General features: G+C 66.2%; 45 protein-coding genes (2 of these 45 only partly in view). 29 read left to right on the forward strand and 16 right to left on the reverse strand.

Going from position 1 to position 57,671, the window contains the following annotated elements; genetic code table 11:
• From HGB41_RS07940 to HGB41_RS07950, 3 genes are all read right to left on the reverse strand, one after another.
• Positions 1–634: the 5' end (the start) of a type I secretion system permease/ATPase gene (locus HGB41_RS07940; protein ID WP_171082914.1), read on the reverse strand. 1,169 nt of this gene lie to the left of the window's left edge; the window shows 634 of its 1,803 coding nt (coding positions 1–634); its start codon is at positions 632–634; its stop codon lies beyond the left edge, outside the window.
• 236 nt (positions 635–870) lie between these two features.
• A complete protein-coding gene (locus HGB41_RS07945) occupies positions 871–2,868 on the reverse strand; it encodes a DUF4214 domain-containing protein (protein ID WP_171082916.1) in 1,998 nt (665 codons plus the stop codon).
• A 377-nt stretch (positions 2,869–3,245) separates the two neighbouring features.
• Positions 3,246–4,598, reverse strand: coding sequence for a FecR family protein (locus HGB41_RS07950; protein ID WP_171082918.1), 1,353 nt, complete (start codon positions 4,596–4,598; stop codon positions 3,246–3,248).
• 201 nt (positions 4,599–4,799) lie between these two features.
• Here HGB41_RS07950 and HGB41_RS07955 point away from each other — a divergent pair, with 201 nt between their 5' ends.
• The 19 genes from HGB41_RS07955 (at position 4,800) to HGB41_RS23425 (ending at position 26,610) form a co-directional block, all read left to right on the forward strand.
• On the forward strand, positions 4,800–6,746 hold the full coding sequence (locus HGB41_RS07955; protein ID WP_371868481.1) for a CHASE2 domain-containing protein: 1,947 nt from the start codon (positions 4,800–4,802) through the stop codon (positions 6,744–6,746).
• Positions 6,743–8,005, forward strand: coding sequence for a tetratricopeptide repeat protein (locus HGB41_RS07960; RefSeq protein ID WP_171082919.1), 1,263 nt, complete (start codon positions 6,743–6,745; stop codon positions 8,003–8,005). Before HGB41_RS07955 ends, HGB41_RS07960 begins: the two co-directional genes overlap by 4 nt.
• Positions 8,006–8,051: 46 nt before the next feature.
• A complete protein-coding gene (locus HGB41_RS07965) occupies positions 8,052–8,378 on the forward strand; it encodes a VanZ family protein (protein WP_171082921.1) in 327 nt (108 codons plus the stop codon).
• A gap of 17 nt (positions 8,379–8,395) precedes the next feature.
• Positions 8,396–9,148: a Crp/Fnr family transcriptional regulator gene (locus tag HGB41_RS07970; RefSeq protein WP_171082923.1), complete on the forward strand. Its 753-nt coding sequence runs from the start codon at positions 8,396–8,398 to the stop codon at positions 9,146–9,148.
• Between the two features lie 27 nt (positions 9,149–9,175).
• A complete protein-coding gene (locus tag HGB41_RS07975; RefSeq protein ID WP_267874176.1) occupies positions 9,176–9,490 on the forward strand; it encodes a colicin immunity domain-containing protein in 315 nt (104 codons plus the stop codon).
• A 164-nt stretch (positions 9,491–9,654) separates the two neighbouring features.
• A complete protein-coding gene (locus tag HGB41_RS07980; RefSeq protein ID WP_212760868.1) occupies positions 9,655–9,972 on the forward strand; it encodes a hypothetical protein in 318 nt (105 codons plus the stop codon).
• Between the two features lie 276 nt (positions 9,973–10,248).
• Positions 10,249–11,049 carry an ABC transporter permease gene (locus HGB41_RS07985; RefSeq protein ID WP_308788924.1) on the forward strand — a complete coding sequence of 267 codons (801 nt, stop codon included), beginning with the start codon at positions 10,249–10,251 and terminating at the stop codon, positions 11,047–11,049.
• Positions 11,049–12,272, forward strand: a complete 1,224-nt coding sequence (locus tag HGB41_RS07990; protein WP_171082926.1) for an ABC transporter ATP-binding protein — start codon at positions 11,049–11,051, stop codon at positions 12,270–12,272. Before HGB41_RS07985 ends, HGB41_RS07990 begins: the two co-directional genes overlap by 1 nt.
• Positions 12,269–13,567, forward strand: coding sequence for an FkbM family methyltransferase (locus HGB41_RS07995; protein ID WP_171082928.1), 1,299 nt, complete (start codon positions 12,269–12,271; stop codon positions 13,565–13,567). The genes HGB41_RS07990 and HGB41_RS07995 overlap by 4 nt, the downstream gene beginning before the upstream one ends.
• Positions 13,568–13,602: 35 nt before the next feature.
• Positions 13,603–16,524, forward strand: a complete 2,922-nt coding sequence (locus tag HGB41_RS08000; protein ID WP_171082931.1) for a glycosyltransferase — start codon at positions 13,603–13,605, stop codon at positions 16,522–16,524.
• On the forward strand, positions 16,517–17,968 hold the full coding sequence (locus tag HGB41_RS08005) for a UbiA family prenyltransferase (protein ID WP_171082934.1): 1,452 nt from the start codon (positions 16,517–16,519) through the stop codon (positions 17,966–17,968). The genes HGB41_RS08000 and HGB41_RS08005 overlap by 8 nt, the downstream gene beginning before the upstream one ends.
• 2 nt (positions 17,969–17,970) lie before the next feature.
• Positions 17,971–19,560 (forward strand): hypothetical protein, encoded by a 1,590-nt coding sequence (locus HGB41_RS08010; protein ID WP_171082935.1) that lies wholly within the window; start codon positions 17,971–17,973, stop codon positions 19,558–19,560.
• On the forward strand, positions 19,557–20,594 hold the full coding sequence (locus HGB41_RS08015) for a glycosyltransferase family 2 protein (RefSeq protein ID WP_212760869.1): 1,038 nt from the start codon (positions 19,557–19,559) through the stop codon (positions 20,592–20,594). Before HGB41_RS08010 ends, HGB41_RS08015 begins: the two co-directional genes overlap by 4 nt.
• Positions 20,591–20,980, forward strand: coding sequence for a GtrA family protein (locus tag HGB41_RS08020; protein ID WP_171082937.1), 390 nt, complete (start codon positions 20,591–20,593; stop codon positions 20,978–20,980). The genes HGB41_RS08015 and HGB41_RS08020 overlap by 4 nt, the downstream gene beginning before the upstream one ends.
• 8 nt (positions 20,981–20,988) lie before the next feature.
• Entirely contained in the window at positions 20,989–21,843 is an 855-nt protein-coding gene (locus HGB41_RS08025; protein ID WP_171083505.1) for a GNAT family N-acetyltransferase, read from the forward strand.
• Entirely contained in the window at positions 21,833–22,645 is an 813-nt protein-coding gene (locus tag HGB41_RS08030) for a PIG-L deacetylase family protein (RefSeq protein ID WP_171082940.1), read from the forward strand. Before HGB41_RS08025 ends, HGB41_RS08030 begins: the two co-directional genes overlap by 11 nt.
• Complete coding sequence (locus HGB41_RS08035) at positions 22,642–24,789, forward strand: DUF7024 domain-containing protein (RefSeq protein ID WP_229422902.1); 2,148 nt, start codon at positions 22,642–22,644, stop codon at positions 24,787–24,789. Before HGB41_RS08030 ends, HGB41_RS08035 begins: the two co-directional genes overlap by 4 nt.
• Positions 24,790–24,934: 145 nt before the next feature.
• Positions 24,935–26,008, forward strand: coding sequence for a PAS domain-containing protein (locus HGB41_RS23420; RefSeq protein WP_229422904.1), 1,074 nt, complete (start codon positions 24,935–24,937; stop codon positions 26,006–26,008).
• A complete protein-coding gene (locus HGB41_RS23425) occupies positions 25,993–26,610 on the forward strand; it encodes a response regulator (protein ID WP_371868482.1) in 618 nt (205 codons plus the stop codon). The genes HGB41_RS23420 and HGB41_RS23425 overlap by 16 nt, the downstream gene beginning before the upstream one ends.
• A gap of 455 nt (positions 26,611–27,065) precedes the next feature.
• Here the strand turns inward: HGB41_RS23425 and HGB41_RS08045 are convergent, their stop codons facing one another.
• The 4 genes from HGB41_RS08045 to HGB41_RS08060 all read right to left on the reverse strand — a co-directional run bounded on the left by HGB41_RS08045 (position 27,066) and on the right by HGB41_RS08060 (position 30,977).
• On the reverse strand, positions 27,066–28,733 hold the full coding sequence (locus HGB41_RS08045; protein ID WP_229422906.1) for a DEAD/DEAH box helicase: 1,668 nt from the start codon (positions 28,731–28,733) through the stop codon (positions 27,066–27,068).
• A 244-nt stretch (positions 28,734–28,977) separates the two neighbouring features.
• Positions 28,978–29,733: an anti-sigma factor gene (locus HGB41_RS08050; protein ID WP_171082942.1), complete on the reverse strand. Its 756-nt coding sequence runs from the start codon at positions 29,731–29,733 to the stop codon at positions 28,978–28,980.
• A gap of 32 nt (positions 29,734–29,765) precedes the next feature.
• Positions 29,766–30,386 (reverse strand): LON peptidase substrate-binding domain-containing protein, encoded by a 621-nt coding sequence (locus HGB41_RS08055; protein WP_171082944.1) that lies wholly within the window; start codon positions 30,384–30,386, stop codon positions 29,766–29,768.
• A gap of 159 nt (positions 30,387–30,545) precedes the next feature.
• Positions 30,546–30,977: a hypothetical protein gene (locus HGB41_RS08060; protein ID WP_171082946.1), complete on the reverse strand. Its 432-nt coding sequence runs from the start codon at positions 30,975–30,977 to the stop codon at positions 30,546–30,548.
• A gap of 198 nt (positions 30,978–31,175) precedes the next feature.
• On the opposite strand from HGB41_RS08060, the gene HGB41_RS08065 reads away from it, so the two are divergent.
• The gene (locus tag HGB41_RS08065; protein WP_171082948.1) at positions 31,176–33,458 is read left to right on the forward strand and encodes a CHASE domain-containing protein; all 2,283 of its coding nucleotides are present in this window, start codon (positions 31,176–31,178) and stop codon (positions 33,456–33,458) included.
• A 167-nt stretch (positions 33,459–33,625) separates the two neighbouring features.
• Here HGB41_RS08065 and HGB41_RS08070 read toward each other — a convergent pair whose 3' ends face one another.
• Complete coding sequence (locus HGB41_RS08070; RefSeq protein WP_371868483.1) at positions 33,626–34,012, reverse strand: diguanylate cyclase domain-containing protein; 387 nt, start codon at positions 34,010–34,012, stop codon at positions 33,626–33,628.
• Positions 34,013–34,136: 124 nt separating this feature from the next.
• A complete protein-coding gene (locus HGB41_RS08075) occupies positions 34,137–36,056 on the reverse strand; it encodes a bifunctional diguanylate cyclase/phosphodiesterase (protein ID WP_171082952.1) in 1,920 nt (639 codons plus the stop codon).
• On the opposite strand from HGB41_RS08075, the gene HGB41_RS08080 reads away from it, so the two are divergent.
• On the forward strand, positions 35,995–36,309 hold the full coding sequence (locus tag HGB41_RS08080) for a hypothetical protein (RefSeq protein WP_171082026.1): 315 nt from the start codon (positions 35,995–35,997) through the stop codon (positions 36,307–36,309). The genes HGB41_RS08075 and HGB41_RS08080 overlap by 62 nt on opposite strands.
• Positions 36,310–36,318: 9 nt before the next feature.
• Positions 36,319–36,690, forward strand: coding sequence for a YbaN family protein (locus HGB41_RS08085; protein ID WP_171082954.1), 372 nt, complete (start codon positions 36,319–36,321; stop codon positions 36,688–36,690).
• Between the two features lie 99 nt (positions 36,691–36,789).
• Here the strand turns inward: HGB41_RS08085 and HGB41_RS08090 are convergent, their stop codons facing one another.
• Entirely contained in the window at positions 36,790–37,188 is a 399-nt protein-coding gene (locus HGB41_RS08090) for a hypothetical protein (protein ID WP_171082957.1), read from the reverse strand.
• 220 nt (positions 37,189–37,408) lie between these two features.
• Here HGB41_RS08090 and HGB41_RS08095 point away from each other — a divergent pair, with 220 nt between their 5' ends.
• Together HGB41_RS08095 and HGB41_RS08100 are read left to right on the forward strand one after the other, a co-directional pair.
• Positions 37,409–38,383: an MBL fold metallo-hydrolase gene (locus HGB41_RS08095; RefSeq protein WP_171082959.1), complete on the forward strand. Its 975-nt coding sequence runs from the start codon at positions 37,409–37,411 to the stop codon at positions 38,381–38,383.
• A gap of 21 nt (positions 38,384–38,404) precedes the next feature.
• The gene (locus tag HGB41_RS08100) at positions 38,405–38,752 is read left to right on the forward strand and encodes a hypothetical protein (RefSeq protein ID WP_171082962.1); all 348 of its coding nucleotides are present in this window, start codon (positions 38,405–38,407) and stop codon (positions 38,750–38,752) included.
• On the opposite strand, the gene HGB41_RS08105 is transcribed toward HGB41_RS08100, so the two are convergent.
• Both HGB41_RS08105 and HGB41_RS08110 read right to left on the reverse strand, forming a co-directional pair.
• Positions 38,749–39,753, reverse strand: a complete 1,005-nt coding sequence (locus tag HGB41_RS08105; protein ID WP_171082964.1) for a glycoside hydrolase family 43 protein — start codon at positions 39,751–39,753, stop codon at positions 38,749–38,751. The genes HGB41_RS08100 and HGB41_RS08105 overlap by 4 nt on opposite strands.
• Positions 39,754–42,444 carry a TonB-dependent receptor gene (locus tag HGB41_RS08110; RefSeq protein ID WP_171082966.1) on the reverse strand — a complete coding sequence of 897 codons (2,691 nt, stop codon included), beginning with the start codon at positions 42,442–42,444 and terminating at the stop codon, positions 39,754–39,756.
• A 254-nt stretch (positions 42,445–42,698) separates the two neighbouring features.
• Here HGB41_RS08110 and HGB41_RS08115 point away from each other — a divergent pair, with 254 nt between their 5' ends.
• The 3 genes from HGB41_RS08115 to HGB41_RS08125 all read left to right on the forward strand — a co-directional run bounded on the left by HGB41_RS08115 (position 42,699) and on the right by HGB41_RS08125 (position 45,313).
• The gene (locus HGB41_RS08115; RefSeq protein ID WP_171082968.1) at positions 42,699–43,757 is read left to right on the forward strand and encodes a UDP-glucose--hexose-1-phosphate uridylyltransferase; all 1,059 of its coding nucleotides are present in this window, start codon (positions 42,699–42,701) and stop codon (positions 43,755–43,757) included.
• Positions 43,758–43,924: 167 nt separating this feature from the next.
• A complete protein-coding gene (locus HGB41_RS08120) occupies positions 43,925–44,509 on the forward strand; it encodes a TetR/AcrR family transcriptional regulator (protein ID WP_171082970.1) in 585 nt (194 codons plus the stop codon).
• 99 nt (positions 44,510–44,608) lie between these two features.
• Positions 44,609–45,313, forward strand: a complete 705-nt coding sequence (locus tag HGB41_RS08125; RefSeq protein ID WP_171082972.1) for an SDR family oxidoreductase — start codon at positions 44,609–44,611, stop codon at positions 45,311–45,313.
• A gap of 30 nt (positions 45,314–45,343) precedes the next feature.
• Here the strand turns inward: HGB41_RS08125 and HGB41_RS08130 are convergent, their stop codons facing one another.
• Both HGB41_RS08130 and HGB41_RS08135 read right to left on the reverse strand, forming a co-directional pair.
• Complete coding sequence (locus tag HGB41_RS08130) at positions 45,344–46,165, reverse strand: SDR family NAD(P)-dependent oxidoreductase (RefSeq protein WP_171082975.1); 822 nt, start codon at positions 46,163–46,165, stop codon at positions 45,344–45,346.
• 40 nt (positions 46,166–46,205) lie between these two features.
• Positions 46,206–47,093, reverse strand: coding sequence for a LysR family transcriptional regulator (locus HGB41_RS08135; RefSeq protein WP_171082977.1), 888 nt, complete (start codon positions 47,091–47,093; stop codon positions 46,206–46,208).
• A gap of 98 nt (positions 47,094–47,191) precedes the next feature.
• Between HGB41_RS08135 and metE the strand changes: the two genes are divergently transcribed.
• Positions 47,192–49,483 (forward strand): 5-methyltetrahydropteroyltriglutamate--homocysteine S-methyltransferase, encoded by a 2,292-nt coding sequence (metE, locus tag HGB41_RS08140; RefSeq protein WP_171082979.1) that lies wholly within the window; start codon positions 47,192–47,194, stop codon positions 49,481–49,483.
• A 100-nt stretch (positions 49,484–49,583) separates the two neighbouring features.
• The gene (locus HGB41_RS08145; protein ID WP_171082980.1) at positions 49,584–55,451 is read left to right on the forward strand and encodes an EAL domain-containing protein; all 5,868 of its coding nucleotides are present in this window, start codon (positions 49,584–49,586) and stop codon (positions 55,449–55,451) included.
• On the opposite strand, the gene HGB41_RS08150 is transcribed toward HGB41_RS08145, so the two are convergent.
• A complete protein-coding gene (locus HGB41_RS08150) occupies positions 55,397–56,935 on the reverse strand; it encodes a patatin-like phospholipase family protein (RefSeq protein WP_371868484.1) in 1,539 nt (512 codons plus the stop codon). The two genes, HGB41_RS08145 and HGB41_RS08150, sit on opposite strands and share 55 nt — an antisense overlap.
• Positions 56,936–56,945: 10 nt before the next feature.
• A protein-coding gene (locus tag HGB41_RS08155) for a TolC family outer membrane protein (RefSeq protein WP_229422908.1) crosses the window boundary here: on the reverse strand, positions 56,946–57,671 show its 3' portion. 585 nt of this gene lie beyond the right edge of the window; only the last 726 of its 1,311 coding nucleotides appear in the window; the start codon falls outside the window, past its right edge; its stop codon occupies positions 56,946–56,948.

The following is a 57,671-nucleotide window of genomic DNA, read 5'->3' on the forward strand; positions in this document are numbered from 1 at the left end:
TGCCCATCGACTCGATCACTTCGGCGTTACGCAGGTTGTTGGTGGCCAGGGTGCTGGCCGAGATGGCCATGGTATTGGCCTCGGACAGCGGCTCCTTGGTAACGCGTTCGTTCACATAAGCCAGGATCACCAGCACGATCGTGCCGCCCAGTGCGAACAGGCCGAGCGACGGCTCGAACATGAAGATGACGAACAGGTAAATCGGGAACCACGGTGCATCGAAGAAGGCGAATAAGGCGTTCCCGGTGAGGAACTGGCGCAGGTTGGTCAGGTCGTTCAGGGTCTGGCCGGCATTGCCGCCGGCCTGCTTCAGGTTCTGCTCGAACGACGCCGTGTACACGCGCTTGTTGAGCATCATGTCGAAGCGCGCGCCGACGCGCACCAGCACGAAGGAACGGATCAGCTCCAGCCCGCCCATGAACAGGTAGGCCCCGAGCATCAGCAGGGTCAGCATCAGCAGCGTAATCTCGTTGCGGCTAGCCAGCACCCGGTCATAGACCTGGAGCATGTACAGGGACGGCACCAGCATCATCAGGTTGATGATGGCGCTGAAGACACCGATCGTCCAGAACGTGCGCTTGAACGCGAGCAGGGCACGGCCGATTTCAGTTTTTGCGTCTAAGAATTTCGTCATGTGTGGGTGCGTGGCGCTCAGGTGCGCGGTTGGTAGTTCGCTGAGTACTTCTTACGGGAAATTGTATCGTCGCATATTATGACCGAAAATTCAGGAATTTTGTGATGCACGTCACATTTAATTGTTACAGTAGCAACTGAATTGTGGCAAAGCTGCGTCGGAATGTAAAAACCCCGCCTTCTCGCGAAAGCGGGGTTTTGTTCTCGGTAATCAGCCTGGTTGCCCAGGCAGGTTACTTAGACGGTCGGAGCGACCGAGGTGATGATGCCGTTGTTCAGCTGGATGGTGGTTGCGTCGACACCGACCAGGGTGATGACCACAACTTCAGCGTCAGCAGCGCTCGAACCGAACTTCGAGGTTTCCAGCGAGATCACGGTGTTGCCGTTCAGCGAGGTCACGAAGGCTTCCAGGACTGCATCGTTACCGGTGGTCAGGGCGCCTTTGACTAGGGTGTAGTCGGAACCGATGAACAGCGAGTCAACGCCTTGCAGGTTGAACAGCTCAATGCTCGAATTGGCCTCGCCGGCGATGAAGATGTCCGACTTCGACGAACCGAACTCGGTAGCATCTACCACGTTGTTGATAGCGTAGCCGTTGTCGCCGAACACTTTGGTTGCGGCAGCAACAGTTGCGTCCAGTGCTTTGCCTTCGGCAACCAGGGCTTGAGCTTTCACCAGGGCAGCTTGTGCCTTGGTGAAGTTCTCGATGTTCTTGGCAGCAGTCGAAGCAGCTGCTTCAGCGTCAGCCAAGGCCTTGGTCAGTGGGTTTTCGATTGCAGTCTGATCGTAGAAAGCGTCAACCAGTCCTTTGAGTTCCAGATACTTAGCGTTATCCGTAGCCTTGTAGATTGCCAGTTGCTCGGCGATCTGGGCTTCAGTTGGGACGTTACCTTCAGCAACGGTAGTCATCTTGGCACGAATAGCTTCCAGGTCGATCTTTTCAGCAGCGCTGGTGTCGATGTAATCGACAGTGTTCTGCGTAGCGACCGCAGCGGCGGTTGCCTTGGTTGCGGCGACTTGCGCGGCTTCCAGAGCGGTCGACGAGGCCAGCAGCGCGGTGATGCCTGGATTGGTGGTCTCAGTGACGCCGGTTGCCAGCACCAGTGCAGTACCAGCTTCGTTCAGGGCGATCAGAGGCTTGGCTGGAACAGCAGGAACGACCGGAGGACCTGGCTGTTCTGCAACGCCTGGGATGGTTACGGTGCCATCAACAGCAACGGTCACCTGGGTGGTGTTGCTTGCATTGTAGAAGGCCAGCTTCGCAGCCAGGTCAGCAGCAGCAACGCCTTGAGCCTTGGTTGCGTTAGCGTCAGCGGTCTTGGCAGCAGCAGCGGTGCTGATGGCGCTTTGCAGGCCAGCAATTTTAGCGACGTCGGCCGCCTTGGTAGCGACAGCAGCTTGTGCGTCGGTCAGTGCCTTGGTGTTGGCAGCGATCTGGTCAGCGATCAGAGCAGCTTTGACAGCAGCCGAACCGGTGGTGTAGGTGGTTTCGACAGCGTCGCCAGCTTCGATGGTGCCCAGCAGCTTGACGACAGCGGCTTCAGTAGTGGTGACCGCGGTTGCCAGCTTGGCGTCGGTGGTGCTGGTGGTTGCCTTGCCGTCGCCGTCAGCGGTGACCAGGAAAGCAGCTTTAGCATCGGCAGCAACTTCGAGGGACTGCAGGGCGCCAACGACGGTGAATGGGGTGCCAGCGGCGACAACGTTGCCGACGGTAGTAGCCAGGGCGGCAGGAGCGACAGCAACGGTCAGCGATGCGTCGGTGGTGATGCTGGTGATGAATGCCTTAGCAGCCGTGTTCGCAGCGGCGCCGCGGTAGCCGTCTTGCTCAGCCTTGGTGTCCAGTTGTGCGGTGAACGCGGTTGCGCCCGAAACTTTGTTTTCGTACGACTCTGCATCGGTGGTCTGTGCACCTTTAGCGATTTCAGCCACGACTTTGTCGATGGTGATCTTGCCCGAGGTCAGCAGGTCAGCCCAGTAGGTCTGGCCAGCGGTTTCAGCAGCGCGGCCGAACAGGTTCAGGTACACCTGATTGACGACTTGTGCGTTGGTCATGCCAGCGTAGGCGGTCTTGTATTCTGCTTCAGCAGCAAAAGCAGCCGACACAGCGGTGGTCGAACCCTTCTGGGCTTCGACGACGTTGGTCCAGTAATCCAGGCCAGCGTGGTCAGCTGGACGGTTGAAGTAAGCGACGTACAGCTTCTGAACTGCTTCGACGTGGGTGTTGACGATTGCCATGTATAGCTCCAAAAAGAAAGATCGATCGATCAAAGTTGAATCAGTTAGTGCAAGAGTGCTGATGCACATCTGTAAGCCCAACGAGCCGCATCATGACAGATGCCTTGCCGCTCGAGATGTGATGACCATCACAAATTCCGGAAAGTTTTCTGAAAATCGACAAAATTTATACAAATACGGCGGGTATTACGCGTGATGAATAGATTCTGTTAAATTCTTGGCAAAACTTATCTAGCGAGGAATAACTTTATGCTTACATCTTGTTACAGCATATGTATTAGCGGAGTAATTGTTTTATCTGCCAGCTTATTAAAAAAATGATCATTGAATGAAAAACCCCGGCATCGCCGGGGTTTTTATCGAAGAGATCGAACTGCTCAACGCCAAGTTGCGGCGCCGTTCACCGTACGCTTGTCGTCCAGCCGTCCTTCGAAGATATAGGCTGCAGAACCGCCACGCTCGTTAGTGAGCAGGCCCTGCACATTCAGGATGCCATGACGCCCCTCGGCCGCATTGCTGAACAAACGGCCATCGTCCCTCACCGCGCCTTCGGCGCTGATGCGCACGACATCGGTCGCGGTCGTGACATCCATTCCGGTGCTGAAGCTGCGCTTGCCGAAATCAACCGTCAGGCTGCCGTTGGATAAAGTGGCAGGCGCGGCAACGGTATTTCCGAAGCCATATTCCGTTGTCACCACTGCTTCGCTGCCACGCAATGCGAAACCGACGGTCCCGTTATTCGGAGCGACATAATCTTTTCCTGGCGAGCGGAACAGTGCGAAATATCCGGACAGTGCCAATAATTCATTCTTTTTACGCTCTTCGGCCAAATCGAGATTGGCATGGCTTCCCAGCAGCGGCTGCCAGCGTCCCCAGACCGCAACCCGCTTGGGCAGGGCCGGCACCTCGACCACAGGCGGCGGCATGGTCACCACCGGCGGGGTCGGCTCCGGTACCGGCACAGGTACCGGGGCAGGCGGCACCGTTGTCACCAGCTTTTCGATGACCTGATTCAAGCCGGCATTTTTCCTGGCTTCCACGCCTGCATTGACTTGGGTCGACGCGGCCCCGCCACTCTTGGCCAGCGGCTCGTCCCCACGCGGCGGCGACACCTGGTCCGGCGACAGCGGGCTGCTCTGCAAGACCTGCGCCGCCTGACCGCGCTGGACCTGCACCAGCTGGCCGCGCTGGGCGGCACTCAGTTCACGGCTCGCGCTGCCCTCGCACGGGCCGGCGCCATCAGGACGGCAGCCAGGGGTAAAGCCACTGACCACCACGCCGCCGGAAATCACGGCCACGCGCGAGGTGTCGTCATTGGTAAAGACGGTAAAGTCGGTGCCGCGCACGCCGATCGCCGCCACCGGGGTATTGAAACGGAAGTTCTGGCGCGCCAGTTTCACCGCCTCGCCCGACTTGCTGCGCGCGACGCCGCTGAGCAGCTCGAGCTTGATGCGGGTGTTGGCCGGGTTCTTCTGGTCGATATGGTAGGTGACGATCCGCGCCCTGGTATTCGGGCGCAGGATGAACAGGCCGTTGTCGACCGTCTTCACATAGATGAAGCCGTCGGTACCGGTGCTCAGCATCTGGCCTTCGGCCACGGGCGCACCTTCGCGCGCGGAGGCCTCGCCTGCCTTGGCATTGCCGGCAACGAAGATGATCTTGCCCGCATCGGCCGCATGGGCAGCATGCGCCGCGCTCACGAGCAGCGCAGTAAGTAATAGTTTTTGCAAGATGATTCCCCTTTTCCTTCCAATGTACCGTGCCGGCAATAGACGGTTCTGTGATGTCTGTCACATTTTATCGGAAAGGATGGGTTCGCTCCCCAAGTATTACATTTCGTAATCTTCCCAGTTAACCAATGCGCGGCAGCAACTGCGCGCGTTATACTCACTTATTCGTTTAACTGAAAGTACGCCTGTACACTGCTGCGCGTGGCTGAATCCCGATCACAAGCCCGACCCCATGGACGCTGGGTCATTGCTGCGCTGGCCTTCCTGGTGACCTTGTGGTCGCAGTATGGAAACCTGGCGCAACTGTCGTTCGCCAGCAACGCGCCGGCCGGCGCCGCCGGCACGCGGGCAGACTTGTTGTTTTTGCCCAACGAGCGCTTGCGCGACGCCTTCCTCCGCATGCAGGCCAGCAGCGCGCCCGAGCCGCGCATCCTGGTGGTGGACATCGACGAAGCCTCGCTGACCGAACTTGGCCCCTGGCCCTGGCCGCGCGAGCGCCTGGCCCACCTGGTCGAGATCCTCCTGACTGAATACGGTGCGCGCGGCGTCGCCCTCGACATCGTGCTGCCCTCCGCCAGCGGCACGCCAGGGGACATGCGTCTGGCGCTGCTGGCCCGGCATGGCCCGGTGGTGCCGGCACAGGCCTTCGACTTCGATCTGGCCGGAACCCGGCCGCAGCAACTGCGCGACGGCCACCTGGGCGGCGCTACCCCTCTATATAAAGAAGGCATTCCGGCCAGCGGCTATGTCGGCAACTACCCTGCTCTGGCAGCGGCGCCGCAGATCGGCGCCATCGGCTTCATTCCCGACCCCGACGGCGCGCTGCGCAGGGTGCCGCTGCTCACCCAGTTCGAAGGCCGCCACTATCCGGCCCTGGCGCTGGCGCTGGTGAACTGCTGCGCCGGTAACGGGCCCCTGGAACTCGACAACACCGGGCTGATGCGCGTGCCCTACCGGCGCGACTGGTCGGCCTATACCGTGGTGAGCGCCGCCGACATCCTGGCCCAGCGCATCGTGCCGTCCAGCGCCGCCAGGCGCCTGGTTGTGGTCGGTTCGTCGTCGCTGGGCATGGCCGACCGGGTCGAGACCCCGCTGGCCGCCAGCCGGCCCGGCCTGGGCGTGCAGGCGACGATCCTCTCGGCCCTGCTCGACCGCCAGCAAGGCAAGACGCCCGCCCCCTGGCCCGGCCGCCTGATTGCCTGCCTGTTTGCGCTGGCCTCGGTGGTGGGCTGCATGCTGCTGTTCCCGCGCCTGTCGGCGGCCGCCAGCGTCGGGCTGCTCGCTGCCGGTTCGGCCGTGTGGCTGGGGCTCGCCTATGTGGTGAGCGCCCACGACCCTGATTTCGCGCCGGTGGGACCGCTCGCCACCAACCTGTTCCTGCTGGCGGTGGCGGTGCCCTACCAGTGGCAGGTGGCCCAGGGCCGTTCGCGCCACCTGCTGCAGACCTTGCGCCAGTACGTGGCCCCGGCCGTGGTCGAGGAACTGCTGCGCAGCGAAGAAGACGACCCGCTGTGCCCGCGCCAGCGCGACGTCACCACCCTGGTGGCCGACATGGAAGGCTATACCGGCCAGGTCGAGACCCTGCCGGTGGCCGAGGCGGCGCAACTGACGCGCGACTTCCTCGACTGCCTGACCGGGCCGGTGATCGACCACCAGGGTACGCTCGACAAATATACCGGCGACGGCATGATGGCCTTCTGGGGCGCGCCGCTGCCGCTGGAACAGCATGCCGACCTCGCGCTCGATGCCGCCCACGCCATCACGCGCCGGGTGGCGAACCTGAGCCGCCAGCGCGAACGCGCCGGTTTCAAGCCGCTGCGTGTGCGGATCGGCATCGAAAGCGGCGTCGCAATGGCCGGCGATTTTGGCACTTCGTTCCGAAGCATCTATACTGCGGTTGGCGACAGCGTCAACACCGCGGCCCGGCTCGAGCAGGTCGCCCGCGATTTCCCCCACAACGTCATCATCGGCCCCGGCGCCGTCGCACGCGCGCGCCGGCACCGTTTCGTCGCCCTGGGCGAGCGCCTGCTGCGCGGTAAAGAAAAACCAACGCCTTTGTATACTTTCGACACCAGCATGAACCATCCGGGCACGCCCCTTGCGGCCACCCAGCCGGCAGTGCCGGCCGATACGAGGCCGCACGCATGATGCGCCGGGTTTTCGTTCATCTCTTCGCCGGCCTGCTGGCCTGGCCGGCGGCGTTTGCGCAGGCCCAGGACATCGCCCCAGACACGCCGCCTGCAAGCGTCCCCGGCGCCCAGGACGCGCTGTACCAGAACGCGCTGCAGTCGCTGGCCGAAGGGCGCAAGAACGACGCCTCGGAAACCCTGGCGCGCCTGATCGAGCAGGCGCCCCAGCACGCCGGCGCCCTGATCGACCTGGCGCTGATCCAGTGCAGCCTGGGCAATGCGGACGAGGCCGAGCGCCTGTTCGCCACCATCGAGACCCGTTTTTCGCCGACCCGCGAAATCCTCGAGCTGATTGGCGAAGCGCGCGACAGCGGCTGCAAGCCGACCGCCCCGGCCAGTTCGGCCAGCGTCAACATCGGCCGCGGCGTCGATGACAACGTCAACCAGGGCGCCAGCAACTCCACCTTCATCGTCACCGGCCCGGATGGCGACATCGAACTGCCGCTGCTGGAAGACTTCCTGCCCAAGCGCGACGGCTACACGACGGTGGGCGCGGACTACGTACGCTCGCTCGGCAGCAACGGCAGCCTCGGTTTCATGCAATTCCAGCAGCGCCGCTACGACAGCATGCGCGCCTACGATACCGGCGCGCTGTATGGCGGAATCGAATCGCCATGGCGTTTCGGCGCCTGGACCCTGCGCACCACCGGTTCGCTGGGCGTGACGACCATGGGCGGCCGCGCCTACCAGAAGCAGGCCCAGGTCCAGGCCCGGGTCGCGCCGCCGCTGCCGCTGCCGGCCAATACCCAGCTCTACCTCACCGCCAGTGCGACCCACACCAAATACCTGACCCTGCGCACGTTTGACTCCGACGTGCTCGAAGCGCGCGCGCTGCTGGCCCACCAGGCCGGGACGCTGGCCGCCAGCGCCACTGCCGGCTTGTTGAGCGACCGCGCGCGCAGCGACCGCCCGGGCGGCAACCGCCATGGCAACTACCTGACGCTGTCCGTGCGCCGGCCGCTCGGCTGGGACACCAGCGGCGAGCTGGCATGGACGCGCCAGCAATGGGACAGCGCCTCGCCCTACTCGCCTGAGCTGCTGATCGACCAGGTGCGCGCCCAGCGCACCCAGGTGTTGCGCGCGACCCTGACTTACCAGGTCGCCAAGAACCAGACTGTTGCGCTGGAGGGAAGAATGGTGCGCAACCGCGAGAACATCAGCATCTTTCAGTACAATAACCGGCAGCTACAGCTGAGCTGGCAATGGCAGTACCCTTGACGCCGGCGCTACAATCGCAGGGCTCAATTAGGGGAAAGACTTGCCGATGGCGCCAGATGTGATGTTGTTTGCCTGCGCTGCAGCCGGGCTCGGGGCCGGTTGCCTGGTGCCGAACCGCTGGCTGCCGCCCCTGCCCAACGACAAGCTGCTGCATTTCGCCGGGTTCGCCCTGCTGACCGTACTGGCGCTGCGGGTCGCGCAAGGACGTCTCGAGACCGCCTGGTGGCTGGCCGGCTTGCTGCTCGGTGGCTGGCTGGTCGAATGCCTGCAGGGCCTGGTGCCCGACCGGCGCTTCTGCTGGCGCGACCTGGCCGCCAACGCGGCCGGTATCTCCTTTGTTGCCCTCCCCGCCTACGCCACCGGGCATTTTTGACGAGACCTGACCCTTCGATGAGTTCTTCCGCCAAGCTTCCCCAGCGCCGTGACCAGCCTGAACCGCCCGCACCGCAGGAGGTACAGGAACGCCAGGTCCAAATCCACCTGCGCAAGATCCCGCTGCTGTCCGAACTGACGGATGAGGAGATCCTGCAGGTCCGGGGCGAACTGCGCTTCCGCCATTACCCGAAACGTTCGGTGGTGCTGCACAAGGGCGGCAGCGGCGACGGCCTGCTGTTCCTGCTGTCGGGCCACCTGCAAGTGGTCGACGTGACCGAAGACGGCCGCTCGGTCGGCCTGCGCATGCTGTCGGCCGGCGACTTCTTCGGCGAAATCGCCCTGATCAACGATTCGACCCGCTCGGCGTCGGTGGTGGCGACCACCGAAGTGCTGGTGGCGTTTTTGCCGGCCACGGTCGCCCTGCACCTGTTCTCGCATTCGCCCTCGGTGGCGCGCAAGATGCTGGGCCACCTGGCGCAGAAGATCCAGCGCGACTCCGAATTCCGCGCCCTGCTCAGCATTAACAACACGACGCGCCGCATCTTTACCTATATCGCGCTGATGCAGCAGACCGACGGTCCCGACGGCACGCGGGTGGTCGAGAATTTGCCGACCCACCAGGACATCGCGAATATGATCAATACCAGCCGCGAGACGGTGACACGGGCGCTGCTGACCTTGGTGCAGCAGGGAGTGGTGCAGAAGGAGGCGCACCGGTTGATCATCCTGGATCCGGTGGCTTTGCAGAGGCTGGTGCAGGGGGGGTGATCGTCACTGGCTGTGATTTGAGGACACATGAGCTATCTACGGAATGAATTCGCTTATCGTGACCTTATGCAGCAGTTCATCCGCATGTCACTGGATGCGGATGAGTTCACATGTCAATTTCTGCAACAATGGCGCTCTGACCGGGACGCGCAATGGGCTGCGATCTCGCAAGGCATCAAGGTCAGCACTGAAGAGCGCGCATTTTCCGACATAGTAGACCGGGCCTTTATCGCTGTTGATTGCTATTCGCCCACTCCGTCGCACACGCTCCACCTTTCGGCAGTACGCCTTCGCGTGGAAATTTCCGAGCTGTTCAAACGACAATGGCAAACCGGCGACTAGGCTTGCGGCCACGTCCCAATTCACTTTGTCGCTGATGTGCGCCAGGTTCCGGTCGCCGGCAGAACACGCGGCCACCGGTAGCGATACCCGCAAGGCCGTGATACATTTCTGGCATGACCGGCGCCCTGCCGGCTTCATCGCATTTTCATCCCAGGAGACCCACCATGAGCACCCTGACCGGCAACAGCCTCGACTCGAAGCACAGCCTCGGCAAAAGCATCTCGTGTGTGGTGGCGGTGACTGCTGCCGTGCTGATGATTCCGCTGGTGGCGATGCAGTTCACGGGTGAAGTGGACTGGACGGGGTCGGATTTTGTCGTTGCGGGAATCCTGCTGATGGTGACCGGGCTGGGGTTCGTGTTTGCGTCGCGCAAGGTGAAGACGGCGACGCAGCGCGTGCTGGTGGGCGGGGTGATTGCGCTGGCGTTCGTGTATGTGTGGGCGGAGCTGGCAGTGGGGATTTTTACCAATTTGGGTAGTTAGGATTTTTTAGCGCGTTTCGATGACGCGACGGTGCGTTGAACGCGTGGGCGGGAGACCCGCCCACGCTACGTATAGACGAGCGCTGTGGGCGCGTATGCCTGCGATCGCCACTACACCTCCGTGACAATTTCTTATTGACTTAAGACAAGATGTTACATCTGTAACAACGGAGCGGCTGTTGGATGAAGTATAATTTCGGGCTCATCCGGCTCAGCCATTCCACATGACCAACACCCTGACGCACCCGACCGGGGCGCTGCCAGCACGGGCCGCCTCATGATCTCGCCCCTGATGCTGCGAGGCCTGTGGGCCTACCGCGGTTTCGTGCTGGGCAGCGTCAAACGCGAATTCCAGTCGAAATACGTGAACGCCATGCTCGGCGCCGTCTGGTCGGTGCTGAGCCCGCTCGCAATGATTCTCGTCTACACCGTGATCTTTTCCGAGGTCATGCGTGCCAAGCTGCCCGGCAACGATTCGGGCGCGGCCTATTCGATCTACCTGTGCGCCGGCATCCTGACCTGGGGCCTCTTCGCCGAGATCGTCGCCCGTGGCCAGAACATGTTCCTCGAGCAGGCCAACCTGATCAAGAAGATCAGCTTCCCGCGTATCTGCCTGCCGCTGATCGTCGTGTTCAATGCGCTGGTCAATTTCGGCATCATCTTCGGGCTGTTCACAGTCTTCCTGGTCGCGACCGGCAATTTCCCGGGCCTGGTGTTCTTCGCCATCGTCCCGGTGCTGCTGCTGCAGGTCCTGCTGGCCATTGGCCTCGGCATGGTCAGCGGCATCCTGAACGTGTTCTTCCGCGACGTCGGCCAGTTCGTGACCATCGCCATGCAGTTCTGGTTCTGGCTCACGCCGATCGTCTACCCGGCCAGCATCCTGCCGGAAGAAGTGCGGCCGGTGCTGGTCTATAACCCGATGGCGGCGGTGGTGCAGGCGCACCAGCAGATCCTGGTCGAAGGCCGGTTGCCCGACTGGAATTCGCTGATCCCCGCAGCGCTGATGGCGCTGCTGCTGTGCATCCTCGGCATGCGCCTGTTCCGCAAGCGCTCGGGCGAAATGGTGGACGAACTCTGATGGGCACGATCGCCGTTTCGAACCTGGGCAAGGCCTACAAGCAGTACCCGACGCGCTGGTCGCGCCTGGGCGAATGGCTGCTGCCGATGCGCGGCCCGCGCCACAAGCTCAAATGGGTGCTGACCGATATCAGCTTCCGGGTCTCGCCCGGCGAAGCCGTGGGCCTGATCGGCATCAACGGTGCAGGAAAAAGCACGCTGCTCAAACTCATCACCGGCACCACCCAGCCGACCACCGGGGCGGTCGCCATGGAGGGCCGCGTGGCGGCCCTGCTGGAGCTGGGCATGGGCTTCCATCCCGACTTCACCGGCCGCCAGAACGTCTATATGGCGGGCCAGCTGCTGGGCATGACGGTGCCCGAGATCACGGCGCTGATGCCGCAGATCGAAGACTTCGCCGGCATCGGCGAGTACATGGACCAGCCGGTGCGCGTCTACTCGAGCGGCATGCAGATGCGGGTGGCCTTCTCGGTCGCCACCGCGCGCCGCCCGGACATCCTGATCGTGGACGAAGCGCTGTCTGTGGGCGACGCCTATTTCCAGCACAAGAGTTTCGACCGCATCCGCCAGTTCCGCAAGGAGGGCACTACCCTGCTGCTGGTCTCGCACGACAAGCAGGCGATCCAGTCAGTGTGCGACCGCGCCATTTTGCTCGACGGCGGGCGCCTGGCGAAAGAAGGCAAGCCGGAAGAAATCATGGACTACTACAACGCCATGATCGCCGAGCGCGAAAACGAAACGGTGCGCCTGAACGGCACCAGCGGCGGCAAGGTGCAGACGGTTTCCGGCACCGGCGAAGCGACCGTCTCCGACATCGCCCTGATCGACGAGACGGGCGCGCGGGTCGAGGTGGTCGACGTGGGCGCGGCCGTGACCCTGGAAGTGCGGGTGCAGGCAAAGGCCGCGATCCCGCGCATGGTGCTCGGCTACATGATCAAGGACCGCCTCGGCCAGCCGATGTACGGCACCAATACCCACCTCAAGGGGCTGCCGCTGGAAGCGGTCGGCCCCGGCGAAGAAGTGGTCTACCGCTTCGCCTTCCCGATGAACCTCGGCCCCGGCACCTATTCGGTCGCGACCGCGATCGTCAGCACCGAGACCCACCTGGTGAACAACTACGAGTGGCGCGACCTGGCCCTGGTGTTCACCGTGATGAACATGCGCCGCCCGCACTTCGAGGGTTCGGCCTGGCTCGACCCGGCCATCGACATACAACGCACATGACTTTAATCTCCTACGCCCAGAACCTCGAGGACGTGCTGCTGTGGCGCGTGCTCGGGCACGTGAAAAACGGCTTCTACATCGACGTCGGCGCCAACGATCCCGAAGAGCATTCGGTGACCAAGGCCTTCTATGACGCCGGCTGGCGCGGCATCAGCATCGAGCCCCTGCCCAGCTTCCACCAGGCCTTCCTCGACCAGCGCCCGCGCGACGTCAACCTGGCGGTGGCCGCAGGCAGCTCGGACGGCGAACTGACCCTGTACGACGTGCCGGCCGTGCGCGGCTGGGCCTCGCCCGACCAAATGGTGGCCGAACTGCACCGTTCCGAAGGGCACGAAGTCGCCGAACTGACCGTCCCGGTGCGCACCCTCGCTTCGGTCTGCGAAGAACACGTGCAGGGTGAGATCCACTTCCTGAAGGTCGACGTCGAAGGCTTCGAAGGCGAAGTGCTGCGCGGGATGGACTTCGTGCGCTGGCGCCCGTGGGTGCTGGTCATCGAGGCGACCCTGCCGAACAGCCGCGCCACCAACCACGCGAGCTGGGAGCACCTGGTGACCGGGCAGCGCTACCGCTTCGCCTGGTTCGATGGCCTGAACCGCTATTACGTGGCAGAGGAACACACGGACCTGATGGCGCATTTCGGCATCCAGCCGAACGTGTTCGACGACTATATTTCGCACCACCTCGACAAGGCCTGGGCCTCGTCGAAGGCACTCACGCATTCCCTGCGCGAATCCGAGCGCCACGCCGCCGAGACCGGCCAGCGTGCGGACGCCATTGCCCGCGAAGCGGCCGAGCTGCACGACCGGCTCGATACCGCCTGGGCGCGCGCCGAGCAGCTGGCCCAGGAAAAGATGCATGCCGACGCCAGCATCGCCGCCCTCCAGCAGGCAGTGGCAGCCGAGCAGGCGAACGCCGAAAAGCTGCTGGCCTGGGCGAAAAGCCTGGAAGCGACCGTCATTGCCACCCACAACAGCACCTCGTGGAAGATCACCCGTCCGGTGCGCGCGCTCGGCAACCTGGTTCATTCGCTGCGCCGGCCGGAACTGGTGCGCCGCATCCTCACACGCCTGACCCGCAACGAAGCGCTGCGGCGCCTGCTCATCCCGGTGCTGCTGCGTTTCCCGCCGCTGGGCCGGCGCGTGCAGGCCTCGCTGGCCGCCCTCAAGCAGTTGCCGCCCGAGCCGCTGCCGGAAGGCGTCAAGCCGGTGCCGGATGCCTTGCGCGGCGTGCCGGCCTCGGTGCGCGGCGTGCTGGCCGACCTGGAACGGGCGCGCCACCACCATACCAGCCGCTGACCCATTCAAGGTTAGCGCCAAAGGCTTACTGAACTATGCGTATCGTTATCGACCTTCTTGACAACCACGGCCGCGTGGACCCCGCCGCGCTGGCGCTGACGCAGGAATTGCTGCGCCAGGCCGGTGACCGTGAGGTGCATGTCGCCGTCCCGCTGCTCGATCCGCTTACACTGGAGATCCTGCGTGCCGGCGGCCTACTGCCGCCCGACCGCGTGCGGGCCTTCGACCTGCCGGCCGGGGGCCGGGTGCGCGCCCTGGTGCGCCAGCATGCGCTGGCCAGCCTGGCCCCAGGCGTGGTGCTGGCGCCGGTGCGCGCGGCCGGCAAGCGCGCCGCCACGGCAGGGACTGCACCCTACCCGGTGCTGGAAACCGAATGCCGCGGCGTGAACGTCGCCACCCTGCTCACCGCGCTCGACGCCACCGCGGCAGAACCGCTGTCGCCGGTAACTGGCGCCCGGCCGCGCCTGGCCTACGTGTCGCCGCTGCCGCCGGAAAAATCGGGCATCGCCGACTACAGCGCCGAACTGGTGCCGGAACTGGCGCAGTACTACGACATCGAACTGGTGGTGGACCAGGACCCGGAACTGGTCCTCGATGCGCGCCTGGCCGGTCTCCCCCTGCGCAGCGCGGACTGGCTGCGCGAGCACGCGCATGATTTCGAGCGCGTGGTCTACCACTTCGGCAATTCGCACGCCCACAAGCACATGTTCGGGCTGGTGCGCGAGGTGCCCGGCATCGTCGTGCTGCACGACTTCTACCTGTCCGGCGTGCTCGACAACCTCGAGCGCGAGGAATACCTCGACAAGGGCTTCCTGCAGGCGCTGTACGAGTCGCACGGCTATACCGGCCTGCTCGGGCACCGTAGGGAAGGCCGCAACCCGTCGATCTGGAAATACCCGCTCAACAAGGGCGTGCTCGACAAGGCCAGCGGTGTCATCGTCCATTCCGACTTCTCGCGCGAACTCGCGGAGCAGTGGTACGGAAAAGGTGCCGCCGACGGCTGGCGCACCATCCCGCTGCTGCGCGGCCGCCAGGGGGGCAGCGCAACGCAGGATGCACGCAATGCAGCGCGTGCGGCCCTGGGGCTGGAGGGCGACGCTTTTGTTGTCGCCACCTTCGGCATGCTGGGCCGCACCAAGCTCAACGCCGAACTGCTGGAAGCCTACCTGGCCTCGCCGCTCGCGCTCGACCCCAACTGCCACCTGGTCTTCATCGGCGAGAACGATCCCGGTCCGTATGGCGAAGAGCTGCGCGAACAGATCCTCGCCAGCCCCGCAGCCGGCCGCATCCGCATCACCGGTTTCGTCGATGCCGCGGTCTATGCCCACTACCTGGCCGCCGCCGACGTCGCGGTGCAGCTGCGTTCGTCCACCCGCGGCGAGACCTCGGCAGCGGTGCTCGACTGCCTGCTGTACGGCCTGCCGACCATCGTCAACGCCCACGGCTCGACGGCTTCGCTGCCCGATACGCTGCTGGTGAAACTGCCCGACGAATTCACGGTGGGCCAACTGGTCGGCGCTCTGTCCAGCCTGCGCGGAGATGCCGCGCTGCGCGCCCGCTTGTCGGCGCGCGCGCTCGGGCACATGGCCGAACACCATGCGCCGGCCCACGTCGGCGCCCTGTACCGCGACGCCATCGAAGATTTTGCCCGGCACGGCGAGCATGCCGCCTACCAGCAGCTGGTACGCGCGGTGGCGCCGCTATGCCCGGCCCAGGAACTGCAGGACCTGGCGGCGGCCATCGCCTTCAACCGCGCCCCGGCCCAGCCGCGCCAATTGCTGGTGGACGTCTCGGCGGTGGTGCAGTCCGACCTCAAGACCGGCATCCAGCGCGTGGTGCGCAGCATCCTGCTGGCGATGATCGCCGACCCGCCGCCGGGCTTCCGGATCGAGCCGGTGTACTCGCATGGCGGCAACCGCAGTTACCATTATGCGCGCCGCTTCGGCCTCGGCATGGTGGGTGAAACCGAGCTGGCGCTGGAAGACGCGCCGGTCGACCTGCGCCCCGGCGACATCTTCTTCGGCCTCGACCTGTTCACCACCGGCACCTCGCAGAACGAGCAGCTGCTGCTGTCGATGCGCGACCGCGGCGTCGGCGTTTATTTCGTCGTGTTCGACATCCTGCCGATGCTGCGCCCGGACGTCTTCCCCTTCGGCACCGAACAGTATTTCGGCGACTTCCTGCGCACGGTGCACAAGGTGTCGGACGGCGTGCTGTGCATCTCGCGCGCGGTGGCCGACGAACTGGCGGCCTGGATCGAGCGCGAAGGCTTGAAACGCCGCACGCCGCTGCAGCTCGGCCACTTCCACCTTGGCGCCGACATCAACGCCAGCGCGCCGAGTTTTGGTTTGCCGCCGGATGCCGACCAGGTGCTGGCGGCGCTGGGCGAACGCCCGAGCTTCCTGATGGTGGGCACGGTCGAGCCGCGCAAGGGCCACACGCAGGCGCTGGCCGCCTTCGAACTGCTGTGGGAGCGCGGCGAGGACGTCAACCTCGTGGTGGTGGGCAAGCAGGGCTGGATGATGGAGAAGCTGTGCGAGCGCATGGCCGCGCATCCGGAAAAATCGAAGCGCCTGTTCTGGCTGCCGGGCATCTCGGACGAGATGCTGCTCAAGCTGTACGCCGGCTCGGCCGCCCTGCTGGCGCCGTCGGAAGGCGAAGGCTTCGGCCTGCCGCTGATCGAAGCGGCCCAGAAGGGCATCCCGATCCTGGCGCGCAGCCTGCCGGTGTTCCGCGAAGTGGCGGGCGAGCACGCCTATTATTTCGACGGCCTGGCCCCGCAAGACCTGGCGGCTGCCGTGAGCGCATGGCTGGCCCTGCAGCGCGAGGGCAAGGCGCCGCAATCGACCGGCATGCCCTGGCTGACCTGGGACGGCGCCGCGCAGCAGGTGCTGGACGCGCTGGTGCGCCGGCAGTGGTACCGCACGCTGCCCGGGACGGACGACCGCCATGCTTGAACGCGACATCGCCGGCGACCGCGCCGGCGACCTGCAGCGACCGCTGGTCGTCGACCTGGACGGCACGCTGATCCATTCCGACCTGTTGTGGGAATCGATCGTGCTGTTCCTGAAGACGAACCTCCTGCGCGCCTGGCTGCTGCCGTTCTGGCTGTTGGCGGGCAAGGCCGGTTTCAAGGAGCGCCTGGCGAACGCGGTCGAACTCGACCCCGCCGCCCTGCCCTATGACCGCACGGTGCTGGCCATGGTCGGCACGGAGCGGGCACGCGGGCGCACCGTGGTGCTGGCCACCGGCGCCCAGCGCCGTTTCGCCGAGCAGGTAGCAAGGCACCTGGGCCTGTTCGACCTGGTGCTCGCCACCGGCGACGGCATCAACCTGACTTCGCATAACAAGGCACGCCGCCTGGCCGAGCTGTATGGCGCACAAGGCTACGACTACATCGGCAACTCGCGCGCCGACCTGCCGGTATGGCTGGGCTGCGCGCATCCGCTGTCGGTCACGCATAAACCTTTTCGCCTGGCGGACGGCCGCGCCACGGTCCATTCGGGCAGCGTGCGCGGCGGGGTTGCCCACGCCCTGTTCAAGGCGCTGCGCCCGCGCCAGTGGCTGAAGAACCTGCTGGTGTTCGTGCCGATGCTGGCGGGCCATGCGCTCGACCTGCCGACCTTCATGGCCTCGCTGGTCGCCTTCGTGGCGTTCTCGCTGTGCGCCTCCAGCGCCTACCTGCTCAACGACGCGCTGGACGCCCAGGACGACCGCGTCCACCCGACCAAGCACACGCGCCCGATCGCTTCGGGCGCCTTGCCGCTGCCGCTGGCGCTGGCGGCCAGCCCGCTGCTGGCCTTGGGCGCCATCGCGCTGTGCGCAACGTATAACCCGCTGCTGCTGGCGGCAGTCGGCGTGTATTTTGCTACTACCGTGGCCTATTCGGCCTGGCTCAAGCGCCTGCTGATGATCGACATCGTCACGTTGGCCATGTTGTACAGCCTGCGCGTGCTGGGCGGCGCCGCCGCGACCGGCATCCCGCCCTCGTTCTGGCTGCTGGCCTTCTCGTTCTTCATTTTCCTGAGCCTGGCGCTGCTCAAGCGCCACAGCGAATTGATCAACCTGCACAACCAGGGCAAGGACAAGACCCGCGGGCGCGGCTACACCACCGCCGACAAGACGCCGGTGGGCATCATGGGCATCAACAGCGCTTTCGTCTCGGTGCTGATCTTCATGCTCTATTTTAATTCCGACAACGTGCTGGACCAGTACCGCACTCCCGAATGGCTGGCCGGGATCCTGCCCTTGCTGGTGTTCTGGCTCGGCCGCCTGTGGGTGCTGTCCTTCCGCGGCCAGGTCAACGAAGACCCGGTGCTGTACGTCAGCAAGGACAAGGTCAGCCTGGTGGTCGTGGCCTGCTGCCTGGCGCTCGCCACCCTCGCTTCGTACGGAGCATGACGATGAAGACACGCCGCCCTCCCAACGCCCGATCGCGCCACCTTTCGCAACTTGCCTTCGTTGTGCTGCTGGCACTCGCCCTGCTGGCCCTGTTCATGGCGCGCCCGGTGTCGATCAGCGGCGACGCCCTCGAGTACACGGTCGATGCGGTCGCCATCGCCACCCATGGCACGCCGGAGATCCGCAGCAGCGACATCGACCGCACCATGGCGATCCTGCCGGGGCGCTTCGACGGCCTGTTCCGCATGCTGCAGGACGAGATGCGGCGCGGCGTGCAGGACGTGTATCCGGCATTCGCGCGCGGGCGCGGCGGCGAGGTATATCCGGTCCACTTCTTCGGCTATCCGCTGATGGCTGCCCTGCCGCTGCGCCTGCTCGAAGCGCTCGGCCAGCCGCCCTTCAAGGCTTTCCAGGCAGTGAACCTGGCCTTCGTCTTCGTGCTGGGCCTGGCCCTGCGCCGCTTCTTCGCTTCAAGCGCGCGCGCAGCCTTCGGGTTGCTGCTGTTCATGCTGTGCTGCGGGGTGCTGTACTGGACCTGGACCAGCCCGGAATGCGCCAGCGCCGCAGCCCTGCTGGCGGCATTGCTGCTGTTCACCAGCGGCATGCCGGTGGCCGGCGCGCTGCTGGCCGGCCTGGCCGCGCAGCAGAACCCGACCATCGTGTTCTTCTTCGTGTTTGCGCCGCTGATCCGCATGGCGCTGGGCTGGGACCGCAGCCGCGGCCTGACCGGCAACCTGCGCGCGCAGGTGACCTTGCGCACCATGGCGGCGCTGGCCGCAGGCGCCGCCGTGGCGGCGCTGCCCATCCTGTTCAACCTCTACCACTACGGCGTGCCGAACCTGATCGTCGCCCGCTTCTCCGATCCCGGCCTGATCGGCAGCACCCGCTTGCTCTCCTTCTTCGCCGACCTGAACCAGGGCATGGTCATCGGTATCCCCGGCGTGCTGGCGGCCCTGCTGCTGGTGGGCGCGCGCGGGTTGCGCCTGCTGGCCCTGTGCCTGCTGTTCACGCTGGCGCTGGTGCTGCCGGCGCTGGCCGTGATCAACTGGAATTCCGGCGCCGCCGGGCCGATGCGCTACGTGGCCTGGGCCTCGATGCCGCTGCTGTTCACCCTGCTGGCCATGCTGCGTGAACTGCCTACCTGGCGCCCCGCGGCCCTGGCGGGCGTGCTGGCGCTGCAGGCGGCGGCGATGGTGCATGCCACGCGCTACGAGTACATCGAGTTCAGCCCGCTCGCTGCCCTGGTGCTGAAGCATGCCCCAGCCTGGTACCACCCCGAGCCGGAAATCTTTGTCGAGCGCATGGGCCACAACGATAACTGGGTCGAGCCGGAAAAAATCTATACTTACCAGGTCGACGGCGTGCGCATCAAGACACTGGTGCACGCGTCGAATGCCGGGCTTGACGCCGCCCTGTGCCGAGCGGGCGCCAGGCTGGCGCCGGGCAATGCGGTCACAGTGAGCGCGCGCGGCTGGCGCTACCTCGACGGCCCGCTGCGGTGCACCCCGGCCGGACCGCAAGGAGCCATGGGTTCATCGACCGCAACATCGACTGAAGCATCGACCGCACTACCGACTGGAAGCACCCCATGAACGCACCCAACACCACCAGCATGACCGTCCCGGCCGGCGCCGCCCTGGCGCTTGCCAACGCGATCGCGGTCGTGATCCCGAGCTACAAGGTTACCCGCCACATCCTTGGCGTGATCGAGGGCATCGGCCCCGAAGCCACGCGCATCTACGTGGTCGACGACAAGTGTCCGGACGGCAGCGGCGCCTTCGTGCGCGAGCACTGCCGCGACCCGCGCGTGGTCGTGCTCGAGCATGCCGAGAACCAGGGCGTCGGCGGCGCCGTCATGACCGGCTACCGCGCGGCGATCGCCGACGGCGCCAAGGTGATCGTGAAGATCGACGGCGACGGCCAGATGGATGGCAGCCTGCTGCCGAATTTCGTGGCGCCGATCCTGGCCGGCGAAGCCGACTACACCAAGGGCAACCGCTTCTTCAACCTCGAGCGCATCGGTGCGATGCCGCCGATGCGCCTGTTCGGCAATGCGATACTGTCGCTGATGGCCAAGCTGTCCTCGGGCTACTGGGACCTGTTCGACCCGACCAACGGCTATACCGCGATCCATGCCGACGCGGCGCGCTTCCTGCCTTTCGACAAGATCAGCAAGCGCTATTTCTTCGAGTCGGACATGCTGTTCCGCCTGAATATCCTGGGCGCCGTCGTGGTCGACGTGCCGATGGACGCCGTCTATGGCGACGAGGTGAGCAACCTGAAGATCTCGAAGATCGTCACCGAATTCTTCTCCAAGCACGTGCGCAATTTCGGCAAGCGCCTGTTCTACAACTACTACCTGCGCAACATGTCGGTCGCCTCGATCGAGCTGCCGTTGGGGATCTTCCTGACCTGCTTCGGCGCCGGCTACGGCATCTCGCACTGGATCGCCTCGGCGCGCTCGGGCATCTCCACGCCGGCCGGCACCGTCATGCTGGCAGCGCTGCCGGTGATCATGGGCGTGCAGCTGATCCTGGCCTTCCTGGCGCACGACGTCGCCTCGGTGCCGCGCCGCCCGCTGCACAAGAAGACGCTGTACCGCAGCAGCAATAGCGGCAGCAAATGAGTTTGTCGCAGCTCGCTTCGCTCATCCTGTCGCGCCAGTTCGCCGTGTTTGTGACCGGCGGGCTGGTTTGCGCGCTGGCCGATGTCGGCCTGATGCAGCTGCTGCTGGCCAATGGCGTGGCTACCACCGCGGCCGCCAGCGCGGGCTTTGGCGCTGGCCTGCTGGTCAACTATGCCTTCCACAGCCGTGTTACCTTCAACAGTGCCGCCAGCCCGGCGAACTTCACGCGCTACCTGTGCGTCGTCGGGGTGAACTACCTATTGACCATCGGCTGCGTGGCGCTGGCCGACGCCAACCTCGACAACCCGCTGCTGGGTAAGCTGCTGTCGCTGCCGCTGGTGGCGGTCAACGGCTACCTGCTCAGCAAATACTGGATCTTCAAGTGATGCAGCCCATGCGTTTTGCGCCCGTCCGGAACGACCCCGCCACCCTCGCGCAGTACGGCGCGCTGTTCGCCGCCTGCTTCCCCGGCACCGGCAAGTTCACGCCCGCCTATCTCGACTGGCTGTACGTGGCCAATCCGGACGGCGCGGCGGTCGGCTACGATGCCTGGGACGGCGAGCGCCTCGCCGCGCACTATGTGTGCGTACCGGCGCGCGCCTGGGTCGAGGGCGCGGAGGTGCTGGTGCTGCTGTCGCTGAACACGGCCACCCATCCCGACTACCAGGGCAAGGGCCTGTTCACGAAGCTGGCGGCGATGACCTACGAGGCCGGGGCGCAGGCAGGCTTCGACGGCGTATACGGCGTGGCCAATGCCAACAGCACGCCCGGCTTCGTGCGCAAGCTCGGTTTCCAGCTGGTGCGCCCGCTGGAGGCGCGCGTGGGCCTGGGCCGGCTGCAGCACGCCGCCAAGCCCGCGGCCGCCGCGCTCTCCTTCGAGCGCAGCTGGACCCCGGCCTCGCTGGCCTGGCGCTGCGCCAACCCGCACAACCGCGTGCACACCGTATCCACCCACGGCGGCAAGCGCCTGCAGTTCCACGCCGCGTCGATGGGCAAGCACCTGCCGGCCTATGCCGAGCTGGATACGCAATCCGCCCTGGTCCCGGCAGGCGGCGTGGCGCCGTCAATGCTGCGCCTGTTCATCGGCCTGGCCCCCGACGCCACCAGCCGCTACTGGAATTACGCCAGCATCCCGATGCGGCTGCGCCCTTCGCCGCTGAACCTGATCTGGCGCCCGTTCACGCCGCGCGTGCCCCTGCTGGACGCCTCGCGCATCCAGTTCACCTTCCTCGACTTCGATGCCTACTGAGACCGGCCAAGCGCGGGGTGAAGGCGCTGTCGCGCTGTTCCTGTTCGCCCACCAGGACGACGAGTTCGGCGTCTTGCAGCGCATCCTCGACTGCCGCGCGCGCGGCCTGCGCGTGGCCTGCGCCTACCTCACCGACGGCCGCACCGCCAGCGCCAGTGCCGGGCAGCGCAACCGCGAATCGCTGGCGGTGCTCTCTGGCCTCGGCGTGGCGCCGGACGACGTGTTTTTTGCCGGCCTCGAACTGGGCATTGGCGATGCCCAGCTGCCGCTGCACCTCGAGCGCGCCGCCGCCTGGATCGCGCGCTGGCTCGAGCGCTACCCGCAGGTCGAGGCGCTGCACGTGACCGCCTGGGAAGGCGGCCACCATGACCACGACGCGCTGCACGCGCTGGCGGTGACCCTGGCCTTCGAGCGCGGCCTGCTGGCGCGCACCTGGCAGTTTTCGCTCTACCAGGCCAGTGGCTTGCCCGGCCCGCTGTTCCGGGTGCTGGCGCCGCTGCCCCGGAATGGCCCGGTGCAGGCGCTGCCGATCCCGTGGCGCCTGCGCCTGCGCCATCTGAAGGCCTGCCTGTCCTACCCGTCGCAGCGCACCACCTGGATCGGGCTGTTCCCCTTCGTTGCGCTGCACTACCTGCTGCGCGGCGTCGAGCAGCTGCAGCCGGTGGCGCCCGAGCGCCTTGGCGAACGCCCGCACGATGGCGCCCTGTACTACGAAAAGCGCAAATTCTTTACCTGGCCCCAGATGGCCCAGGCGATCGCCGCATGGCGCGGCGCATCCCATTCCCTCGACAATACCTTATGATCAAGACCGATAAGCTCGCAGACACTTCCGCCGATACCCGCTTCGATACCGGTTCCCAGCGGCTGGTCCTGTGCGCGGCGCTCGCCGCCGTGCTGGCCTGGCTGCTCTACCGTAACCTGGGCCTGTATCCGGCCATCTTTGCCGACGAGTGGTACTACAGCAAGATGGCGCGCCTGATGCCGCTGGGCGAAGCCATCGTGCCTTCCTACCTCTACCTGTGGCTGTTCCGCGGTTCGCTCGCTTGCGGCGACGGCTTCCTCGACTGCGTGCGCATTGCCAACGGCCTGCTCTTCGCCGGCGCCGGCGCCTTCTTTTATTTCGTCGCGCGCGTTTACATGCGCCCCCTGCTGGCGATCGCCGTCGTGGTGCTGTCCCTGCTGGCGCCGACCAATATCTACACTGCGTATTTCATGCCGGAGGCGACCTATTACTTCGGGTTCGCTGCCCTGAGCTGGGTGGCGCTCACGCCCCGGCCCTGGTCGCTGCCGCGCCGCGCACTGCTGCTGGGGGTCGTGCTTGGCATGATGAGCCTGGTGAAAGTGCATGCGCTGTTCCTGATTCCGGCCACCAGCCTGTTCCTGGCCGCCAGCGCCTGGCTGGGTGCGCACGAGCAGCACGACCAGCGCGTGCGCACCGCGCTGCTGGCGGCGGCGATCGCTCCCCTGGTCGCGCTGGGCATCAAGTTCGGCCTGGGCTTCCTGATCGCCGGCGAGCCCGCACTCAGCCTGTTTGGCAGCTTCTATGCGAACGCCGCCGCCGGCACGCGCCCGCGCTCGCTGCTGGAGCTGCTCGCACCCGCCTTCATCAACGGCCGCGGCCACCTGATGGCGCTTACCGTCTTGATGAGCCTGCCATTGGCGCTGCTGCTGCACGCCGTGGTCAGCCGCACTGCGCGCCAGCAGGCCGGCAGCGCGCTCAACCGCCTGCAATTGTTCGCCTTCCTGATGCTGGGCTCGGCTGCGGGCATGACGATCGCCTATACCGCCTCGATCGCACCGCTCGGTCCCCTGGAGGTGGTGCGCCTGCACCTGCGCTACTACACCTTCGTGTTCCCGCTGCTGCTGATCCTGGTGGCAAGCGCGATGGAGCGGCCCGCCGCCGGCGCCCGCCCCCCGCTGGGCTGGCTGGTTGCGCTGGGGCTGGTGACGGTGCTGCTGTTCGCGCTGGTCAGGCTGCCCAATTTCTCGCTCAACCCGGTGGACGGCCCAGAGATTTCCGGCATCAACCTGCGCCTGTGGACCGGCTGGCTGGTGGTCGGGCTCGACGTGCTGGCCCTTGGCCTGTGGGCTTTCGGCAGCCGCCTGGGCGCGCCGCTGTTCCTGTTCGGCGCGATGCCGGTGATGCTGGCGCTGGGCACCCTGGAAACTAATGCCTACCTGGCCCAGCTGGTGCCGGGCTGGGGTCCGGATCATGGCGGCAAATACGCGCATGCCCATGTGCCCAAGCAGGAGCACAACCAGATCACGGTGGCGTCGACCGGCGCCCAGGAAATCATGCGCGCGCAATTCCACATCGATGCACCGGACACCGCCATGCTCGACCTGCCGCCGAACTCGCCGATCGCCGAGTACCAGCTTCCGGTGCGCAAGAAATGGCTGCTGGTGATCGGCAACCATCCGCTGCCGCCTGGGCTCACGCCGGTCAAGAAGACGGCGGACTATGCGCTGGTGCAACTGCCGCTCGACGACAGCCGCACGCTTGGAACGGCCGAGCTGTCCAAGCCCTACGGCACCGGACTGCTCGCCGACGCCCAGGGCCTGTCGCATGCCGAGCAATGGGGCCGCTGGTCGGACGCCAAGCAGGTCGTGCTGCACTTTAACGCGCCCTTGCCGAAGAACGTGCAGGTGATCCTGACGGCCAGGGCCTTCGACGTCAACGCCACGCTGCCGTTCACGATGCGCATCGGCGCCGAGAGCACGCGGTTCCAGCTCTCGCCTTCGCTGCAGGAGCTGGGCCTGCGCTTCGTCACCGACGGCAAGCAACGGAGCCTCAGCATCGAGGTCCCCCGGCCGATTTCGCCTGCCGACCTCGGCAATCCGGCCGATGCGCGCAAGCTCGGCATCGGCATTGCCGACATCACCATCACCGATACCAGCCGCCGGGTTCAGACCCAAGCCCGGACCCAGGTCCTGAGCGTTCCTTGACCTTGATCGGGCGCAAACGGCTGGCGTGCTGTGTGAGGTTCCGAACGGAGCAGCCTGGCCCTCGCGGGTAAAGTGATTCCATCCCCGGTCCGCTCCTGTGGCCGGGCAAGCCGCGCTTTTCGGCGCGCTGCCAGGAACTCGCTCAATGGTAACCGGATCAGGCAAGGACGATCACGCTGGGAAGCCGCTCGATATCCAGGGCGGAGGACAAAGCGCTGGCGTGCCCGCCAGCGGCGAGGTCGAAGGCAATGCCGTTTCCACGCTCGGCAATCCGGGCGTGAAGCACTGGCAGGCGGGATATATCGGCCGCGCCGGGCTGGGCGACCGCGCCAACGTCTTTTTCGCGGCCGTCGAAATGACGCGCATGCCCATGGTCGTGACCGACCCCAACCAGCCCGATAATCCCATCGTCTTCACCAACGGCGCCTTCCTCGACCTGACCGGGTACGAAGAGAAAGACGTGCTGGGTCGCAACTGCCGCTTCCTGCAGGGCCCGGACACCGACTGCGCCACCATTGCCGAGGTACGCCATGCCGTGGCCGAGCAGCGTGCGGTCGCGGTTGACGTGCTCAACTACAAGGCCGACGGCGAGCCCTTCTGGAACGCCCTGTTCATCGGTCCGATCTTCGACCACGAAGGCAAGCTGCTTTACTTCTTCGCCTCGCAGATGGACATCTCCGAGCGCCGGGGGATGCAGGAAGCTAACCTGCAGGCGCAGAAAATGGAAGCCATCGGCCAATCGTCCGCCGGCATGGCGCACGATTTCAACAACCTGCTGCAGGTCATCAACGGCAACCTCGAGCTGGCCCTGCTCACCAGCGGCGCCAGCCCGAAGGCGGCCGAACCGATCCGCCGCGCCCAGCGCGCGACCATGCAGGCCGGCAAGCTGACCCAGCAACTGCTGAGCTTTGCCCGCAAGCAGAGGCTCGAACAGAAAGACATCAACCTCAACAGCCTGGTGGTCGACTTCTCCGACATGCTGGTGCGCACCCTCGGCGACAAGGTGGAGTTGCGCCTCGACCTCAAGCCCGGCCTGCCGCCCTGCACGCTCGATACCACCTACCTGGAAATGGCGCTGCTCAATGTGGTGATCAATGCGCGCGACGCCATGCCCGACGGCGGCGTGGTCACCGTCGGCACCGCCCTCACCAGCCAGCAGCGCCGCAGCGCCGCAGCGCCAGCAAGCTGCCGCCGGGCGATTACGTGTCGATCTGCGTGAACGACGAAGGCATCGGCATGCCGCCCGAGGTAGTGCGGCGCGCCACCGAGCCCTTCTTCACCACCAAGGGACTGGGTACCGGACTGGGCCTTGCGATGGTGCACGGCTTCGTGCAGCAGTCGCATGGCCGGCTCGAGATCGACAGCGAACCAGGCCGCGGCACCAAGGTGCGCATGACCTTCCCGGTAACGCAGGCAAAAGTGGAGGAGCCTGCCGGCACGCTGCCCGACGAGGGGCGCAAATGCCGCATCCTGGTGGTGGACGACAACGACGACGTGCGCGAGCTGGCCGAAGCGATGCTGGCGGCTGCGGATTACGAGGTGCTGTCGGCGCCGAACGGCGAACAGGCGCTGGCGGTGCTGGAAACCCAGCCGGTGGATTTGCTGTTCACCGACGTGATCATGCCGGGCGGGATGAACGGGCTGCAGCTGATCGAGAAGGTACATGCCAGGCGGCCGGAGATACCGGTGCTGGTGACCACGGGTTATATGGATGAGCTGCCGTCGCGCGGGCAGTCGCTGGATGTGCTGGCGAAGCCGTATCATCACCAGGCGTTGCTGGAGCGGGTGCAGGCGGCGCTGCACGCGAAGCGTGCGGCTTGATTGGTGGAGAACCGTAGGGTGGGCAATTCGTAATTCAGGCCACTGGCCTAAATTACCTTGCCCACGCGGTGATTGTTATCGGCTCGGAAATCGGGGACGGGCCGGCTAACGTCGGTTGAACGCGTGGGCAGGTAAAACAGTCCAGTGGACTGTTTTACGCCCACCCTACGGGTTTCAACGGCGGTAACGGCGCGGGACGCTGCTGGAGCGGATGCAGACGGCGCTGCACGCGAAGCGTGCGGCTTGACGGTTGAAAGAGTCACGGACTAAGAGCGGCAGAGAACCGTAGGGTGGGCAAGTTCCTTGCCCACGCGGTGATCGTTATCGGCGTCGTATTCGCGACCGGGCCGGCGGACACTGACTGAACGCGTGGGCAGGTAAAACAGTCCAGTGGACTGTTTTACGCCCACCCTACGGTTTTCGACGGTGCTAACGGAGCGGAGCTCCGCTGATCTTTACGGCCGTGGGCCGCCACCCAGCAAGTAAGCCAGCTTCTGCTTGCCCGACTTGACGCCATTCGACACCGGCGTCACGGTTTCCTTGCGCGCGGCGCTCGACGGCTCGTACGGCTTCAGGAACCACGGGTCGACCTTCTCGCGGCGCGGGGCGCTGCCGTAGGCAGGGCGCGGCGGGCGTTCGCTGCGCTCGGCGCCACGCGGGGCGGCGCCGGATTCTTCCGGCGTGCGGCGGCTACGGCGTTCGCCTTCGCGGGCGAAATCGCGCGCGCCTTCACGGCCGCCTTCGCGGCCGGCTTCGCGCGGACGGCTTGAAGGCGCCACGAAGCCCGTCAGCTCGCCACGCGTGATGGTCTGCTTGATCAGCTTTTCGATGTCGACCAGCAGGCGCTCGTCCTTGTCGGTGAACACCGACAGCGCGTCGCCCGAGGCGCCGGCGCGGCCGGTGCGGCCGATGCGGTGCACGTAGTCTTCGGCGTTGTACGGCAGGTCGTAGTTGATCACGCACGGCAGGTCGGTGATGTCGAGGCCGCGTGCGGCGACGTCGGTCGCCACCAGCACTTCGATCTCGCCCTGCTTGAAGGCGTCGAGTGCGGCCATGCGTTCCTGCTGGGTCTTGTCGCCGTGGATCGCCGAGGCCTTGATGCCCTTCTTCTCGAGGTGGGTCGACAGGCGCGAGGCGCCGATCTTGGTGTTCGAGAAGATGATCACCTGCTTCAGGTTGCGCTCGCGGATCAGGTGCTCGACCACGTCGCGCTTGAGTTCTTCTTCGACCTTGTAGACGATTTGCGTGACCTTGTCGGCGGTGGCATTGCTGCGCGCCACTTCGATCAGCACGGGTTTATCCAGGAAGCTGTTGGCCAGCTTCTTGATCTCTTGCGAGAAGGTGGCCGAGAACATCAGGTTCTGGCGCTTCTTCGGCAGCAGGTTGATGATGCGCTGCAGGTCCGGCAGGAAGCCCATGTCGAGCATGCGGTCGGCTTCGTCCATGACCAGCATCTGCACCTGCGACAGGCTGACGTTCTTCTGTTCGATGTGGTCGAGCAGGCGGCCAGGGGTGGCGATGACGATCTCGACGCCGCCCTTCAGGATGATGGTTTGGCCCTTCATGTCCATGCCGCCGAACACGACGGTGGAACGCAGCGGGGTGTGCTTGGCGTAGGCCTTGACGTTCTCGGCCACCTGCACCGCCAGCTCGCGGGTCGGGGTCAGGATCAGTGCGCGCACCGGGTGGCGCGCCGGCGACATGCTGCTGCTGGCATGCGCCATCAGGAGCTGGATGATCGGCAGCGAGAAGCCGGCGGTCTTGCCAGTACCGGTCTGGGCAGCGCCCATGACGTCGCGGCCCTGCAGCACCAGCGGGATCGCCTTGGCCTGGATCGGGGTCGGGTGGACATAGCCCTGGTCGTTCAGCGCGCGCAGGATTTCCGGCGCCAGGCCGAGGTCGGCGAAACGCACGGTCGGCTGCTCGTCGGCGGCAACCTGCACCACCGGCACATCGAGATCCAATGCGGCCGGGTCTGGTTCCGGAAGCGTATCCGGTGCGGCCGTTGCCGGGATATCGGCTGCGGCAACCGGCGCGGTCGCGGCCAGCACCAGGTCGGACGCGGTCATCGGATCGGTGGCGAGCGGCTCGGCGCCGGCTGGAGTGTTCTGGGTATCAGACATATTCTTGTTGGACAGTATTTCGTTAGCTCTACGGCTGCGCCTGCGGGCACGACATGGCCTGCGGAAAGCTTCCTGATGGGACGGAAGGTCGGGGGACCGGTGCCGCGGAGGGCGCCGGAACACGGGCGCGCGGACGTAGACGCACTTTAGCGGCCTACACGATACCTGAAATCGCCCCCTCTGTATATAAGGTCCTGTTTCCGGGGAAGTTTTTCATGGGTATGGGGCGGCCCGGGCTGGCCGTTCAGGGTTGCCAGCCGCGCTGCTGGGCGGCGCGTTCGGCCACAGGGTCGAGCGTGGCGCCGACGATGCGTGCGTCGATGGCTGCCTGGACCGCAGGCGGCAGCACGCTGCCATCGACCCAGGCCGCGCCGGCGCCGGCCTGGGCCACCACGGGAATGGTCCAGCGTCCGCCGGCGCGGCAGGCCAGGCCGGCGGTGGTGTCGACCACGAAGCTGCGGCAATAGCTGCCGTCTTTTGAGACAAAGGTGACACCGATGCGCACCCCGGTTTCGGATGGCCCGGGGCTCGCCAGTTGCCCTCCGAGCGCATCGGTGAGCTTGCCGCGCGCCACCAGCGCGCCGTCGCTCGCCATCAGGCTCACCAGGTCGGGGTCGGGCCGCAGCGCCTGCCAGCCGAACGCGCCAGCGGCGGCACCCACCGCGAGCGCCGCACCGAGCGCCGCCCAGTGGCGCGGCGTCCAGGATGGACGGGGCGGGGTTGCCGGCGGCGGAGCGCGGCCGGGACGGAGGGTGTCGAGATGGACGATCTTGGCGCCGCGCGCTGGCGGATGGCGCTGGGCGTGGCTGTTGCCGTCGTGGCCATTGGCCGAGACGCTGAAGATGTGCGAGCGCCCGAGGCCGGCCTGCTCCTTGCGGTGCTGGGAGAGGCGCGCCTCCAGCACCGGGTCGGCGCGGACGGCCCGCTCGACCGCCGCGCGCGCCGGCTCGGCCAACTCACCGTTGATGTATGCAATCAGGAGGTCGTCCGAGAATTTCATGCCAGCACGCCAAGTTGTCAGCCAGTGAGAAACTAAGAGGTAATCAGCCCATGTTCGTCGAGGACATCGTGCAGCACTTCGAGCCGGATCACGGGATTGTCGAGCATGAGCATCTGGTGTTTCTGCTGGTTGGGCAGCGGCAGCAGTTCGCACCAGCGGTTCGCCACCCAGCCGCAGTCGTCGAGCCGGAACGGCGGCTGCACCGGCCAGCGGTCCTGGGGCACGTCGTGCAGCGAAGACAGCACGCGGTCGAGCGCATCGGACGCGCCCTGCAGTTCGGACGGCACGCGCACCGTATGGTCGTCTTCGACCAGTTCGGCCTCGGCCACCCACAGCCCGTTCAGGCGCTGTTCGGCGGTGACCACCGTGAAGCGCGAGCCGCCGCGGCACATCACCTGCAGCAGGCCCGGCGTGGTGCTCGTGGTTTCGGTGACGGAAGCAATGGTACCGGAGGCAACGAAACGTTCCGGGTCGCCCTCGGGCTGGCGCACTTCATGTCCCTGCGTGAGCAATACCACCCCGAACGGCGTGTCTTCGGTGAGGCAGCGGCTGATCATGTCGAGGTAACGCACCTCGAACACCTGCAGCGGCAATACCCCGTCCGGGAACAGTACCGTACTGAGCGGGAAAAGCGGCATGGAAATCGTGGACATGATCCCATCATGACAGAATCACAGCGGGGACCGGAGCACGATTGAGGGTGGATTTCCGTAGCGTGGGCGGCTTCGCCGCCCACGCGGTCAACCAACGCCCGCTCGGCCGCGACTTGTTTACCTTCGGCGATCACCGCGTGGGCGGGAAACCCGCCCACCCTACGCGTCCGGGGCCTTCAAGGGCATCGTACGGATGGCATTGCCGAAGTTCGCCAGCCGCCAGCGCAGGCGCTCCAGCCCCGGATCGGGTATCGGCACGGTGCGCACCCGCAGCATCCCTCCCGGCAATACCGGACAGGGAATGTCCTGCTCGCCCGCCTCCTCGACCGGCAGGCGGAAGGCGGCGCCCGGCGCCAGCTGCACCGGGCCGAAGACCAGCGGCTTGCCGGTAGCGTTCCGCAGCAGCAGCACGTCCTGCACGCCGAGCGTCAGGCGCACCGCCGACTGCCGGCTGCCGGGCGCGATCTCCAGCAGCAGTTCATGGCTGCCGCCGCGCAGCGGCGCCAGCGTGCTCCACAGCAGGGCCAGCAGCGCGCCTCCCGCAAGGACGGTCAGCGGCCAGTGGCGGCGCCAGGCCGGGGCGGGCGTCATGCGGCGTGCGGCGCGCGGACGCCGTTCAGGAAGGAAGAGCTCAGGTCAGAATCTTGCATCAAGTAATTTTTTATCGATAAGCGGTTGCCAAACGCGACAACTGGCGTGCGCCTCAACCCAACAAGGATGCGTATCCTACTGCTTTTCGCGCGATTCCGATCAACCTGCCCCCACGGCGCCCGCCGCGCGTACGACCACATGCCGCAGTCTTCTCCCGCCGACACCAGCCGCATTCCCCTGCCCGGTTCCGGACAGGTGCCCCTGCTGCTGGCGCTGCTGGTCCTGCTGGTGACGCTCATCGTGACCTTCAGCGCCTGGAGCGGCGCCCAGCGTACCGCCCAGGCCCAGCTGCTGGAAACCTTCGACTACCGCACCCGCGACATGGCCGTCAGCATCAGCCGCCGCATGGCGGTGTACGAACAGGTGCTGCGCGGCGCGCGCGGCTACCTGCGCGGCTCGGTCGACGTCTCGCGGCGCGAGTGGGAAGAATACTACCGGGTGCTGCGGCTGGACCAGTCCTTCCCCGGCCTGGAAGCGCTCGGCATCAGCGTGATCGTGCCGCCCGGCGCGCTGGATGCCCACGTGGCCGCCATGCGGCGCGAGGGTTTCGCCGGCTACGCGGTGCACCCGGCGGTGCAGGTCGCGGGACCGCGCCCAGTCTATACGGCCATTAAGCGCATCGAGCCTTTCACCGGGCGCAACCTGCGCGCTTTCGGCTACGACATGTTCAGCGAGCCGGTACGGCGCGCCGCCATGGTGCGTGCGCGCGACAGCGGGCAAGCGGCCCTGAGCGGCAAGGTAGTGCTGATCCAGGACGGCAAGGGAGCCCCGCAGGCCAGCGTCGTCATGTACCTGCCGGTGTACCGCGCAGGCGAGCTGGCCGGCACCGTCGAGCAGCGCCGCAACGCCATCGCCGGCTGGGTCTATGCCCCTTTCCGCATGAACGACCTGATGCAGGGCCTGGGCGGCGCCCATTCGACCGACCTCGACATCGAGATTCACGACGGCGAACCGATCGACGGCGCCACCCTGATCTACCGCTCCACGCCTGCCGCCGTGCACGCTCCGCGCGCCGCAGGGCTCAAGGCGAGCGCCCAGATCATGCCGGGCGGACGCACCTGGACCATCAGCATGCGTTCCAGCGCCGCCCTCGAAAACAGTGTCGATTCCACGCGTCCGCTCCTGATCGCCATCACCGGGACCAGCCTGGGCGTCCTGCTCAGCATCGTGGTGTGGCTGCTGGCGCGGCAACGGCGCGGTGCGCTGCAGCTGGCGCAGGGCATGACGCTGGAGCTGCGCGAATCGCACGACCAAGTGGCCGCCGAACAAAAGCGCATGCAGGTGATCCTGGAGAATGCGCCGGACGCCTTCCTGGCCCTCGACAGCCGCGGCCGGATCACCGACTGGAATGCCCAGGCCACCCGGCTGTTCGGCTGGAGCGTGAGTGAAGCCATCGGGCGCGAGGCCGGGCAATTGCTGCCCGAGGACAGGCGCGCCGCATTCCGCAGCGGCTTCGAGGCCTTCGCGTCCAGCGGGCAGAGCGGCATGCTGGGCAAGGTGACCGAACTGACCGTGCTCGACCGCCACGGCCGCCCCATCCCGGCCGAGCTGACCGTGGCGAAGCTCGCGGTAGGAAACGGTTTCGGCGCCACCGCCTTCGTGCGCGATATCACGCCGAGGAAAGAAACCGAAGCGCGCGAGCAGCAGCGCCAGCAGCGGCTCGACGAAGCGCGCCAGGCCCTCAGCCGTTCGCAGAAGCTGGAGGCGGTGGGAAAACTGACGGGTGGCGTCGCCCACGACTTCAACAATATCCTGCACATCATCAGCGCCAACGTGCAACTGATGCTGCGCGCGGACGGCGCCAACCGCAAGCGCCTGCTCAGCATCCTCGATGCGGTCGACCGCGGTTCGAAACTGGCCGGGCAGCTGCTCGCCTTTGCACGGCGCCAGCCGCTGCACCCGACCAGTGTCGATATCGGCGAGCTGCTCGAGCGCATGGACAGCCTGGTGCTGCGCGCGGCAGGCGACAGCATCCGGCTGGAAAAAAGCGTCCCGCCCGGCCTGTGGCCGACCCTGGTGGACCCGAACCAGCTCGAGAACGTGCTGCTCAACCTGGTGATCAATGCGCGCGACGCGATGGACGGCAGCGGCCGCATCACCCTGGCGCTCAGCAATGTCACCATCGATCACGATTCCGAGTTGGCCCCGGGCGACTACGTGGCCGTGGCCATAGCCGATTCCGGCCACGGCATGCCCGTGGAAGTGATGGAGCGCGCCTTCGAACCCTTCTTCACCACCAAGCCCGAGGGCAAGGGCACCGGGCTGGGACTGTCGATGGCGCATGGCTTCGCACGCCAGAGCGGCGGCGACATCCGCCTCGCGAGCGAACCTGGCAAGGGCACGACGGTGACCATCTACCTGCCACGCCACGTGGTGGCGGCGCGCCCGGCTCTTGACGCGGGCGTGGCCGCGCCGTACTGAGTATCGCGTGATTGCCGGGGCCGGCAGGAATGCCGACGCCGGTTAGATCTAGCTCCAATCCGCACAATCGTGCGTGCGCAGGCCGGGTGCTACATTGGGTTCGCCCTTCCCGTCCCGGCGGCTCTTAAGTGATCGGCATTCGCCACCAGGGGAATTGTCAGGCGCTCTTAGGCGGCTTCGCCGCGGTAGCGGCTGGAAACGCGGTTGCGCCCATGCGACTTGGCGTCGTACATCGCCAGGTCGGCGCTGCGCAGCAGCGCGTCGGCGTCGAGGCCTTGGCCGGGGAACATGGCGCAGCCCAGGCTGCCGGAGATGCGGTGCACCAGCTCGCCATCTTCGAACGGTTCGTTCAGCTGCACCAGGATGTTCTCGGCCACCCGGGCCGCGTCTTCCTGGCCGTCGCAGCGCGGCAGCAGCACGACGAATTCGTCGCCGCCGATGCGCTGAGCGATGGTATTGAAGGCTAGCTGGCTGACGCCAGGCAGGGAAAGGTGGATGTTCGTAGGGTGGTCGGCTGTGCCGACCGCGCGTTCAGCCAGATCGTGCGTCGCCACAGTGCATGCCACAGTTGAACGCGCGGTCGTTCGTAACTCAGGCCACTGGCCTGAGTTACCCCGACCACCCTACATATCATGGCCGCATGATGCAATGGCGCCTTCAGGCGTGGCCAGACAGACCCTAGGCAGCTTCGCCCCGGTAGCGGCTGGAAACGCGGTTGCGCCCATGCGACTTGGCGTCGTACATCGCCAGGTCGGCGCTGCGCAGCAGTGCGTCGGCGTCGAGGCCGTGGTCGGGGAACATGGCGCAGCCCAGGCTGCCGGAGATGCGGTGCACCAGTTCGCCATCCTCGAAGGGTTCGTTCAGCTGCACCAGGATGTTGTCGGCCACCCTGGCGGCGTCTTCCTGGCCGTCGCAGCGCGGCAGCAGCACGACGAATTCGTCGCCGCCGATGCGGGCCAGGGTGTCGGCATCGCGCAGGCCAGCGCGCAGGCGGCGCGCCACCAGTTGCAGCAAGCGGTCGCCGGCGGCGTGGCCGTGGGTGTCGTTGACCGGCTTGAACTTGTCCAGGTCGAAATAGATTACCGCAACCTTGTGGCCGTCGCGGCTGGCAAGGCGGATCGCCTGGCGCAGGCGGTCGCCCAGCAGCACGCGGTTGGGCAGGCCGGTGAGCGCGTCTTCGTGCGCCATGCGGCGCATGCGCGCTTCCTCGTGCTTGCGGGCGTCGATGTTCGAGAAGGTGCCGACCATGCGCAGCGGTTGGCCGAGCTCGTCGCGCTCGCCCACGGTGCCGTGCGCGTCGATCCAGCTCCAGTCGCCATTGCGCAGGCGCACCCGGAACTCGGCGGCGAAGTCCGGCGCGTGCCCGGCCAGGTGGCTGCGCAACTGGGTGCGCAGCTGCGGCAGGTCTTCAGGATGAACGATGGCGTCGAGCGCGCTGCCGTACCACGAGATCACCGAGCGCTCGGTATCGAGGATCATCTGCGCGCGCGGCGACAGCGTCGCCAGGCCAGTGACGACGTCGCAGTCCCAGACGCCGTCGCCGGCCGCGTTCAGCGCCAGCTTCCAGCGCGCCTCGGCGGCGGCCAGGGCCTTCAGGGCGCGGCGGCGGCGCTCGGCGGCGGCGAGCAGGGCCCAGCCCACCAGGGAGAGCACCAGCGACACTGCGCCGCCAACCCAGGCCAGCACCGCGCGCTGCTGCGCGAACTGCGCGTTGGCGTCCTTCACGGCCTGCCCGACCGTCACCACCATGCCGTAATCGGGAATCTTGTGCCAGGCATAGAAGCGCTCGACCCCGTCGATCTGCCCGGCGCGGCGGAAGCTCCCGGTGACCGGGCTTTGCTCGGTATGCGGATTGTTCTTCAGGACCGTGCCGATACCGTGGTGGCGGTCGGCGTGGGTGCTGCGCGCAATGATGGCGCCATCAAGCGCGCGGATCAGCGACACCGAGCTGCTCGGGCCGAGGTCGATGTCGTCGTAGAAGCGGACGAAATAGTCGGGCGACACGGCCGCGATGAGCACGCCCTGCAGGCGTCCGTCCGCATCGCGGATCGACCGGCTGAATTGCACCACCCACGAACTGGTCAGCGGCGAAATCACGGGACGGTTGACGTAGAAACGATCGTCGTTGGTTTGCAGGTGGACGCTGTAGGCGGCCGTGCCGCTCATGTCCAGTCCTTCGCGCGACGGCCCCACGTTGGTGTAGACCAGCTTGCCGCTTGCATCGAGCACATTGACCAGCATCGGCACCCGATAGCGCAGGTGGCGCGAATGTTCGCCGACGGTCTGGGCGAAACCGTCGCGGTCGCGCTGCCAGGTGGCGCGCAACTGCAGCAGCGACAGGTCGACGATGCCGACCGTGGCGCGGACTTCCTCGGTAAAGGCGCGGGCATAGTTGCGCAGGTCGCGGTTGCTGCCGGCCGCGGCCAATGCGGTGAAACGCGATTGCTCCACCGCCACCAGGCCCCAGACGATGGGCAGCATGATGGCCAGGTAGATGGCCAGGTCGCGCAGCACGCGCGGCCGGAAGAAATGCCCGATGCGCGTTCCCGATGGGGACGACGGGGGCAATGACGATGACGAGAATGAAGGCGAAAGCATGGACGGCAACGCGGCAATCTGGTGGCACATCAAGGCGAAGCCGGGCGTCCTGCTCGCGCCCGAAACTGTCCTGGATGCGCCCGTCGGGAATACATTCATTATACCTACTGTTTATTACCAGAACTTATCGTACGGGCCACATTTGTTGAATTTTCTTACCGCATCTGTTGATGAAATTTTGTTCCATATTCTGCCGATTCGTGAAATATTCTTTCACCGCCAGGAAATGTTGGTGCGCAGGGACGCATGCTAGAGTGGCAGCATGAAACTGTTCTATAACGCGATGGGGGCGCTGTGCGTGGTGCTGGGAATTATCGGCATCTTCCTGCCGCTGCTGCCCACCACGCCTTTCCTGCTGCTGGCATCCTGGTGCTTCGCACGGGGCTCGGATCGCCTGCACCGCTGGCTGCTGTCGCACCGCGTGTTCGGCAACTACCTGCGCAATTTCGAGGCCGGCCGCGGCATCCCGCTGCGCGCGAAGATCGTCGCCACCGTGCTGTTGTGGGGGTCGCTGCTGATGGCGATGGGGCGTTTCGACAGCCCCGTCGTGCCTGCCATGCTGGTGCTGGTGGGGAGCTGCGTCAGTATCTACATGTGGCGCTTCCTGCCGACGCTGCGCGTCGAGCGCAGCTGAACCGCGGCGCCCGCCTGTTGGCGAGCGGCGCCACGGTGCGACAAGAGTCCAGCTTGTTCGCGGACAGCGCACCACTCGCGCCGCCCGCACAAGACCCGGCTAGCAGCTGCGCTTGAGCTCTCCCCTGCCATTGCCCGGGTAGCTCAGCAGGATGCTGTCGGTACGCTGTCCCGGTACCCAGGTCATCTGGATATCGCCTTCGCGCGACGCGACGCGGTGGGTGCCGACTTCTTCGAGCCGGACGCGCTGCCAGCGCTCGAAGTCGGCGTAGATGGCCTGGTCGAGATGGAGCAGCGCCAGCCTGCGCCCGTTGGACAGGGCATAGGCGCCTTCGACTTCGTTGGCAAGCTGGGTGCCGGTCACCTTAAATGCGCCGCCGGTGCCCGGTCCGCCGCGCTGCCCCGTGACGTTCGCCGTTCCCTGCCCGCACTGGGCGGTGGAAGCGAGGGGTGCGGCCAGCAGGCAGGCTGCCGCAACCAGCGTATAAAGTGTGCGCATGACATCTCCTCATGAATGATCGAGTTGGCAGCCGCACCCAATGGCGGCCGTCCTGCAAGCTCAGACAACAAGGTTCCAGTCAAGTGCGAAGCCGGGCTCACACTGCGCGAGAGCCTTGAGCGCGATCAAACAATCGATTTTTAATCGCCGCCGTCCAGGCCAGCGGCGCACACGTCGCAATTCCGGATAATGGAGTTTCAATATTGCGCTAGGGACGCTTATGGAAATCCAGTTTCTCGGAACATCAGCCGGCACGCCGACCCGGTCCCGCAACATGACGGCATGCGCGATCCGCACCCGTGGCGCCAGGCACTGGGCCCTGGTCGATTGTGCCGAAGGCACGCAGTACCGGCTGCAGCGCACGAATTTGTCGCCGATGAGCCTGCGCGCCATCTTCATCACTCACCTGCACGGCGACCATTGCTACGGCTTGCCGGGCCTGCTGGCCACTGCCGGCATGCTGGGCCGTACCGAGCCGATGACCATCGTCGGCCCGGCACCCTTGCGCGGCATGATCGAGGCCATCATGGACGCGACCCAGCTGGCCCTGCCCTATCCGCTCACCTGGATGACGCCCGCTGACCTGCCCGGCGCGGCGGTCCTGCCCGACCTGACGGTAGCCGCCACGCCGCTGTCGCACCGGATCGCCACCCATGCCTACAGCTTTACCGAGGCAAGGGTCGAGCGCAAACTCGATATCGACAAGTTGAAGCTTGGGGGCATCGCCTCCGGCCCGGCCTGGGGCGAGCTCCAGCAGGGACGGGATGTGCTCCTGCCGGACGGAGGGCGCGTAGTGGCCGAAGATTTTCTCCTGCCGCCACGCAGGTCGCGCAAGATCATCATCGCCGGCGACAACGACCGCCCCGAACTGCTGGCGCATGAGGCGGAGAATGCCGACCTGCTGGTACACGAGGCGACCTTTACGGAAGAAATCCTGCGCAAGGTCGGTCCCGGCCCGCAGCACAGCTCGGCGGCGATGGTGGCCCGCTTCGCGCAGCAGGCCGGCCTGCCCAACCTGGTCCTGACCCATTTCAGCCCGCGCTACCAGGACCGCAACAAGGGTCTGGCTACCGGCCTGACCCTGGACGACATCGAGCGCGAGGCAAGCGAACACTACACCGGCACGCTGGCCCTGGCGCGCGACCTCGACCGCTACGAACTCGGGAAGGACGGCACGGTGCAGGCTTGCAGGTAAGCGTCCAGCTACAATCGCCCCATGCCGAAAAAAACACCCATCTTCCCCGGACCCCTGACCGCCCGCGGCGCAGTGCTCGCGGTGCTGCTGTCCAACGCAGACCAGACCGGCGCCGAGCCGATGCGCGGCCGCATCACCCTGGCCGCCATCGTGCGCGCCCTCAAGCGCAAATACCACTGGCCGATCGAGACCGAAAGCTTCCCTTCCAACGATATCGACGGCCGCGCGACCTGGGCGACGGTGTACAGCCTGCCGCCCGACGTCATCACCAAAGCGCTGAAGGCGGGCGGCAACGACTGGCTGAAAAGCCGCAGGACCAGCAAGGGCCAGACAGCGCCAGGCCGGATTGAAACGGATACCGACGATTAATCGGCCACCGGTTCGCCGAAATCCGGCGTGCCGTCCGGCTTCCAGCGGATCGCCTGCGCACGTGTATGGCGGTTCGGATCCTTGAGCGAGTCGCCCACGATGTCACGGTACTGGCGGGCGTGGTACAGCAGGATGTCGGTCTTGCCATCGAGCGTGGTCGTGAAGGCGTTGTGCCCGGGCCCCCATTGCCGGTTCCGGTCGCTGCTCCGGAACACCGGCAGCGCCGACTTGACCCACGATGCCGGGTCCAGCAAATCGGCATCGGCACGCGCGGTCAGCATGCCCATCGCGTAGTTGGCATCCGTCGCACTGGCCGAATAAGTCATGAACAGCCTGCCGTTCTTGATCAGCACCGCAGGCGCTTCGTTCACCGCGAACTTCATCTTTTCCCAGTCATGCTCGGGTGTGGTCAGCATGACCGCCTTGCCCGCGATCGTGAGCGGCGAGTCCATCTTCGCGATATAGATCCTGGTCCCCGGCGGTTCCTTGTGCGGGCCCGCCTGGGTCCAGACGAAATAGCGCTGCCCCTTGTGCGCGAAGGTGGTCGCATCCAGCGAAAAGCTGTCCCACCCGGTCTTGACCTGGCCGCGCTCGATCCATTCGCCCTCGAGCGGATTGGGCGAACTGTTCTCGAGCGCGTACAGCCGGATCGCCCAATGGTCGTCGGCACGGCCCGCCGTCACATAGATAAACCATTTGCCGTCGATATGGTGCAGTTCCGGCGCCCAGATATGCCAGCTCATCGGCCCCGTCGCATGCTTGCGCCAGACCACCCTGGTCTCGGCTGTCGCGAGCTCGTTCAGGGACCGGGTACGGCGCAATTCGATGCGGTCGTATTCCGGCGCGGTGGCGGTGAAATAATAGTAGCCGTCCGCATGCAGCAGCGCATGCGGGTCGGCCCGCTGGCGCACCAGCGGATTGCCGAACACGGGTTCCAGCGCCTGCGCAACAGGAGCAGCGGCGCACAGGCACAGCGCTGCCCCAGCTAGACGGAGCCCCACTTACATCCTCCAGCGCAGCGACAGCCCCACCACCCGGTCGTAGCGGCGCACATCGCGTGGATTGCTCGGGATCCCGTGGTAGTCGTGGTAGGTACGGTCCGTGATGTTCTCGACGTCCAGGGTCACGCCCACGTTCTCGCTGATGCGGTAGGACAGCGAGGCATCGGCCGTCTTGATCGGGTCGACGATCATGTCGAAGCCCAGTGCGCGGTAGTTGTAGGCATCGACGAACTGGCTGCGGTAGTTGTAGGCCAGGCGGGCCGACCACGGGCCGCGCTCGTACAGGCCGACGATGTTGTAGGCGTTCTTCGACATGCCGACGAACGGGTTCTTCACGCCGTCCTCGAGCAGGTAGCCCTTCATGTAGGTGTAGTTCGCTTCCAGGCCGAAGCCGCCCAGCCAGCCGGGCAGGAAATCGTAGAATTGGCGGTAGCCGACCTCGATGCCTTTGAGCTGGCCTTCGTTCACGTTGCGCGGACGGTCCATGCGGTAAGGCAGCCCGTCGATGGTCTCCATCCCGAGGCGGCGGATGATGTAGTTCTCGAAGTCGTGCTTGAACACGGTCGCGGTGATGCTGCCGGTCGGCGCGAAATACCATTCGAGCGCGGCGTCGTAGTTCTTGCCCACCACGGGTTTCAGGTCCGGGTTGCCGCCGCCGCCTTCGTAGATGCCCTGGCCGTTCGGGGTCGCTCCCAGCGATACACCCGGATTGAAGTCGCCGAAGTTCGGGCGCTGGATCGCCTTGCCGGCGTTGAAGCGGGCAATCAGGTCTTTCGTGAGCAGGGCCTTCAGGGTCAGGTTGGGCAGTACGTCGTTGTCCGAGGTCTGGCGGTTGACCGCGACCGGCTGGCCATTCACATTCGAGAAGCCATTCACGTCCAGTTCCGTCCTGACCATGCGCGCGCCGGCCGTGCCCTGGATCGGGATGCCGCCCAGCTCGAAGCCGAACTTGGTCTTGAGATAGAAGGCCGCCGTGTCTTCTTCGTTGCGGAACAGCGAGTACGGATCGGGCGCGGTCCGGCCGTCGCGGCCATACAGCTTGCGCACCGCGTCGATATTCGCGTGCTGGTAGTTGTTGCACACGACCAGCCACTGGTTCATGCCGTAGTCGTTCGCCAGCGGCATGGATGGGCACAGCAGCCCCGGCACCGAACCCACCGCCGGCAGGTTGGCGTTCGGCGGCAGGAAGTTCATGCTTTCGTGCTGGTAGGACGCCTTGCGCGCCGCCACCCGCACGCCGGCGGAGAATTCGCGGAACAGGCTGGTGTCGCCATTGTCGTAGTTGGCATCCACGCGCCAGTCGGTCGACTGCCCGTTTGATGCCGACCAGTTGTCGATGAAGGCGCCCAGGCGGTAGCTGCTGGGGCTCATCATATCGGTGCCCGGATAGTCGAACCATGCGCCGCCATTGACATAGGTGCGGCCCGTTACGGTCTGCGGGTCGGCCAGCAATTCCATGATCGGGAAGTCCTGCTTCCAGCGGCTGGTGGTGCGCGCCAGTTCGGTGGTGAGGCGCAGGTTGCGCGTCACGTCCCAGCGCGCGCCTACCGCGCCCTGGTGGCCTTCCGAATCGTCGCGCGGCGACTGGTTCGAGCTCAAGGTGAAGATGTGGGCGTTCCCGGCCGGCTTGGTCGCGGTCACGGTATCGATCTGGTTGGTGCCCGGGATCAGCGTATACACCGGATTGGTATAGCGCCCGCCGCCCCAGTCGACGTCGCCCGTGGCGGTCCAGGGCTGGGCGTTCCAGCCAAGGTGCCCGACAAAGAACTGGCGCTCGGCGTCATGGTCGATGCGGGTCGACCAGCCTTCGGCATACAGTTCGACTTCGCGCACCGGACGCCATTGCACCGCCCAGTTGGCGGCGTAGCGCATGCGCTCGCCCTGGTAGTTCACGTGGCCCAGGTCGAAGGGGCCGGTGACGGTGGAGTTGCCGGCCACCGGACGCTCCGGCGGCGAATTCCAGGTCACTTCGTCATGGTAATTCCCCTTCTGGTAGGACAGGCCGGCCAGCACGCCGACTTCGCCATAGGCGCCCTTCCAGCGGTTGGACAGCATGCCCGAGAGTTGAGGATCATTGGTGTTGGATTTATCGCGGTGCTCGACGCGCCCGGCCAGGTTGGCAGTAAAGCCCTTGAAGTCGAAGGGACGCGAGGTGCGCACGTCGATCACGCCGGCGGTGCCGCCTTCGACCATCTCGGCGCCTTGCGTCTTGTAGACGTCGATCCGCTGCAGCATGGTGGTCGGGATGTCGGCCAGGTAGAGGTTGCGGCCGTTCGAGGTATAGACTTCGCGCCCGTTCAGCAAGGTGGTCAGGCCCGGCAGGCCGCGCACGATCACCGAATTGGCCTCGCCGAATTCGCGGCGGATCTGCACGCCTGTGACCCGTCCCAGGATCTCGGCCACGTTCTTGTCCGGGAATTTGCCTGCCTCTTCGGCGACGATCGAATCCACGACCTCGTCGGAATTCTTCTTGATCGCCTGCGCGCTCTGGGCAGCCCGGCGCACGCCGGTCACCACCACCGAGTTGATGGGTTCCTTGGCCTGCTCTTCCTGCGCGGCGACCTGGGCGTCCTGGGCGGCGGCCGGTGCGCTGCCCAGCAAGCCGGCGCTGCCGAGGGCAGCCGCCATGAGCGTGAGGATGAAGGGATTGTTGCGGGCAATGCAGCGGCTTCCCGAACCTGGGTGTCTCATGGCGTCTGTCTCCTTGTTGTATTTGTATGGTCCACTGCCGGGCGTGACCTGGGGCCATACTATTCGGGGAGTCAAAAGGAAATCCAATTCAATTTTCCGGCCTTCCGATACCGATATGGGTATCCCGCCGCCGACGCCGCCGACCCGTGCGCGTTTGCCTTGGGCGAAGTGGCAAAATCAAGCGCCAGTCACAACGCCAGGCCAGGGGCAGCCGCCCGCCGCAGCTCCCTGCCTGGAAGCACACAAGGAATCCCATGTTCAATCCCTCAGACCATCCCCACCGCCGCTACAACCCGCTCATGGACGAATGGGTGCTGGTGTCGCCCCACCGCGCCAAGCGCCCATGGCAGGGCCAGCAGGAAGCGGTCGACCGCGCCGCCAAGCCGGCCCACGACCCCGACTGCTACCTGTGCGCCGGCAATACCCGCGTCAACGGCGAACACAACCCGCCGTACGAAGGCACCTATGTCTTCACCAACGATTTCGCGGCCCTGACCTCCGACACGCCCGAAGCCGCGCCCGGCGACGATCCACTGTTCCAGACCATGAGCGCGCGCGGCACCAGCCGCGTCATCTGCTTCTCGCCGGACCACAGCAAGTCGCTGCCGCTGCTTGAACTGCCGGCCATCGAAGGCGTGATCAACGCCTGGTGCGAACAGTCCGAAGAACTCGGCGCGAAACACCGCTGGGTGCAGGTCTTCGAGAACAAGGGCGCCGTGATGGGCTGCTCGAACCCGCACCCGCACGGGCAGATCTGGGCCACCAGCTTCCTGCCCGTGTTGCCCGCCACCGAAGACACCCGGCAGCGCGCCTATTTCGCGGAGCATGGCAAACCGCTCCTGCTCGACTATGTGGAGCGCGAAGCGGCCGATGGCGAGCGGGTCGTGGTCGCGACCGAATACTGGCTGGCCGTCGTCCCGTACTGGGCCAGCTGGCCGTTCGAAACCGTCCTGCTGCCGCGCTTCCCGGTCAAGCGCCTGGAAGACCTGGACACAGCGCAGCGCGCCGACCTGGCGCTGGCCCTGCAACAGCTGACGATCCGCTACGACAATTTGTTCCAGTCGTCCTTCCCGTATTCGATGGGCTGGCACGGCGCGCCCTACGACTCGAACGACGCCACCCCGTGGCAGCTGCATGCCCACTTCTACCCGCCCCTGCTGCGCTCGGCCTCGGTGCGCAAGTTCATGGTCGGGTTCGAGATGCTGGCGGAAACCCAGCGTGACCTGACGCCGGAGCAGGCGGCAGCGCAATTGCGCGCGGTATCGGGCGTGCACTACCTGAACGACCCGGCACTGGGCAGCCAGGGCGCCTGAACACCTCCGGCAAGGATCGGGTGGGTAGCCAAGCTGCCCACCCAGCCTGGGGCGCAGCGCCGGCCTGCCGGCGTGTGCCCCTCCACCTCCAGCGCGGAATTGGAAAAAATCGCTTGACGCCAAAATATGATGGCCATAATATGACGCTCATCATATATGGAGCAGCCATGCACAGCGACCGCCGATCCAGCCGCCACCAACTTTCCCACGACCGCATCCTCGACGCGGCTGCACGGTCAGTGCGCCGCCACGGCTATGCCGGCGTTGGTGTGGCCGACGTCATGAAAGAGGCGGGCTTGACCCACGGCGGCTTCTACGCCCATTTCAAGTCGCGCGATGCGCTGCTGGCAGCGGCCGTCGGCCATGCCGGCGCCGAAAGCGGCAAGGCGCTGAGCCAGCGCATGGCTGCCCTGCGAGAGGGTGGCGCCAGCCCGGTTGCTGCCCTGGTCGAAGCGTATTTCGCACCGCTGCATGTGCAGGCCATCGAGACCGGCTGCCCGGTCGCCGCGCTCGGCGCCGAGATGCCGCGCCAGGCCGACGAAGTGCGGATGGTTTCGTGCCAGAGCGTCAGCGCACTGGTCGAGCTTGCGCGCAGCGCCCTGCCTCCGGATAGCCCGAAAGAGCGCGCTTTTGCGCTGGCCAGCAGCCTGGTCGGCGCCGTGCAACTGGCGCGGGCGCTCGGCGAGCCGGGCCACGACATGCTGCAAGCGACCGGCGCTGCCCTCATCGCGCAGTACGACCCGACAAGTTGAATATTCCCGGGCCGCAGCCCCGGATGTAGTCTTTGTTTTGCGCCAAAATATGATGAGCATCATATACAGCATTCTCTTCAAAACTTGCAAAGGATTGCCATGAAACTCAAGGACAGCACCATCTTCATCACCGGCGCCAACCGCGGCCTCGGACTCGAATTCGCGCGCCAGGCGCTGGCAGGCGGCGCCCGCAAGGTGTATGCAGGCGCACGCGATCCGTCGCAGGTCACGCTGCCGGGCGTGATCCCGGTGGCGCTCGACGTCAATGACCCGGCCCAGGTCGCGGCCGCGGCGGCTGCCTGCGGCGACGTCACGCTGGTGATCAACAATGCCGGCATTGCCAACCCCAAGGGCCTGTTAGCCGAGGACAGCATCGACGCGATGCAGCGCATGTTGGACACCAACCTGTTCGGCGTGCTGCGCGTGAGCCAGGCCTTTGCCCCGGTACTGGCGGCCAACGGCGGCGGCGCGCTGCTCAACGTGCTGTCGGTGGCGAGCTGGGTGAGCGCACCGGTGCTGGCAGGGTATTCGGTATCGAAGGCAGCAGCCTGGAGCCTGACCAACGGCCTGCGCAACGAGTTGCGGGAGCAGCGCACGCAGGTACTCGGGCTGCATGTCGGCTTTATCGATACCGACCTGACCCAGGGGTTCGACGCGCCCAAGCTCGCGCCCGGATTTGTCGTGCAGCGCACGTTCGAGGCGCTCGAAGCCGGGGCCAGCGAAGTCATGGTCGGCGACCTGACGCAAGCGGTCAAGCGCGGCCTGTCGGACGAACCGGGCGTCTACATCGACCAGGTGCGCTGATCGATCGCCCTGCGGTACCGGCGTGGCCGGTTAGAACCCGGTCAGGCCGCCGCTGCACAGCAGCGTCTGGCCGCTGACGTAATCCGACTCCGGGATGCAGAACAAATAGACCGCGCCGGCCGCTTCATCGGGGGTGCCGCCGCGGCCCAGCGGGATGGCGCGTTCCATGGCGGCCAGCGCGTCGGGAGGCACGCCGAGCTTGATGTCGCGCCCGTCGATGCTGGCGTTCTCGCTGTCGGCGGTCAGGCGTGTCTTGATCAGCCCGAAGGCGACGCAGTTGACGGTGACGTTCATGCGGCCCCACTCCTTGGCCAGGGTCTGGGTCATGCCGACGATGCCTGCCTTGGCCGTCGCATAATTGGCCTGGCCCGCATTGCCGAACATGCCTGCGATCGACGAAATGTTCACCACCTTGCGCACCCGTGGTGCGCCCGCTTCCGCTTCAAGCTTGCTGTAGGCGCGGATCAAGGGCTGGGCCGCGCGCAGCAGCCGGAACGGCGCCGTCAGGTGCACGTCGAGCATCGCCTCCCACTGCTCGTCGCTCATCTTCTGGATCACGTTGTCCCAGGTATAGCCGGCATTGTTGACGATGATGTCGAGGCCCTGGTATTCCGAGACTGCCGTCTCCAGGAACCGCGCCGCGAAGTCGGGCGCCGTGACGTTGCCCGCGCAGGCAGTGGCCACGCCGCCCGCATCGCGGATCGCCTGCACGGTTTCCTGGGCAGGTTCTTCGTCGAGGTCATTGACGACGATGCGCGCGCCTTCGCCGGCCAGCTTGAGGGCGATGGAGCGGCCGATGCCGCGGCCCGCGCCGGTGATCACGGCAACCTTGCCGTCGAGTTTCAATGTCATTGCCAGTCTCCTGATAGATGAAGAAAAAGGCGCACGCCGGCTACTGGCCGGTCGTGCGCGCCAGCGCCACGAAGGCATGCAGGAAGTCGACGTTCCAGTCGGCCTCGCGTGCGCCCAAATGAATATGCTTCTGGATGCCCCCGGGCCCGAGCCGCAGGGTGCGCAGCTGCAGCTGCGGCGCGTAGTCGGTGACCAGCCACTTGGGCAAGGCGGCCACGCCGCGGCCGCTGGCGACCATCTGCAGCATGATGTCGGTCGTCTCGATGGTTTTGTGCTTGCCCGGCACGCAGTTCGCGGGCGCCAGGAACATCGTGTAGATGTCGAGCCGGTCGACCGGCACCGGATAGGTAATCAGGGTTTCCTCGGCCAGCTGCTCCGGCCTCACCTCTTCCTGCGATGCCCAGCGATGGTCCTTGTGCACCACCAGCACCTGCTCGTAGCCGAACACCGGCTCGAAGCGCAGGCCCGGCCGCAACATGGGATCGGGCGTCACCAGCAAGTCGATCTCGTGCCCGAGCAGCGCGCCAAGGCCGCCGAACTGGAATTTCTGCTTCACGTCCACGTCGACCAGCGGCCAGTCCGCCAGGTAGGGCGACACCACCTTCAGCAGCCACTGGTAGCAGGGATGGCATTCCATGCCGATGCGCAGCGTGCCGCGCTGGCCCTGCGCGAATTGCAGCAACTGCTCTTCTGCCAGGACCAGTTGCGGCAGCAGGCGCTGGGCGACGGCGTACAGGTAGTCACCCGCCTGCGTCAGGCGCAGCGAACGCCCTTCGCGCACCCAGATCTCGGTGCCGGCCTGCAGCTCGAGCTTGCGCATGCTGTGGCTGAGCGCCGACTGGGTCACGCACAGCGCTCCGGCAGCGGCCGTGACCGAGCCGGTCCGCTTGAGTTCGCAGAGGATCTTCAGGTGGATACGCTCTAGCATGACATGAATGAAATCGATGGATGTGTGAGAAATGACCATTTTACTTCATCACCCCTGGGCCCTAGCATGGCCGGATTGATAACGTAAAGGACCACGGCATGACGACCATCCACAACCTCGGCTTTCCGCGCATCGGCGCCCGGCGCGAGCTGAAATTCGCCCTCGAATCTTACTGGAAAGGCGAGTCCTCGCGCGATGCCCTCAATGCGCTCGGCGCAAGCCTGCGCCAGCGCCATTGGGAGAGCCAGCAAGGGCTCGACCTGGTGCCGGTGGGCGAGTTCTCGTTCTACGACCAGGTGCTCGACATGAGCTGCACTCTGGGCAACCTGCCGCAGCGCGTGCACGGCTTCCATGGCGACCCGCTCGACAATTACTTCCGGGTCGCGCGCGGCCGGTCGACCGAATCGGCCGAACGCCACCAGGGCTGTTGCGGCGGCGTGGCAGCTGGCGAGATGACCAAATGGTTCGATACCAACTACCACTACATCGTGCCGGAATTTACCTCCACGACCACCTTCACACTCGACCCCTCGCGCCTGCTCGAGCAGCTTGCCGAAGCCCGGCAGCAAGGCGTGAAGGCCAAGCCGGTGATCATCGGCCCGGTGACTTACCTGGCGCTGGGCAAGGCGAAAGACGATTCCGACAAACTGGCTCTGCTGCCGGCGCTGCTCGACGTCTACGCGCAGTTGCTGGACACGCTGGCAGGGCAAGGCGTGGAATGGGTGCAGGTCGACGAACCAATTTTGGTGACCGAACTCGACCAGGACTGGCAGCACGCCTTCAACCTGGCCTATCACCAGCTGAAGGCCGCCCGCGTCAAGCTGCTGGTCGCCACCTATTTCGGGCAGTTGCAGGAAAACCGCTACCTGGCGGCGAACCTGCCGGTCGCGGGCCTGCATGTGGACGCCGTCGGTGGCCAGGAAGATGTGCTCGCGCTGCTGAACCTGTTCCCGGACCACAAAGTGCTGTCGCTGGGCGTGATCGACGGCCGCAACATCTGGAAAACCGACCTGGTGGCGGTGCTGGACTGGCTGGAGCCGATCGCTGCGCGCCGTGGCGACAAGCTCTGGCTGGCGCCTTCGTGCTCGCTGTTGCATGTGCCGGTGGACCTGGGCAGCGAACAGCAGCTCGATGCCGAGATCAAGTCGTGGCTGGCCTTCGCGCTGCAGAAGCTGGACGAGCTGCAGGTACTGGCCCATGCCTTGCGCGGCGGACGCGCCTCCGTGCAGGATGCGCTGGCGTCGAACGCGGCGTCCCTCGCATCGCGCCGTGCATCGACGCGCGTCACCAATCCCGCCGTGCAGCAAGCCGTGGCAGCGATCGATGCCGGCCTGGGCGCGCGCAAGAGCGGGTATGTGCAGCGCGCCGCAGAACAGGCAGCCTTACTGAAACTGCCTGCCTACCCCACCACCACCATCGGCTCCTTCCCGCAAACCGCGCAGATCCGCCAGGCCAGGGGCGCCTTCAAGGCCGGCACGCTCGACCCCGACGACTACAAGCGCGCGATGCAGGAGGAGATCGCCCGCAGCGTGTGCGAGCAGGAAGCGCTGGGCCTGGATGTGCTGGTGCACGGCGAAGCCGAGCGCAACGACATGGTCGAATACTTCGGCGAACAGCTCGAGGGCTACGCTTTCAGCCAGTTTGGCTGGGTGCAATCCTACGGTTCGCGCTGCGTGAAGCCGCCGATCCTGTTCGGCGACATCAGCCGGCCGAAAGCCATGACTGTGGAGTGGATCGCCTATGCCCAATCGCTGACGGACAAACCAATGAAGGGCATGCTGACCGGACCGGTAACGATCCTGAACTGGTCTTTCGTGCGCGACGACCAGCCGCGCTCCTTGACTTGCAAGCAGCTGGCACTGGCGATCCGCGCGGAAGTGCTCGATCTCGAACAGGCCGGCGTGCGCGTCATCCAGATCGACGAAGCCGCGCTGCGCGAAGGCCTGCCCCTGCGCAAATCGCAATGGAAGACTTACCTCGACTGGGCGGTCGACTCCTTCCGCATCGCGGCCAACGGCGTGCAGGACCAGACCCAGATCCACACGCACATGTGCTACTCGGAGTTCAACGACATCATCGCCTCGATCGCCGGCATGGATGCGGACGTGATCACCATCGAGACCTCGCGCTCGGATATGGAGCTGCTCGACGCTTTTGACGATTTCAATTATCCGAACGAGATCGGGCCGGGGGTGTATGACATTCATTCGCCGAACATTCCGAGCCAGGCGCACATCGTGGAATTGATGACAAAGGCGGCGCAGCGGATTCCGGCGGCGCGCTTGTGGATCAATCCGGACTGCGGATTGAAGACGCGGCAGTGGGAGGAAGTGCTTCCTGCGCTCAGCAATATGGTGGCGGCAGCCAGGGAGTTGCGCCAGGCAGCCTAAGTCTGTTTCCTGCAGGCCTTTCGGTGACCTGCAGAACGGCTTGTGTTTGACCGGTGTCTGCATACAATGAAAACTTGGGACCAGTCCTCCGGAGTCCGTCATGCCGGCTGATGCAGACAGCACCGTCCACCGCAACTGTCCTGGGGGATGGCAGCAGCTTGCGTCCCTGCCCGCCGGCCCGATGCCGCCCGGTCGCTTCCTTCCCCTCGCGCTGGCCTTGTGCGACGCCCTCGAGTCGCTGCAGCAGGCTGAAGCCTGCTATGGCCAGCTCAGTCCGGACACCATCTTCGTCTGCCTGCCCGACCTGCAGGTACGCCTGCTCGACAGCGGCGCGCCTGGGCAGTTGCTGGGCGAGGGCACCCACGTGATCCGCAGCACCCATGCCCTGCCCTACATGGCGCCGGAACAGAGCGGCCGGATCGGCCAGCGCCTGGACGCGCGCTCGGACTGCTACGCGCTGGGCGTCGTGTTCTACCAGCTGTTGGGCGGAACACTGCCGTTCGAGGCCAGCGATGCGCTCGAATGGGTCCATGCCCACCTGGCGCGGGTGCCGCCGCTGGCTCCCCTCCGGAAGGCCGGCGTGCCCGACCCGTTGCCAGACATCGTCATGAAGATGCTCGAGAAATCCCCGGACCGGCGTTACCAGAAGCTGGCCGGCCTGCGGGCCGACCTGGCGCAGTGCTGGCACCAGTGGCAGGCCGCCGGCGCGCTCCTTCCCTTTGCCGTCGGGCGCCACGATACCGGGGGCAGGTTCAGGACCATGCGCAGGCTGTACGGCCGCGACAGCGAAGTCGGTGCGATGCGCGCCGCCTACGGGCGGGTACTCCAGCGGGGGGCATCCGAACTGCTCCTCTTGTGCGGGCCGGCCGGCGTCGGCAAGTCGGCCGTGGTCAAGGAGCTGGAACAGGACGTCAACGCACGGGGCGGAGTTTTCGTGGCCGGCAAGTTCGACCAGTACAAGCGGCAGATGCCGTATTCCACCCTGGGCGTGGCCTTGTCGCAGCTGGTCGACGCCTTGCTGGGCAGTGATGAAGCAACGCTGCAGGCACGCCGCGAGCAGCTCGAGCATGCCGTCGGCGCCAATGCCGCCCTGCTGCTCGACCTGCTGCCGCATGCGCGCCTGCTGCTGGACGGATCGCGACCGCCGCCGGCCCTGCCGCCGAGGGAAGCACAGCGGCGCCTGTTCGGGGTGCTGCGCGGCTTTATCACCACTTTCGCCGGCGCGGCACGTCCGCTGGCCCTGTTCCTCGACGACCTGCAATGGGCCGATGCCGACACGCTCGCCTTCCTCCACTACCTGCTGGTCGAGACCGACACCCCGGGACTGCTCGTGATCGGGGCCTACCGCGACAATGAAATCGGCGCCGGGCATCCGCTGGCCGGGGCGCTGGCGCGCGCCCGCGCCGCCAGCCTGCCCCTGACCGAGGTACGCCTGGCTGCGCTGTCGGCCGGCGATTTCGCCGCCATGATTGCCGACGCGCTGGGCATCGCAGCCGGCGAGGCGCAGCCCCTGGCGGCGCTGGTGCACCGCAAGACGGCTGGGATTCCCCTGTTCGCCCTGCACTTGCTCAACCGGCTCGAGCGCGAGGGCCACCTGCGCCGCGATCCAGGCGACGCGGCCTGGCAGTGGGACATCGATGCCATCCACGCGCAGGGCTATAGCGACAATGTGGTCGACCTGATGCTCGATGCGATCAAGGACCAGCTCTCGAGCGAGGCCCTGGAACTGCTGCAGCTTGCGGCCTGCATCGGCTACCTGGTCGACCTCGACCTGCTGGCCAGGGTCCGCGGCGGCACCCAGCAATCCGTGCGCAGCCTGCTGCGTGAACCCCTGCACGCGGGCTTCGTCGACCTGGTCGACCGCACCGCCCTGCGCTTCGCCCACGATCGCCTCCGCCAGACGGTGTACGCCCTGATTCCACGCGCCCGGCGCAGCGCCATCCACCTGGAGGTGGCACGCTGCCTGGGCGAGTCCCTGCGCCCCGGCGTGCCCGATGGGGGCGAGCGCGTATACGACATTGCCGACCAGTTCAACCTGGGCAGCGCCGATATCGCCACCGAGGACGAGCGCCGCGAACTCATGGCCATCAACCTGCAGGCGGGGCTGAAGGCGAAAGCGGCGGGCGCCCACGCAACGGCCGCGCATTACCTGGAAACGGGCCTGCGCAGCCTGCACCCGGCAGACTTCGAGACCGACTACCACACAGCCTGGACGCTCGGTTTCGAGCAAGCCGGCTGCTGCTACCTGCTCAATCGAACCGACGAAGCGGCCGCACTGCTCGACCTGGCACTGGAACAGGCACGCGGGATCGTCGACCGCGCGCGCGCCCTGCACCTGAAAGTCGAGCTGCGCTCGGCGCTGGCGGACAATGCGGGCGCGCTGGCGGCCATGAGGGAATGCACCGGCCTGTTCGGCATCACCGTGCCGATCGCGCCGTCCGCGCAAGAGGCCCTCGACGAAGAAGCGCGGTTCTGGGAGGCGCTCGGCACCCGTCCCATCGCCTCGCTGGCCGCCATGCCGGTGCGGAAAGGGGACGACGCCCACGAATTCCTGCTCGACGCGATCCTGATCGCCATGCCGCAGGCCAATATGCACAGCGCGGCGCTGTTCCACCTGCTGGTAGGACATGCCGCCAACATGAGCCTGCACCACGGCAGCAAGGGCGAAGCGGCGCTGTCGTATGCCCTGCTCGGGATCGTCTGCTGCCTGCGCGACGAGATCGACAGGGTGCGCCAGCTCGAGGAGGTCGCGCTGGCGCTGGTGCATTCCACCGATCCGCCGGTGCCAGAACGCCATCGGGCGCCGGTCCTGCTGGCGGTCGGCGGCTACCTGGCGCCGTTCACCCGGCCCCTGCAGGCGGCGCTGGCCGAGCTGCATGGCGCGTTCGAGGCCGCGCGGCGTGGCGACGAGCCGGTGGCGGGCAACCTCGCCTGCGAATATATTGCCGAGCTGCGCTGCGGTGCGGGCGATCCGGTGGCCGAGGTATTGCAGGACGTTGAAACGCGCATCGATTTTGCCGAACGCACGGCTTACACGCTGTCCAGGCCGGTGCTGGAAGCCTGGCGCGCCTGGCTGCGGCTGCTGCGCGGCCAGACCAGGCATGCCTTGAGCTTCGACGCCGACGGCTTCGACGAACTCCGCTTCGAGCAGCAGCTGGCGGCCGGCCCGACCGCCCCGGTGCACTTCGTCTATTACAGCCTGAAGCTGCAGGCGCGCTACCTGTTTGGCGACCATGCCGGCGCACTGGACGCCGCCGCGCAGGCGCATGCCTGCTACCGCTTCGCGGCGAGCAGCTTCCAGCGTGCGGAATTTCATTTTTACCGAGCCCTGGCTGCCGCTGCCATGTGCCGGACCATGGCCCCGGACAGCACCGAACGGCAGCACTACCTTGGCATGGTCGAGGAAGCCTGCAGCCGCCTCGCTGCCTGGAACGGGCATTGTCCAGACAATTTCGCCGTGCGCCACCTACTCCTCGGCGCGGAACGCAGCGCGCTCGCAGGCGAGCGCGATGCCGCCATCGGTGCCTATGTCCGCGCGATCGAGGCGACGCAGCAGGCCACCTGCCTGGGCGCTTTGGCGCGTGAACTGGCCGCAGGGTTTTGCTACGGCCACGCGGCCCCTGGCCTGGGCGACACGCTGCTGGCCGCCGCCACTGGCGCCTATGCCCGCTGGGGCGCCGACGCGAAAGCGGCCCAGCTGCGCGCACGCCTGCCGCCCGGAGCCGCGTCCGGGCCTGGCGCCGGCACAGACAGCGGCATCGTGCAGGCGGCACCATTGGCGAACGACGCCTACATCGACCTGCTGGCCATGGCCAGGGCAGCGCAAGGCATCGCCCATGAAGTGACGACCGGCCGGCTGCACGACACCCTGCTGCGCACCCTGGTCGAACTGGTCGGGGCCGGGTGCGCCCACCTGCTGGTCTGCCGCGGCGATGCGCTGGTGTTGAAGGAGAGCGCCCGCTACCACGACAACCGCTTCGAGCTCGAACATCACCAGGACCTGCCCGCGCTGCCTGGCTGCCTGCCCGCCGCCATCGTCCACTATGTGGCGCGGGCGCGGGCCCCGCTGGTGCTCGACGATGCCTGCGCCGCCGGGGCGTTCGCCCAGGATCCCTACCTGCGCAACCAGCGCCTGTGCGCCGTGCTGTGCCTGCCCATCCTCAGGCAGCAGGAGATGGCCGGCGTGCTCTACCTGGAAAACACCGAGCTGGCCGGCGCCTTCGCCCGCGTCAACCTGCAGGTGCTGGAATGGCTGCTGGCCCAGGTCGCCATCTCGATGGAAAACGCCTCGCTGTACGAAGAACTCCAGGAAAGCGAAGCGCGCCTCGCCACCGTGATGGAACACGTGCCGGCATGCGTTTACATGAAAGACCTGGAGGCGCGCTACCTGTTCGTCAACCGCGAATTCGAAAAAACCTTCGGCGTCGCGCTTGCCGACACCCTGCACACGAACGATTTCGACCATTTTGCCGACACGCCCCACCTGGCCGAAGCAATCCGCAGGACCGACATGGCGGCCATGCGCGAAGGCACCATCACGATCGAGGAAAGCCTGGTGGCGGCCGATGGCCTGCCGCATACCTTCCTGTCCGTAAAAACGCCCTTGTACCGGAATAACGAAGTGAATGGCCTGTGCGGCATCAGCATGGATATCAGCGAACAGAAGCGCGCCCGCGAGCGCATCGAGTACCTGGCGCACTACGACATGCTGACCGGCCTGCCCAACCGGCACCTGCTGGCAGACCGGCTCGACCAGGCCCTGGCCGACGCCCGCCGCACCAAGAGCCCGGTCGGCGTGCTGGTGCTGGACCTGGACCGCTTCAAGGTGATCAACGATTCGCTGGGACACCGCGCCGGCGACTGGCTGCTGCGCGAGGTCGCGGCCCGGCTCAAGGCCTGCGTGCGCGAAGCCGATACCGTGGCCCGCATCGGTGGCGACGAGTTCGCCGTGATCGCGACCGGACTGGCCGACAGCGCCTCCGTGCGCCTGGTGGCGGCCAAGATCATCGACAGCCTGTCGCAGCCCTTCCTGATCGACGGCCACCAGGCCTCGACCGGCGCCTGCATCGGCATCAGCCTGTTCCCGCAAGACGGCCTGACCGGCGACACGCTGCTGCAATACGCCGACCTGGCCATGTACGACGCCAAGGAGCGCGGCCACAAGCTGCTGCAGTTCTACGACCAGGCGATGGACGCCCGGGCCCAGGAACGCATGACCCTCGAGACCGAACTGCGCAACGCCATCGACAGGCATGAACTGTTCCTGTTGTACCAGCCCCAGGTGAACCTGCGCGACCACCACATTACCGGCGCGGAGGCGCTGGTACGCTGGCAGCACCCGCTCAAGGGCGTCGTTTCGCCGGCGCTGTTCATTCCGCTGGCCGAGGAATGCGGGCTCATTTCCGAGATTACCCAATGGGCGATCGCGCAGGCCTGCTCCCAGCTGCGCAAGTGGAAGGAAGCCGGCTTGCCGGCGGTATCGCTGGCGGTGAACGTATCGGCACTGAATATCCAGCAGGACGACTTGTACGGGTCGGTGGAAAGCGCGCTGGCCACCGAGGGCCTGGCCGGCAGCTGCCTCGAACTCGAAGTCACTGAAGGCACGCTGATGAAGGACATGGACGCGTCGATCCGCAAGCTGGTGGACCTCAAGCGGCTGGGCATCGGCATCTCGATCGACGATTTCGGCACCGGCTACTCGAGCCTGAGCTACCTGAAGCAGCTGCCGGTCGACAAGCTCAAGATCGACCAGTCCTTCGTGCGCGACATCGCACACGACCCGGACGGTGCGGCAATCTCGGGCGCCATCATCGCCATGGGCCGCCAGCTGAAACTGCGGGTGATCGCGGAAGGCGTGGAAGACACCGCGACCGAGCGCTTCCTGCTGAAGCACCGCTGCGACCAGATGCAGGGCTACCTGTTCAGCCCACCGATCTCGGCGGATGCCTTCACCATCATGCTCGCCTGAACGTGTCGGACCGGCGGCAAGGGCACCGGCTCTTCTTTCGGCGCGCCGGCCAGGTCGGCGCGCAGGCGCTGGAACTCGGGCGAGGCGCGCAAGGCCGCACTACCTGCCTCCTGCAGTCGCCGCACCTGCCACGGCAGGATCGTGAGCGCCGTGGGGACCTGCAGCAGCTGCCCGCGCAGCCCGTCATCTTCGAGGTCCCGCAGGCTGACGCTGATCACGTGGATCTGGGCGTCGGCGGCAAACGGGCTGCCCTGCTTGCCCCGCACCGCCGCCAGTTCATCGCTCCAGTGGCGGGCGCTGTCGCTCATCGCTGCCAGCGTTTCGCCGGTCGCGCGTGCGCCGGCGCCAAAGATCAGTGCATTGAGCACCTGGCCCAGCCCGGGCACGGCATCGCTCTGGTCGATACGCGCGCCGATATCGCGTTCGGAGTTCACGCTGACCAGCACGATCTTGCGCACCGAGCCGGCCGGCAGGTGCTGGAAGGTCGCGTCCAGCGTGCCCGCGGCCACCGCGCGCACCAGCAGGCCGCGCACGCCCAGGTTGTCGACCAGGCCGCCGTCCACCAGGTGCAGGTAAGGGCGTTCTTCGCGGTCGAGGTAGCTCTGCGCGCTGGCCTTGAGCAGCCGCGCCTGCAAGTTGCTGTCGTCGAGCGCCGCTGCCGCCACCTGGCGCGACTCGGGGCAGGTTCCCGCGTAATTGCGCATGGTAACGGGGCTCAGCAACAGCGGTACCGCGGACGAGGCGGCCACCGCGTACGACAGGGGCACGCTGTCCAGGTCGGAGCAGATCAGGGCAAATTGCTGGGGGCTGAACTCGAATGGCGCGCCGGTGGTCAGGTCGGTGGCCGTCACCAGCAGGCGCGGCCCGTCCGGCCGGGCCCGGAGGTCGGCGAAGGTCCGGCCCCGGTACAGCGTGTCGAGTTTGTCGGCCAGCACATTCGAGCGGCCGTACCAGGGAGAACTGGTACGGTACAGGGAACGTGGCGAGAATGCCTGCGCGATCAGGCCGGCCTGGAAATCCTGCAGCAGGAAGTCGTGCTCGAAGCGGGTAAAAGTCTCATCGCCGAACGCCGCGTAGTAAGTCGCCAGCACGCTGCCGCCCGACACGCCGCTAATCAGCCCGACCTCGTCCAGCAAGGTCGTGTCGCGCCCTTCCCATTCGAACCCGGTCGCCTTGAGTTCCCTGAGCACGCCCAGGCCGAAGGCGGCCGCGCGCGCGCCGCCGCCGGACAGCGTAACGGCGGCAACCAAGGATGGCGCAGCTTCGCCTGACGCCACCTGAACCAGCTGCACCGTCTGCGCCGAAGACGCTTGCGAGGGCACGCCGTCGCCGATCGGACTGTTGATCCAGGGTCGCGCCGTCGAGCAGGCGGAAACCAGCAAGGCCATGCCCGCCGCCAGCGCCGCCGAGCGCAGGCGGCGGGCGCCTGCAGGCATCAGCGTGCGCAGCCGGCGCAGGTCTGTCCATAAAGATTGCGTCCGCACGCCGGCCTCCTTACAGCGCCAGCCAGGTGCCGAGCGCACGCAGGCTGCTTTCATCGAGCTCACCGGCGGCTGCCGACAGGCGCAGGCGCCCCAGCAGGTAGTCGGCGCGTCCCTGTACCAGGTCCAGTTCAGCGGAATACAAGCGCTGCTGGGCATCGAGCACGTCCAGTTCGGTGCGGGTGCCGACGTCGCGCCCGCGAGTGGTCGCTTCCAGCGCGCTGCGTGCGGACACCAGCGCCTGCTCCTGGGCCGCGACCCGCGACACGCCGGTGGTGACGGCCAGGTAGCCTTCCTGCACCTTCAGGCGCACCTCGCGCCGCGCCGCGGCCAGTTCCTGCTCGGCCTGGCCCAGCCGCGCCGCCGCTTCGCGCTGGCGCGAATTGATGGCGCCGCCTGCGTACAGGGGAACGTTCAGCATCAGGCCGATCGAACCGGTGCGGTCGCCGTCCGGGGCAACCAGCGGCGACAGGCCGCCGCTCTGGTACTTGCCGCCGTAGCTGGCCACCAGGTCGAGCGTCGGCCGGCTGCCCAGGTGGTGCTTGCCCATCTCGGAGCGGGCGATCTCCATCTCGGACTGCTTGGCCAGCACCAGCGTGCTGCGCGATTCTCCGCGCGCGTGCCACGGACCAAGGGCTGCCGGCTCGGGCGGACGCGGCTGGACCTTGGCGGCCAGCGGCGCCAGCCCGGCCGGGGCCGCGCCCGTGGTCTCGCGGAACTCTTCGCGCCGCAGGTCGAG

Origin of the sequence: Telluria aromaticivorans (genome assembly GCF_013003915.1) — a bacterium.
Lineage (GTDB): Bacteria > Pseudomonadota > Gammaproteobacteria > Burkholderiales > Burkholderiaceae_D > Telluria > Telluria aromaticivorans.

Excerpts from the sequence above, each read along its gene's own strand:
- HGB41_RS07945 (WP_171082916.1), bottom strand. The coding sequence starts at position 2,868 with ATGGCAATCGTCAACACCCACGTCGAAGCAGTTCAGAAGCTGTACGTC.
- HGB41_RS07960 (WP_171082919.1), top strand. The coding sequence starts at position 6,743 with ATGATGCGCCGGGTTTTCGTTCATCTCTTCGCCGGCCTGCTGGCCTGG.
- HGB41_RS07965 (WP_171082921.1), top strand. The coding sequence starts at position 8,052 with ATGGCGCCAGATGTGATGTTGTTTGCCTGCGCTGCAGCCGGGCTCGGG.
- HGB41_RS07970 (WP_171082923.1), top strand. The coding sequence starts at position 8,396 with ATGAGTTCTTCCGCCAAGCTTCCCCAGCGCCGTGACCAGCCTGAACCG.
- HGB41_RS07975 (WP_267874176.1), top strand. The coding sequence starts at position 9,176 with ATGAGCTATCTACGGAATGAATTCGCTTATCGTGACCTTATGCAGCAG.
- HGB41_RS07980 (WP_212760868.1), top strand. The coding sequence starts at position 9,655 with ATGAGCACCCTGACCGGCAACAGCCTCGACTCGAAGCACAGCCTCGGC.
- HGB41_RS07985 (WP_308788924.1), top strand. The coding sequence starts at position 10,249 with ATGATCTCGCCCCTGATGCTGCGAGGCCTGTGGGCCTACCGCGGTTTC.
- HGB41_RS07990 (WP_171082926.1), top strand. The coding sequence starts at position 11,049 with ATGGGCACGATCGCCGTTTCGAACCTGGGCAAGGCCTACAAGCAGTAC.
- HGB41_RS07995 (WP_171082928.1), top strand. The coding sequence starts at position 12,269 with ATGACTTTAATCTCCTACGCCCAGAACCTCGAGGACGTGCTGCTGTGG.
- HGB41_RS08000 (WP_171082931.1), top strand. The coding sequence starts at position 13,603 with ATGCGTATCGTTATCGACCTTCTTGACAACCACGGCCGCGTGGACCCC.
- HGB41_RS08005 (WP_171082934.1), top strand. The coding sequence starts at position 16,517 with ATGCTTGAACGCGACATCGCCGGCGACCGCGCCGGCGACCTGCAGCGA.
- HGB41_RS08010 (WP_171082935.1), top strand. The coding sequence starts at position 17,971 with ATGAAGACACGCCGCCCTCCCAACGCCCGATCGCGCCACCTTTCGCAA.
- HGB41_RS08015 (WP_212760869.1), top strand. The coding sequence starts at position 19,557 with ATGAACGCACCCAACACCACCAGCATGACCGTCCCGGCCGGCGCCGCC.
- HGB41_RS08020 (WP_171082937.1), top strand. The coding sequence starts at position 20,591 with ATGAGTTTGTCGCAGCTCGCTTCGCTCATCCTGTCGCGCCAGTTCGCC.
- HGB41_RS08025 (WP_171083505.1), top strand. The coding sequence starts at position 20,989 with ATGCGTTTTGCGCCCGTCCGGAACGACCCCGCCACCCTCGCGCAGTAC.
- HGB41_RS08030 (WP_171082940.1), top strand. The coding sequence starts at position 21,833 with ATGCCTACTGAGACCGGCCAAGCGCGGGGTGAAGGCGCTGTCGCGCTG.
- HGB41_RS08035 (WP_229422902.1), top strand. The coding sequence starts at position 22,642 with ATGATCAAGACCGATAAGCTCGCAGACACTTCCGCCGATACCCGCTTC.
- HGB41_RS23420 (WP_229422904.1), top strand. The coding sequence starts at position 24,935 with ATGGTAACCGGATCAGGCAAGGACGATCACGCTGGGAAGCCGCTCGAT.
- HGB41_RS08045 (WP_229422906.1), bottom strand. The coding sequence starts at position 28,733 with ATGTCTGATACCCAGAACACTCCAGCCGGCGCCGAGCCGCTCGCCACC.
- HGB41_RS08050 (WP_171082942.1), bottom strand. The coding sequence starts at position 29,733 with ATGAAATTCTCGGACGACCTCCTGATTGCATACATCAACGGTGAGTTG.
- HGB41_RS08055 (WP_171082944.1), bottom strand. The coding sequence starts at position 30,386 with ATGTCCACGATTTCCATGCCGCTTTTCCCGCTCAGTACGGTACTGTTC.
- HGB41_RS08060 (WP_171082946.1), bottom strand. The coding sequence starts at position 30,977 with ATGACGCCCGCCCCGGCCTGGCGCCGCCACTGGCCGCTGACCGTCCTT.
- HGB41_RS08065 (WP_171082948.1), top strand. The coding sequence starts at position 31,176 with ATGCCGCAGTCTTCTCCCGCCGACACCAGCCGCATTCCCCTGCCCGGT.
- HGB41_RS08080 (WP_171082026.1), top strand. The coding sequence starts at position 35,995 with ATGCGCGTTCCCGATGGGGACGACGGGGGCAATGACGATGACGAGAAT.
- HGB41_RS08075 (WP_171082952.1), bottom strand. The coding sequence starts at position 36,056 with ATGCTTTCGCCTTCATTCTCGTCATCGTCATTGCCCCCGTCGTCCCCA.
- HGB41_RS08085 (WP_171082954.1), top strand. The coding sequence starts at position 36,319 with ATGAAACTGTTCTATAACGCGATGGGGGCGCTGTGCGTGGTGCTGGGA.
- HGB41_RS08090 (WP_171082957.1), bottom strand. The coding sequence starts at position 37,188 with ATGCGCACACTTTATACGCTGGTTGCGGCAGCCTGCCTGCTGGCCGCA.
- HGB41_RS08095 (WP_171082959.1), top strand. The coding sequence starts at position 37,409 with ATGGAAATCCAGTTTCTCGGAACATCAGCCGGCACGCCGACCCGGTCC.
- HGB41_RS08100 (WP_171082962.1), top strand. The coding sequence starts at position 38,405 with ATGCCGAAAAAAACACCCATCTTCCCCGGACCCCTGACCGCCCGCGGC.
- HGB41_RS08110 (WP_171082966.1), bottom strand. The coding sequence starts at position 42,444 with ATGAGACACCCAGGTTCGGGAAGCCGCTGCATTGCCCGCAACAATCCC.
- HGB41_RS08115 (WP_171082968.1), top strand. The coding sequence starts at position 42,699 with ATGTTCAATCCCTCAGACCATCCCCACCGCCGCTACAACCCGCTCATG.
- HGB41_RS08120 (WP_171082970.1), top strand. The coding sequence starts at position 43,925 with ATGCACAGCGACCGCCGATCCAGCCGCCACCAACTTTCCCACGACCGC.
- HGB41_RS08125 (WP_171082972.1), top strand. The coding sequence starts at position 44,609 with ATGAAACTCAAGGACAGCACCATCTTCATCACCGGCGCCAACCGCGGC.
- HGB41_RS08130 (WP_171082975.1), bottom strand. The coding sequence starts at position 46,165 with ATGACATTGAAACTCGACGGCAAGGTTGCCGTGATCACCGGCGCGGGC.
- HGB41_RS08135 (WP_171082977.1), bottom strand. The coding sequence starts at position 47,093 with ATGCTAGAGCGTATCCACCTGAAGATCCTCTGCGAACTCAAGCGGACC.
- metE (WP_171082979.1), top strand. The coding sequence starts at position 47,192 with ATGACGACCATCCACAACCTCGGCTTTCCGCGCATCGGCGCCCGGCGC.
- HGB41_RS08145 (WP_171082980.1), top strand. The coding sequence starts at position 49,584 with ATGCCGGCTGATGCAGACAGCACCGTCCACCGCAACTGTCCTGGGGGA.